General features: G+C 40.9%; 57 protein-coding genes and 1 pseudogene (1 of these 58 running past the window's edge). 28 read left to right on the top strand and 30 right to left on the bottom strand.

The window, feature by feature from the left end; genetic code table 11:
- The 9 genes in view from Q0R88_RS22245 to Q0R88_RS22205 are tightly spaced (at most 19 nt apart) and all read left to right on the top strand, a layout consistent with a single transcriptional unit that may run on beyond the window.
- Positions 1-868, top strand: the 3' portion of a protein-coding gene (locus Q0R88_RS22245; protein ID WP_295720591.1) for a hypothetical protein. Its footprint begins 32 nt before the window's first position; the window shows 868 of its 900 coding nt (coding positions 33-900); the start codon falls outside the window, past its left edge; the stop codon is at positions 866-868.
- A gap of 7 nt (positions 869-875) precedes the next feature.
- A complete protein-coding gene (locus tag Q0R88_RS22240; RefSeq protein WP_295720590.1) occupies positions 876-2,024 on the top strand; it encodes a beta-ketoacyl-ACP synthase III in 1,149 nt (382 codons plus the stop codon).
- 19 nt (positions 2,025-2,043) lie between these two features.
- Positions 2,044-2,451 (top strand): hypothetical protein, encoded by a 408-nt coding sequence (locus Q0R88_RS22235; protein WP_295720588.1) that lies wholly within the window; start codon positions 2,044-2,046, stop codon positions 2,449-2,451.
- A complete protein-coding gene (locus Q0R88_RS22230) occupies positions 2,441-3,457 on the top strand; it encodes a BtrH N-terminal domain-containing protein (RefSeq protein ID WP_295720586.1) in 1,017 nt (338 codons plus the stop codon). Before Q0R88_RS22235 ends, Q0R88_RS22230 begins: the two co-directional genes overlap by 11 nt.
- Positions 3,454-4,200 (top strand): ABC transporter ATP-binding protein, encoded by a 747-nt coding sequence (locus tag Q0R88_RS22225; protein WP_295720584.1) that lies wholly within the window; start codon positions 3,454-3,456, stop codon positions 4,198-4,200. Before Q0R88_RS22230 ends, Q0R88_RS22225 begins: the two co-directional genes overlap by 4 nt.
- Positions 4,200-5,483 (top strand): ABC transporter permease, encoded by a 1,284-nt coding sequence (locus Q0R88_RS22220; protein ID WP_295720583.1) that lies wholly within the window; start codon positions 4,200-4,202, stop codon positions 5,481-5,483. Before Q0R88_RS22225 ends, Q0R88_RS22220 begins: the two co-directional genes overlap by 1 nt.
- A gap of 3 nt (positions 5,484-5,486) precedes the next feature.
- Complete coding sequence (locus Q0R88_RS22215; protein WP_295720582.1) at positions 5,487-5,753, top strand: phosphopantetheine-binding protein; 267 nt, start codon at positions 5,487-5,489, stop codon at positions 5,751-5,753.
- An 11-nt stretch (positions 5,754-5,764) separates the two neighbouring features.
- Positions 5,765-6,955, top strand: a complete 1,191-nt coding sequence (locus tag Q0R88_RS22210) for a beta-ketoacyl-[acyl-carrier-protein] synthase family protein (RefSeq protein ID WP_295720581.1) — start codon at positions 5,765-5,767, stop codon at positions 6,953-6,955.
- A complete protein-coding gene (locus Q0R88_RS22205) occupies positions 6,952-8,001 on the top strand; it encodes a hypothetical protein (protein WP_295720579.1) in 1,050 nt (349 codons plus the stop codon). Before Q0R88_RS22210 ends, Q0R88_RS22205 begins: the two co-directional genes overlap by 4 nt.
- Before the next feature lie 21 nt (positions 8,002-8,022).
- Here Q0R88_RS22205 and Q0R88_RS22200 read toward each other — a convergent pair whose 3' ends face one another.
- The 7 genes from Q0R88_RS22200 to Q0R88_RS22170 are packed head-to-tail and all read right to left on the bottom strand — an operon-like array spanning position 8,023 to position 14,025.
- On the bottom strand, positions 8,023-8,796 hold the full coding sequence (locus tag Q0R88_RS22200) for a polysaccharide deacetylase family protein (RefSeq protein WP_295720577.1): 774 nt from the start codon (positions 8,794-8,796) through the stop codon (positions 8,023-8,025).
- Positions 8,790-9,833 (bottom strand): beta-ketoacyl synthase chain length factor, encoded by a 1,044-nt coding sequence (locus tag Q0R88_RS22195; RefSeq protein ID WP_295720576.1) that lies wholly within the window; start codon positions 9,831-9,833, stop codon positions 8,790-8,792. Before Q0R88_RS22195 ends, Q0R88_RS22200 begins: the two co-directional genes overlap by 7 nt.
- A gap of 1 nt (position 9,834) precedes the next feature.
- Complete coding sequence (locus tag Q0R88_RS22190) at positions 9,835-11,040, bottom strand: beta-ketoacyl-[acyl-carrier-protein] synthase family protein (RefSeq protein ID WP_295720574.1); 1,206 nt, start codon at positions 11,038-11,040, stop codon at positions 9,835-9,837.
- Position 11,041: 1 nt separating this feature from the next.
- A complete protein-coding gene (locus Q0R88_RS22185) occupies positions 11,042-11,692 on the bottom strand; it encodes a hypothetical protein (RefSeq protein ID WP_295720572.1) in 651 nt (216 codons plus the stop codon).
- 35 nt (positions 11,693-11,727) lie between these two features.
- Entirely contained in the window at positions 11,728-12,855 is a 1,128-nt protein-coding gene (locus Q0R88_RS22180; RefSeq protein WP_295720570.1) for a beta-ketoacyl synthase N-terminal-like domain-containing protein, read from the bottom strand.
- Positions 12,856-12,889: 34 nt separating this feature from the next.
- A complete protein-coding gene (locus tag Q0R88_RS22175) occupies positions 12,890-13,768 on the bottom strand; it encodes a hypothetical protein (RefSeq protein ID WP_295720568.1) in 879 nt (292 codons plus the stop codon).
- On the bottom strand, positions 13,768-14,025 hold the full coding sequence (locus Q0R88_RS22170) for a phosphopantetheine-binding protein (RefSeq protein ID WP_295720566.1): 258 nt from the start codon (positions 14,023-14,025) through the stop codon (positions 13,768-13,770). Before Q0R88_RS22170 ends, Q0R88_RS22175 begins: the two co-directional genes overlap by 1 nt.
- Positions 14,026-14,527: 502 nt before the next feature.
- Between Q0R88_RS22170 and acpS the strand changes: the two genes are divergently transcribed.
- Positions 14,528-14,902: a holo-ACP synthase gene (acpS, locus tag Q0R88_RS22165; protein WP_295720565.1), complete on the top strand. Its 375-nt coding sequence runs from the start codon at positions 14,528-14,530 to the stop codon at positions 14,900-14,902.
- On the top strand, positions 14,899-16,200 hold the full coding sequence (locus Q0R88_RS22160; RefSeq protein ID WP_295720563.1) for an AMP-binding protein: 1,302 nt from the start codon (positions 14,899-14,901) through the stop codon (positions 16,198-16,200). The genes acpS and Q0R88_RS22160 overlap by 4 nt, the downstream gene beginning before the upstream one ends.
- On the opposite strand, the gene Q0R88_RS22155 is transcribed toward Q0R88_RS22160, so the two are convergent.
- The 12 genes from Q0R88_RS22155 to Q0R88_RS22100 form a co-directional block, all read right to left on the bottom strand.
- Positions 16,181-17,641, bottom strand: coding sequence for a cation:proton antiporter (locus tag Q0R88_RS22155; protein ID WP_295720562.1), 1,461 nt, complete (start codon positions 17,639-17,641; stop codon positions 16,181-16,183). The genes Q0R88_RS22160 and Q0R88_RS22155 overlap by 20 nt on opposite strands.
- Positions 17,638-18,003, bottom strand: a complete 366-nt coding sequence (locus Q0R88_RS22150) for a hypothetical protein (RefSeq protein WP_295720560.1) — start codon at positions 18,001-18,003, stop codon at positions 17,638-17,640. Before Q0R88_RS22150 ends, Q0R88_RS22155 begins: the two co-directional genes overlap by 4 nt.
- Before the next feature lie 129 nt (positions 18,004-18,132).
- Positions 18,133-18,765: a hypothetical protein gene (locus Q0R88_RS22145; RefSeq protein ID WP_295720558.1), complete on the bottom strand. Its 633-nt coding sequence runs from the start codon at positions 18,763-18,765 to the stop codon at positions 18,133-18,135.
- Positions 18,728-19,369 (bottom strand): outer membrane lipoprotein carrier protein LolA, encoded by a 642-nt coding sequence (locus Q0R88_RS22140; protein WP_295720555.1) that lies wholly within the window; start codon positions 19,367-19,369, stop codon positions 18,728-18,730. Before Q0R88_RS22140 ends, Q0R88_RS22145 begins: the two co-directional genes overlap by 38 nt.
- Before the next feature lie 261 nt (positions 19,370-19,630).
- Positions 19,631-19,888, bottom strand: a complete 258-nt coding sequence (locus Q0R88_RS22135; protein ID WP_295720553.1) for a phosphopantetheine-binding protein — start codon at positions 19,886-19,888, stop codon at positions 19,631-19,633.
- Positions 19,889-19,894: 6 nt separating this feature from the next.
- Positions 19,895-21,145: an NAD(P)/FAD-dependent oxidoreductase gene (locus Q0R88_RS22130; RefSeq protein WP_295720551.1), complete on the bottom strand. Its 1,251-nt coding sequence runs from the start codon at positions 21,143-21,145 to the stop codon at positions 19,895-19,897.
- 127 nt (positions 21,146-21,272) lie between these two features.
- Positions 21,273-21,698, bottom strand: a complete 426-nt coding sequence (locus tag Q0R88_RS22125) for a thioesterase family protein (RefSeq protein WP_295720549.1) — start codon at positions 21,696-21,698, stop codon at positions 21,273-21,275.
- Positions 21,699-21,750: 52 nt separating this feature from the next.
- A complete protein-coding gene (locus tag Q0R88_RS22120) occupies positions 21,751-22,173 on the bottom strand; it encodes a 3-hydroxyacyl-ACP dehydratase (RefSeq protein ID WP_295720547.1) in 423 nt (140 codons plus the stop codon).
- 45 nt (positions 22,174-22,218) lie between these two features.
- A complete protein-coding gene (locus Q0R88_RS22115) occupies positions 22,219-22,476 on the bottom strand; it encodes a phosphopantetheine-binding protein (protein ID WP_295720546.1) in 258 nt (85 codons plus the stop codon).
- A 13-nt stretch (positions 22,477-22,489) separates the two neighbouring features.
- Positions 22,490-23,707, bottom strand: coding sequence for a beta-ketoacyl-[acyl-carrier-protein] synthase family protein (locus tag Q0R88_RS22110; protein WP_295720544.1), 1,218 nt, complete (start codon positions 23,705-23,707; stop codon positions 22,490-22,492).
- Between the two features lie 103 nt (positions 23,708-23,810).
- Complete coding sequence (fabG, locus tag Q0R88_RS22105; protein WP_295720543.1) at positions 23,811-24,539, bottom strand: 3-oxoacyl-ACP reductase FabG; 729 nt, start codon at positions 24,537-24,539, stop codon at positions 23,811-23,813.
- Between the two features lie 44 nt (positions 24,540-24,583).
- On the bottom strand, positions 24,584-26,152 hold the full coding sequence (locus tag Q0R88_RS22100) for an aromatic amino acid ammonia-lyase (protein WP_295720541.1): 1,569 nt from the start codon (positions 26,150-26,152) through the stop codon (positions 24,584-24,586).
- A 340-nt stretch (positions 26,153-26,492) separates the two neighbouring features.
- Between Q0R88_RS22100 and Q0R88_RS22095 the strand changes: the two genes are divergently transcribed.
- From Q0R88_RS22095 to Q0R88_RS22080, 4 genes are all read left to right on the top strand, one after another.
- Positions 26,493-27,683, top strand: a complete 1,191-nt coding sequence (locus Q0R88_RS22095) for a DUF2062 domain-containing protein (RefSeq protein ID WP_295720540.1) — start codon at positions 26,493-26,495, stop codon at positions 27,681-27,683.
- Positions 27,684-27,695: 12 nt separating this feature from the next.
- A complete protein-coding gene (locus Q0R88_RS22090; protein WP_295720539.1) occupies positions 27,696-31,541 on the top strand; it encodes a 1-acyl-sn-glycerol-3-phosphate acyltransferase in 3,846 nt (1,281 codons plus the stop codon).
- A gap of 178 nt (positions 31,542-31,719) precedes the next feature.
- Entirely contained in the window at positions 31,720-33,228 is a 1,509-nt protein-coding gene (locus tag Q0R88_RS22085; protein ID WP_295720538.1) for an NAD(P)/FAD-dependent oxidoreductase, read from the top strand.
- Positions 33,221-34,897, top strand: coding sequence for a C45 family peptidase (locus tag Q0R88_RS22080; RefSeq protein WP_295720536.1), 1,677 nt, complete (start codon positions 33,221-33,223; stop codon positions 34,895-34,897). Before Q0R88_RS22085 ends, Q0R88_RS22080 begins: the two co-directional genes overlap by 8 nt.
- 60 nt (positions 34,898-34,957) lie before the next feature.
- Here the strand turns inward: Q0R88_RS22080 and Q0R88_RS22075 are convergent, their stop codons facing one another.
- The 6 genes from Q0R88_RS22075 to Q0R88_RS22050 all read right to left on the bottom strand — a co-directional run bounded on the left by Q0R88_RS22075 (position 34,958) and on the right by Q0R88_RS22050 (position 40,040).
- On the bottom strand, positions 34,958-35,188 hold the full coding sequence (locus tag Q0R88_RS22075) for a hypothetical protein (RefSeq protein ID WP_295720534.1): 231 nt from the start codon (positions 35,186-35,188) through the stop codon (positions 34,958-34,960).
- 252 nt (positions 35,189-35,440) lie between these two features.
- Positions 35,441-36,598 carry a HAMP domain-containing sensor histidine kinase gene (locus Q0R88_RS22070; RefSeq protein ID WP_295720533.1) on the bottom strand — a complete coding sequence of 386 codons (1,158 nt, stop codon included), beginning with the start codon at positions 36,596-36,598 and terminating at the stop codon, positions 35,441-35,443.
- A 425-nt stretch (positions 36,599-37,023) separates the two neighbouring features.
- On the bottom strand, positions 37,024-37,647 hold the full coding sequence (locus tag Q0R88_RS22065; RefSeq protein WP_295720531.1) for an AraC family transcriptional regulator: 624 nt from the start codon (positions 37,645-37,647) through the stop codon (positions 37,024-37,026).
- A complete protein-coding gene (locus Q0R88_RS22060) occupies positions 37,568-37,915 on the bottom strand; it encodes a hypothetical protein (RefSeq protein ID WP_295720529.1) in 348 nt (115 codons plus the stop codon). Before Q0R88_RS22060 ends, Q0R88_RS22065 begins: the two co-directional genes overlap by 80 nt.
- A 27-nt stretch (positions 37,916-37,942) precedes the next feature.
- On the bottom strand, positions 37,943-39,679 hold the full coding sequence (locus tag Q0R88_RS22055; RefSeq protein ID WP_295720527.1) for an alpha-glucosidase: 1,737 nt from the start codon (positions 39,677-39,679) through the stop codon (positions 37,943-37,945).
- A gap of 124 nt (positions 39,680-39,803) precedes the next feature.
- A complete protein-coding gene (locus Q0R88_RS22050) occupies positions 39,804-40,040 on the bottom strand; it encodes a hypothetical protein (protein WP_295720525.1) in 237 nt (78 codons plus the stop codon).
- A 272-nt stretch (positions 40,041-40,312) separates the two neighbouring features.
- Between Q0R88_RS22050 and Q0R88_RS22045 the strand changes: the two genes are divergently transcribed.
- The 9 genes and pseudogenes from Q0R88_RS22045 to Q0R88_RS22005 all read left to right on the top strand — a co-directional run bounded on the left by Q0R88_RS22045 (position 40,313) and on the right by Q0R88_RS22005 (position 51,696).
- A complete protein-coding gene (locus Q0R88_RS22045) occupies positions 40,313-41,329 on the top strand; it encodes a DUF3078 domain-containing protein (RefSeq protein WP_295720523.1) in 1,017 nt (338 codons plus the stop codon).
- 140 nt (positions 41,330-41,469) lie between these two features.
- Entirely contained in the window at positions 41,470-42,798 is a 1,329-nt protein-coding gene (gene ffh, locus Q0R88_RS22040; protein ID WP_295720521.1) for a signal recognition particle protein, read from the top strand.
- Positions 42,799-43,248: 450 nt separating this feature from the next.
- Positions 43,249-43,995: an energy transducer TonB gene (locus Q0R88_RS22035; RefSeq protein ID WP_295720519.1), complete on the top strand. Its 747-nt coding sequence runs from the start codon at positions 43,249-43,251 to the stop codon at positions 43,993-43,995.
- A gap of 3 nt (positions 43,996-43,998) precedes the next feature.
- Positions 43,999-45,588, top strand: a complete 1,590-nt coding sequence (locus tag Q0R88_RS22030; protein WP_295720517.1) for a M1 family metallopeptidase — start codon at positions 43,999-44,001, stop codon at positions 45,586-45,588.
- 199 nt (positions 45,589-45,787) lie between these two features.
- Positions 45,788-47,413: a carboxylesterase family protein gene (locus tag Q0R88_RS22025; RefSeq protein WP_295720516.1), complete on the top strand. Its 1,626-nt coding sequence runs from the start codon at positions 45,788-45,790 to the stop codon at positions 47,411-47,413.
- A 290-nt stretch (positions 47,414-47,703) separates the two neighbouring features.
- Entirely contained in the window at positions 47,704-48,096 is a 393-nt protein-coding gene (locus Q0R88_RS22020; protein WP_295720514.1) for a hypothetical protein, read from the top strand.
- Between the two features lie 157 nt (positions 48,097-48,253).
- Positions 48,254-48,904, top strand: coding sequence for a hypothetical protein (locus tag Q0R88_RS22015; protein WP_295720511.1), 651 nt, complete (start codon positions 48,254-48,256; stop codon positions 48,902-48,904).
- 191 nt (positions 48,905-49,095) lie between these two features.
- Positions 49,096-49,935, top strand: a pseudogene (locus Q0R88_RS22010) (magnesium chelatase domain-containing protein); the annotation flags it as partial.
- 78 nt (positions 49,936-50,013) lie between these two features.
- The gene (locus tag Q0R88_RS22005; protein WP_295720508.1) at positions 50,014-51,696 is read left to right on the top strand and encodes a recombinase family protein; all 1,683 of its coding nucleotides are present in this window, start codon (positions 50,014-50,016) and stop codon (positions 51,694-51,696) included.
- Here Q0R88_RS22005 and Q0R88_RS22000 read toward each other — a convergent pair.
- Together Q0R88_RS22000 and Q0R88_RS21995 are read right to left on the bottom strand one after the other, a co-directional pair.
- Positions 51,693-52,781 (bottom strand): hypothetical protein, encoded by a 1,089-nt coding sequence (locus Q0R88_RS22000; RefSeq protein WP_295720506.1) that lies wholly within the window; start codon positions 52,779-52,781, stop codon positions 51,693-51,695. The genes Q0R88_RS22005 and Q0R88_RS22000 overlap by 4 nt on opposite strands.
- A complete protein-coding gene (locus Q0R88_RS21995; protein ID WP_295720505.1) occupies positions 52,759-53,937 on the bottom strand; it encodes a DNA cytosine methyltransferase in 1,179 nt (392 codons plus the stop codon). Before Q0R88_RS21995 ends, Q0R88_RS22000 begins: the two co-directional genes overlap by 23 nt.
- 197 nt (positions 53,938-54,134) lie before the next feature.
- Between Q0R88_RS21995 and Q0R88_RS21990 the strand changes: the two genes are divergently transcribed.
- Positions 54,135-54,737, top strand: a complete 603-nt coding sequence (locus tag Q0R88_RS21990) for a recombinase family protein (RefSeq protein WP_295720503.1) — start codon at positions 54,135-54,137, stop codon at positions 54,735-54,737.
- A gap of 112 nt (positions 54,738-54,849) precedes the next feature.
- On the opposite strand, the gene Q0R88_RS21985 is transcribed toward Q0R88_RS21990, so the two are convergent.
- Together Q0R88_RS21985 and Q0R88_RS21980 are read right to left on the bottom strand one after the other, a co-directional pair.
- Positions 54,850-55,173, bottom strand: a complete 324-nt coding sequence (locus Q0R88_RS21985; RefSeq protein ID WP_295720501.1) for a hypothetical protein — start codon at positions 55,171-55,173, stop codon at positions 54,850-54,852.
- A 2-nt stretch (positions 55,174-55,175) separates the two neighbouring features.
- Complete coding sequence (locus Q0R88_RS21980) at positions 55,176-55,421, bottom strand: hypothetical protein (protein ID WP_295720498.1); 246 nt, start codon at positions 55,419-55,421, stop codon at positions 55,176-55,178.
- 235 nt (positions 55,422-55,656) lie between these two features.
- On the opposite strand from Q0R88_RS21980, the gene Q0R88_RS21975 reads away from it, so the two are divergent.
- The 3 genes from Q0R88_RS21975 (at position 55,657) to Q0R88_RS21965 (ending at position 56,836) form a co-directional block, all read left to right on the top strand.
- The gene (locus tag Q0R88_RS21975; protein WP_295720497.1) at positions 55,657-55,890 is read left to right on the top strand and encodes a hypothetical protein; all 234 of its coding nucleotides are present in this window, start codon (positions 55,657-55,659) and stop codon (positions 55,888-55,890) included.
- Positions 55,872-56,093 carry a hypothetical protein gene (locus Q0R88_RS21970; protein ID WP_295720495.1) on the top strand — a complete coding sequence of 74 codons (222 nt, stop codon included), beginning with the start codon at positions 55,872-55,874 and terminating at the stop codon, positions 56,091-56,093. Before Q0R88_RS21975 ends, Q0R88_RS21970 begins: the two co-directional genes overlap by 19 nt.
- 242 nt (positions 56,094-56,335) lie before the next feature.
- Positions 56,336-56,836: a hypothetical protein gene (locus tag Q0R88_RS21965; RefSeq protein ID WP_295720493.1), complete on the top strand. Its 501-nt coding sequence runs from the start codon at positions 56,336-56,338 to the stop codon at positions 56,834-56,836.
- A gap of 117 nt (positions 56,837-56,953) precedes the next feature.
- On the opposite strand, the gene Q0R88_RS21960 is transcribed toward Q0R88_RS21965, so the two are convergent.
- Positions 56,954-57,640 carry a hypothetical protein gene (locus Q0R88_RS21960; RefSeq protein ID WP_295720490.1) on the bottom strand — a complete coding sequence of 229 codons (687 nt, stop codon included), beginning with the start codon at positions 57,638-57,640 and terminating at the stop codon, positions 56,954-56,956.
- Between the last annotated feature and the right edge of the window lie 31 nt (positions 57,641-57,671).

The raw sequence follows: 57,671 nt of genomic DNA, 5'->3' as shown, positions 1-57,671 counted from the left end.
CCAATCCGGACAGATGGGCGAAATCATCGACTCATTTACCCAGCCGATTATTGATGAAGGCTTTTCGGTTGAAAAGGTTGTTATAAAAATGGTGGATAATTATCCTTTTCCATGGACAGGATCCAGTTTTTTTAATGTGATGCCCGATTGTGTTTTAAGTGTGCCGGCCCAAATTCAGCCTTTTACCTTAAAAGAAACAAAGTACGATCTGATTATTTTGGGTTATCAGCCCTGGTTTTTATCACCAAGTATTCCTTCAAATTCCTTGCTTAATCACCCGGATTTTTTAAAAGTGTTAAAAGGTACCCCGGTTGTTACCATCAGCGCCGCGCGCAACATGTGGTTAAATGCTTTTGAACGGGTTCGCAAATCTCTCCAGGATGCAGGGGCTAAACTGGTAGGCAATATAGCCCTGGTTGATAGAAATCCTAACCCCATAAGTTTTGTTACCATTTTTTACTGGATGCTAACCGGTAAAAAAGAACGTTATCTTAATATATTCCCTAAGCCCGGTATTGATGAGCAGGAAATATTAGATACCGCTAAATTTGGGCGGGCGATAGCCTTCAGGATCACTATGGAATACTGGGAAAGCCTGCAATACGAACTCATGAACCTTGAAGCGGTTCACATAAAATACCCGCTGATGTTTATTGAGGGAAAGGCGAAAATCATTTTTGCAGTATGGGCAAAATTTATTGCCAAACGCAAAAAAAAGGAGCCCTGGATTGCGGCATTTAAATATTATCTTTTTATTGCCTTGTTTATTGGTGCACCTATATTATTAATTCTGGATATGATTTTTATACGACCATTTTTTGGTGATAGGATCGAAGCCAGAAAGAACTACTATTTACAACTAAATTAATACTTACATGTCTTTTAATCAGGTTTATATAAATACTACATCTGCTTTTCTTCCTAACGAGCCTGTCGCGAGTGATGATATGGAACTGTATTTGGGTTATATTGACAACAAACCATCAAAATCAAAAAAAATTGTACTGCGTAACAATGGCATTAAAACCAGGTATTACGCTTTAGATAAAAATAAAAAATCTACCCATACCAATGCGGAAATGACAGCCCTGGCGGTAAGGGAACTATTTAAAAATACCGAAGCCAAAATAGAAGAAACGGAATTACTATCATGCGGCACCTCATCGCCAGACCAAATGATGCCGAGCCACGGTGTAATGACACATGGCTGGTTGCCAGAGGCTGGTGCTATTGAAGTAGTGTCGCCATCTGGTGTTTGCTGCGCAGGAATGCACGCTTTAAAATATGCCTACCTGGCCATCAAATCGGGCGAGGTTAAGCAGGCGGTAGCAACCGGATCTGAAAAATTTTCGGGCTTATTGGTTTCTGATGTATTTGAGGAAGAAGCTCAAAAATTGAAGGAGCTTACGGAGAATCCATACATAGCGTTTCAAAAAGATTTTTTAAGGTGGATGCTATCTGATGGTGCTTCGGCATTTTTAATGACCGATAAACCTAATGAAACAGGCCTGAGCCTGCGGGTAGAATGGATTGAAGGTGTATCATACGCCAACCAAATGGATGCCTGCATGTACATGGGCGCCGAAAAGCAGGACGATGGCAGCCTTAAGGGTTTTATGGATTTTACACCCGAAGAGATCAAGAACAAATCTATCTTTAGCGTGAAGCAGGATATTAGCTTACTGAGCGACAATATCGTTCCGCTTGGAGGGCAGAAAATTAAAGAGATCTTTGAAAGAAGAGGGTTAACAACCCAGGATATTGATTACTTTTTGCCACATATCTCCAGCGATTTTTTCAGGCCGAAAATTTATGAAATGGTTGAGGTATACGGCGGTGGCATCCCTTATGAAAAATGGTTCATGAACCTGTTTACCGTAGGTAACGTTGGGGCAGCATCGGTTTACCTCATGATTAACGAGTTGTTTCATAGCGGTAAGCTAAAGGTGGGTGAAAAGATCCTGCTTTTGGTACCCGAGAGTTCAAGATTCTCGTATATGTATGCGATGCTTACCGTATGTTAAGCGGAAAGGTGTATATACCATGAAAAAAGAAAACGTACCCCAGGACCTGAGTTCGCTTGGAAAAATAACCAGGGAAGTATGCTACGCAACCGATAGTACAGGAAAGTATGTTACCCAGCTGAGCAACGGCTGGGATGTTAAAATAAAAGCGCTTGATGTAGCCTGGGAGGAGATTGATGGGCGCATTGCTAAAGCAAAGCAACAGGTTTTAAATAATGAGGCCAGTCCGCTCCTGTTTTTTATGGAGTTAAGACTGATGGACTTTAGTATTTTAGCCGATTATACCGGGTTTTGGAAATGGCAGATAAAGCGCCATTTAAAACCCGAAGTATTTAATAAACTATCAGAAACAAAATTGAAAAAATATGCCGCGGCCTTTAATGTAAAGGTCGACGAGCTAAAAAGTATGGATGTGCATGAAGATTGATTTTGAACACGGACAGGCGGCACATTGCGAATCGGGGGTTACCAGTAATTTATTAAAGAAAATATCAAACGGTAAAATAACCGAGCCACTGGCTTTTGGCATTGGTGCAGGTTTGTTTTTTGTATACGTGCCCCTGATAAAGGTGAACAACGGGCCGGCCATCGCCTTTAGGTCGATGCCTGGTTTTATATTTAACCGCACATGTAAATCATTGGGTGTACCGGTGGTGCAGAAAAAGTTCAGCTCAAAAGAGCGTGCGAAATCTTTTTTATTGGAGAGCCTTAACGCTGGCAACCCGGTGGGTTGCCAGGTGGGGGTTTACTACCTGTCGTACTTTCCAAAGGAATACCGGTTTCATTTTAACGCCCATAACCTGATTGTTTTTGGTAAGGAAGATGATAACTACCTCATCAGCGATCCAATTATGGAACATGCCACAACCCTAACCAGCTATGAGTTGGAGCGTGTGCGTTTTGCCAAAGGAGCATTAGCACCCAGGGGCCAATTGTATTATCCGGGCAATCAAAATGAAATTACTGATGAGCAAATAAGGAGCGCCATCAAAAGCGGCATCAAAAAAAATGTGTTTAATATGTTATCCATTCCCGGTTGGTTTGCTGGTGTAAATGGTATAAAATATACCGGTAATAAAATTAAAGGCTGGCGCGATAAATTAGGATTGCATGATGCCGGTCTTTACCTGGCCCAATTGGTACGGATGCAGGAGGAAATTGGCACCGGTGGCGGTGGTTTCAGGTATATATATGCCGCGTTTTTACAACAGGCAAATGATTATTTACCAAATGATACCTTGCTTCGGGCATCAGAAATGTTTACCCAGGCCGGTGATCTGTGGCGTACAGCCGCGGTGCAGGCAGCAGGCATATACAAGGGGCGTATTGGCAGTCAGGCTGATTTTAATGTAATGGGCGATTACTTGTTTGAGATAGCCGAAATAGAAAAGAAGGCCTTTACGGTTCTCAAAAATATAAAATGGCAGTCATGAGCTCCTTAGCTGTAAATATCGAAAACCTGGGGTTTCATTATCCTGGTAATTCCGGAATTACTTATGACGGCCTTAATTTAAAAATAGCCGAAGGCGAACGTTTTGGCTTATTTGGTCCCAACGGAGCCGGCAAAACCACGTTAATGAATTTGATGACCGGCTTGCTGGTTGCTGATACAGGAAAGATAGAACTGCTGGGGCACAGCATCGGTACAAAAAGCAAGGCGGTAAATAAGCTGTTTGGTTTTGTACCACAAGATTTTTCTTTTTACCAGGAGTTAAGCCCGGTAGAGAACCTGGAGTTTTTTGGCGCCTGGTATGGCTTAAACAGCAAACAGATAGCGCAACGCACTAAAGAGTTGTTGGAAATTCTGGGCTTATCACACGTAAGCGATAAACCTGTTCAGAATTTTAGTGGCGGTATGAAAAGACGGATTAACCTGGCTATCGGCGTGATCCATAACCCCAAGATACTTTTTTTAGATGAACCAACCGTAGGGGTTGATGTGCAAACCCGGCACGCTATCATCAATTATTTAAAAGAGTTAAATGACAATGGCACCACGTTAATATACACATCGCACCAGTTAAGTGAGGCAGAGGGTTTGTGCGAGCGGATAGCCTTAATTGATAACGGCAGAATTGTACGCGAAGGTAATTTAGATAAGCTGTTGGAAGAATATGACCATCAGAATTTAGAAGATCTATTTTTAAATTTAACCGGAAAGGATTTCAGAAACTAATGTTTAAACTCTGGGCTTCCATAGTAAAAGATGTAAGGGTTTTGCTGCGCGATAAGGTGGGCATTTCACTTATGTTTATTATGCCTGTGATTTTGGTTATTGTAGTAACCACCATACAGAACAGCACTTTTCAGCTCATGAATAAAAACAAGCTTACAGTAGTGGTTTGTAATAAAGATGCCGGAAAGTTAAGTACACAGTTGATAGCTACCATCAATAAGATAGGGATGTTTAAAGTGGCGCAGGTTGATAAAAAGCTAAACGCGCAGCAAATTGCCGATGGAATGCACGCTAACGATGCCATGCTGGCCGTGACCATTCCTTCGGATTTTTCGGCTAAAATAGAAGCCAAAGCCAACAGCTCATCAAACAAAGCATTGAAAAGTTTTGGCTTGCAGGCCGATTCTGCCAAAGAAGTAAAGTTAACAGGCGCCACGCCGCTTATATTATATTACAACCCATCGATACCAGAATCAATACGGTTTTCGGTAAATGGTGCCCTGGCAAGTGCCCTGCAAATTGTAGAGAGCCGTGAAACCTTGCGCACACTTTACTTTGCCATTAACGAAAAGGAGATGCCGCAGCAACTGGAAAACGAAATGCTGAATGGTAAGGCCGAGATTAACCAGGTTCCTGTTTCAAAAAACGGCAGCTTAAAAGCGCCAAACGCAACACAGCATAATGTACCGGCATGGACAATATTTGCCATGTTCTTCATCATCATGTCGTTAAGCGGTAGCGTGGTAAGGGAAAAGGTAAGCGGCAGTTTTATCAGGCTAAAAACATTGCCAACTAATTACGCGGTGGGTTTGCTATCAAAGCAAATAACTTATTTGGGTGTTACCATGTTCCAGGCTTTGGTGATATTTTCACTGGGGTTGTGGTTTTTTCCGTATATTAATTTACCGGCCCTGAATTTACCGGCAGATATTTTCGGCCTGTTTATTGTTACTTTGGCCTGTGGGTATTGTGCGGTAAGCTATGCCATTTGCATTGGCGTTTTTGCAAATACCCAGGAACAGGCCAACGGTTTTGGGGCGGTATCTATTGTAATATTAGCTGCCATTGGCGGTTTAATGGTGCCATCTTTTGTAATGCCGGGCGCTTTAAAAACAATTAGTCAGTTATCGCCATTACATTGGTGTATACAAGCATATTATGGCTTATTTTTAGAGGGTGCGGGCTTAAAGGATGTAATGATTAGTATAATACCGCTGGTGGCTATTACCATAGCGTTCCAGGCGGTAACGTACCTTGGTTTAAAAAGAAAAAATTTAATATAGATAATGATGGAAATAGCAGAATTAAAGGAAAAGTTAAAGGTTCAGATCATCCAATTCCTTAACTTAACCGACCTTACGCCGGCAGACATTAAAAACGATGAGCCGTTATTTGGTGATGGCCTGGGCCTTGATTCCATCGATTCGCTGGAACTGATTGTGCTTTTGAAACGGGAGTACGGCATCAATATACAAGATCCTAAAGAGGGTCGTAAAGTATTGATTGATGTTAACACGATGGCTGCATATATTGAACAACACAGAGAAAAATAAAGCTTAAAACATTGGACAGGATCCTGGTAACCGGTATGGGAGTGATCAGTGCTATTGGTAACTCCGTAGATGAGAATCATATTGCACTGGTAAATGGTAAAACCGGTATAATAAAAGGTGGAGGTAATTTTCCTTCTCGGTATGCGGGTATCCTGCCATTTGCCGAGGTTTTGATGAGTACCGCGGATTTGAGAGCCAGGCTTCATGTTACGGAGCCCGGTGTTACCCGCACTACCCTGATGGCACTTCATGCTTTTAATGAAGCCATTGCTAATGCAGGGTTGACCGATGCGCAACTAACTGCCGATGATACCGCGTTGGTAGGCGCAACCACAGTTGGCGGCATGTGCCTTACCGATGAACTTTATGCTAATACGCATGGTGATCATGAAAATATTGAATATGTGGGATCATATGATTACGCGTCGGTAAACTTGTTTATACAGTCTCACTATAAAATGACTGGGGTGGTTAACACCATGAATACGGCCTGTTCTTCATCGGCAAACGCTATTATGTACGGTTGCCGGTTGATAAAGAATGGATTGGCCCGGCGCGTAATTGTTGGCGGGACAGATAGCCTCGCAAAATTTACTGTTAATGGCTTTAACGCACTTCGCATCCTATCCGATGAAGCCTGTACACCATTTGATGAAAACCGAAAGGGGCTTAATTTAGGCGAAGGCGCGGCGTTTTTGGTATTGGAAAAAGAAGCCGATGCCGGCGATAAAAAAGTATACGCGGCAGTGAGCGGTTATGGTAATGCCAATGATGCTTATCATCCTTCATCATTATCGCCAGGGGGCGATGGTCCATATTTGGCGATGAAGAGTGCTTTAAGCAATGCTAACTTAACCCCTGCTGATATTGATTTCATAAACGCCCATGGCACCGGTACCGAAAATAATGACGAGGTAGAAAGCCGTGCTATGTTAAACCTATTTGGCGCCCTGCCCAATTTTGCATCTACAAAAGGTTTTACCGGGCACACGCTTGGGGCGGCCAGCGCTATTGAGGCCGTGTATAGTATCTTGAATATTGACAGGCAGGAGTTATATCCTAATCTGAATTTTAAGCAGCCCATAACTGGTATTGGAGTGCAGCCGGTTGTGGCTTATAAGCCGGCGAAGATAAATCACGTCATGTCCAACTCGTTTGGTTTTGGTGGTAACTGTACATCATTAATTTTTTCAAAAGCATGATGTTCTATATAAACAAAACCAATTGCATATCGCCCCAACAAACCTTTGGGGATATCGATATTGAACAGTTGCATGCATCCGTTGATAATAAATTAAAAGTTTTAGAACCTCCCTACCCTGCTTTTACGGCTAATGCCATACGCCGTATGAGCAAGAGCACGAGGATGGGGTGCGGAGCGGCACTTCCCTTACTTGCTGATAGTACCCAACCCGATGGAATTATTATTGGTACCCAGGTAAGCGGGATGGAAGAGAACGGTAAGTTTTTGAACCAGATCATCGAGTATGATGAGGATATGCTTACGCCGGGCAATTTTGTACAGGGTACGCCAAATACCATATCATCGCAAATTGCGCTGATCAGCAATAATAAAAACTATAATATTACGCATGTACATCGGGGGCTGGCCTTTGAAAACGCCGTGATAGATACCGCGATGTTACTGAATGAAAGCCCTCAAAGCACCTATTTGTTAGGTGGGGTTGATGAGATATGTGCCAATAATCACACGTTGGATACCCTTGCCGACTGGTTTAAAAAAGAAGATTGCGCCAATAATGATCTCTATAAATCAAATACAAATGGAAGTTTATCTGGCGAAGGTGCCGCGATGTTTTATGTGAGTAACAATAAAACAAACGCCTTAGCGCAATTGAAGGCCATTACTACCATTCACAATACAGATGTTGATGTTGTAAAAGAGCACATCAGAAATTTCCTGTTGCAAAATTTGCCGCAGGGCGAAAAAATTGATCTGCTTTTAAGCGGAGAAAACGGCGATAAGCGTGCCTTGCATTATTATACATTCTGTGAACAATTGCTGGATAGTGGAACGCCCGTTGCCCGTTTTAAACACCTGTGCGGCGAATATCCTACTGCATCGTCATTTGCGCTTTGGCTGGCCTGTAATTTTGTAAGCGGGCAGGCAACTGTTCCTGAACACATGCTTAAAAAGGCTGCTAAAGTTTCCGCCCTTAAAAACATATTGATCTATAATACGCATAAAACTGCTCAGCATAGCTGCATGCTGGTAAGTATACCCTAAGCTATTGAGGTATTTTGTTAATCAGGCATAGGCCGGCAGTCCCAGCATTTTATCCACCCTTATAATTTTATAGCCTTTGGATTTGGCAAATTCAATAAACCGGGGCAGTATGGCGACGGTGTTTTTGCAGGTATCATGAAAAAGGAATATCGCGCCGGGTTTAATTTTAGCACTTACTTTGTTAAACAATTGATCAGCATCCTTACTCATGGTATCATATGAACGTACATTCCAGCCTATAGGTAAATAATTGCCCTCAACTATGGCGTTTTTTAAATTGGGGTTCATCACGCCATAGGGCGGGCGAAAGAGTCTCGGCTTTTTGCCAGTTACAGGGTATAGCGCACTATCCGTCTGCCGCATTTCTGCAAGCATCTTTTTTGCCGGGTACATATCAAATAAAGCAGCATGTGTAAAGCTGTGGTTGCCTATGATATGCCCTTCGGTATCCAGTTGTTTAATGATCTCTTCATTCCCCGCTATCCGGTTGCCGATGCAAAAAAAAGCGGCTTCAACGTTAGCGTTCTTTAGTATCTGTAAAAGTTCAGGCGTTCCATCCGCTACCGGACCATCATCAAAGGTAATGGAGATCACTTTCTCTGTAATTTTTGCCGAGCAATATATCGGCATAAAAAAGTTGGAATTAACAAAGTAGCAGCCGTATGCAACAATGAGCGAATAAACCAATATAACTGCTACATAAACCAGCCAGCTTACACCATGCATTTTATCGGCCGCAATGGTTAGCGCCAGCAATACAATCAATGCAATATTGGTGTTTTTGAATGTCAGCACGCCGATAGCAACATTAGGGAATGATAGGTGTTTTGGTAGTGGTTATAAATGAGCACTTTTTTAAGCGGGGCGACTTGTGCCTTACCCGGAATCATGTTTGTTTTGATAATATGGGCAGCATACCACAATGCAAAAGCAGATGATGTTGGATACTCACCACACAGATGCTTGTAGTTAATAGCGGTATTTTTATTAAACAGGGTTTTGCCTAAATACTGGTAAACTTCGTCATTTTTAGCATCGCCATTTTTACCGGTTATGATCAGATCAATATCGTCAACACTGATATTTTGTGCCGATAAAAAAGAAGAGATCTGTTGTTCAACTTCTCCAAAGCTTCCCGGTTTATAGAAGGTTGTTATGGCATCCAGCTTCGCCAGGGCATTTTCTGAAGCCTCATTAGTCAACAGGAAAAACGCAGAACCTTCACCTGCGATGGTACCTTTTGAGGGAGTATTATATAAATCGAGGTTTGATACTGATCCTTGTTTGTACAAACCAAACCGGCTTAGTATCCCGTGGCTGATATCGGTAATTTCATCTATCCCTCCTACCAATACATTTTTAGCTTCGCCCTCCTGTAGCAGCATTTGTGCATCCAGTAATGAACACTCAAAAGATGAACCGCCGTTTACAAACGTGTTATTGTATTCATGGCAATGGAGCAACAGCGCCACCTGCGCCCCAATTGTGTTATGGGTTGATTGTATGAAAGATGTTGGCGTAAGCAATTCTTCGCCCCGCTCAATCATTTTGCTCAGGAATATGCCGGTATCTTCCAGGCAACCATAGGCTGTACCGGTGATAATGGCATCGGGCGGAGTTACCCCGGCCTCTTTTAAACAGGCCATGGCCGATGCTACACCCATCTTGATCACCCGGCTCATGCGGCGGATGAGCTTAGGATCAATAAGCTCTTTATAATCCGGCGTAATGCAGGTTAAGCGGTTGCCCTCATAGGCAACAACTTCTCCCGGGAACGGTGCGTTACCAAATGTTTTTTGTGGCGATATGTTTCCTGTTGCACGTATATACATATCAATCCTGCAGTTTTGAAAATATGAGTGATGAACAATTACCGCCAAAGCCAAAGGAGTTGGAGAGTACATGTTTCAATTCGGGTTGCCTGGTAAAGCTTGTCTCGGGCGCAAAGGGCAGATCCTCTATCCGGGTTTTAAATCTCAGGTTTGGATAGATCAGTCCCTGCTGAACAGATAATGCCGAAAATACAGCTTCGATGCCCGCGCTTGCCCCCAGCGTATGCCCGGTGAATGATTTGGTTGAACTCATTTTAGGGTAATGCGGCTCAAATAATCTTTTTATAGCTGTCCCTTCGGAATTATCATTGTTTTGTGTGCCGGTACCATGCAGGTTAATGTAACCGATATCTCCGGGGTTTAAACTGCTCATTTTTAAAGCGCCCTGCATGGCCATATAAGAGCCTGTTCCATCGGGCGATGAAGCTGTTTGGTGATAGGCATCGTTGGCGTTGCAATAGCCGCTAAGCGCACAGTATGGCGATGTTTTAAGCGATGCGGCCACGCGCTCAGATACCAAAGTAACATAACCGGCACCCTCACCCAGGTTTAAACCCCGGCGATTGGCATCAAAGGGCTGGCAGTATTCGCTATCCAGAATCATAAGGGTGTTGAACCCGTTTAGGGTAAACCGGGTTAGCGCATCCGTACCGCCGGCGATAACTACATCAAGTATATTGTTTTTGATTAACCTTGCGCCGTACATAATGGCATTTGCCGATGACGAGCAAGCCGTGCTGATAGTGCTTACGTAGTTTTTTATTCCGAGTTGATCTGCTACCAGTTCGGTAATCTTACCGCATTCGTGGTTTACAACATTCCTTAGGCGACCGGCTTTAGGGTTAGCCATAAATTGAGTGAAAAAATCTTCCGTTTTATCCATCCCGCCAACGGTGTTAGCCGATATGAAACCTGTACGCCAGGAGGAGAAATTTTCTATTTTGGCGCTATGCAATGCTTCCCGTGCGGCTATCAAACTCAGCATGGCCGTGCGGCTGATACCCGGGGCAAAGTCCGAAAGTGCGGCCAGCTCATCATTGCTTAATTTAACCTCGGCAACAGGGAATGTATCCTTATGAACCGTATCTAAATACCTGATTTTATCAATACCCGCCCGGCTGTTTTCGAGCGCGCTAAGGCATTTGGCGGTGTTATTGCCAATGCCCGAAATTACGCCTACTCCCGCAACAAAAACAGTTTGACTCATCTTATGCTCCAATATCATTGCCGGGTTTTTCTGTATCCGACAGGTAAACTTTGTTTATATTTTCTACAGTGAACGGTACTGATACATCGCTTTCGCGTTTTTCTACCAGGTACAAAACCGCTTTGTAATCTTCTTTCAGCAGATCAACCCAGCCACAAATGCAGGCCTGCAATATATTGTTATTTAATAAATATGCCACGTATTGCGCTACAAAAGCGGCATCAAAAGTTTCAAAAACAAAAAACGCGTTCTCGCCCTTAAACTTGTTTTTAATGCTGATTTCGCCAATAACAATGTTGGGTAAGGTGTAAACAAACAACGCCGGACTGGCAACCGTTTTTGCCCCTTCATAGTATTTAATATCGGCATCCAGGCTGGAGTTGGCATTGGTTAATACAATGCCGATTTCGTTCTCCTCATATAGTTCGCTAATGGGGTTGTTTTTCAGTAAAACTTCTGCGGCCAGTAAACCCATTTTTGACAGGTTATCCATTTTGTAAAACTTAGGATATTTTACCTCCAGGAACTGGTAAACAGAAAGCAGGAAAGCCCCGGCGTCGGCGTCTTTATTTTCAAATACAGGCAGGCCATTGCTGTAAACAACATTATTGCTGATTACGCAATGGGAAGTGATATGGTTAGTTGCTGTCAATATTTGTTGCTATTTATATTTAATTGCTTTCGGCTCTATTTAGTAAGTACAATTGCCGCGTTACATCCCCCAAAACCCGATGCTGTTTTAAGGCAATTGGTTAAAGGTAGATATTGTAGTTCATGGCTCACATTTATGGATTGGCTTAGTCCCAATTTATTAAAGCCCTTTGTGGGGATAATCACGTTTTGTTGCAAGGAGTGGGCGGCTATAATGGTTTCAATGATGCCCGATGCACCTAAGGTGTGGCCAAAATATCCTTTAAGACTATTAACCGGGATAGTTTCCATGCCTGCCAGGTTGATAGCCTTTGCCTCCATTTCGTCGTTATAAATGGTGGCGGTGCCATGGGCTGAGATAAAGTCTATCGCTTCCGGCTCAATGCCCGCGCTTTTTAATGCACCCTTTATGGCATAAAAAAGCTCTTCGCCGGTTTTTGATGGGCCCGAAATGTGATTGGCATCGTTGCTGATGGAGCCACCTGCCAGTTTTATGCCATTGGCATATTTAGGGTTTGATGAAAGGATCACCGTACCCGCGCCTTCGCCTAAATTAATGCCGTCGCGGGTGGCATCAAATGGCTTGCATGGCGCCGCACTGATGGCCTGGAATGATTGAAAGCCCGACAACACAAATTTGGTGATCACATCGGCCCCAACAACAACCGCGTTTTCATACTGGCCGGTTTGCAATAGGCGCATCCCGGTAATAAGTGCTACCAGGCCCGAGATACAGGCATGCGAAACAATTAAAGGCTGATTTACAAAACCAAAATGCCCGGCAACCAACGTTGCCGAAGTGCTAAGCGCAATCCGATTGTTTAGTTCGGGATCATCGGCCGCCGTTTCCAGCATGCTGATATTGCCTTTTGTGGTAGATATGATGAGGATCGTTTTTTTATCTGCGCAGTCAATCTCACTATCTTTTAACGCGTCGCTAATGGAGGCGATAAGCAGTTGCTCAAATTTTGTGTGATTATTTTGGTCTGCTACAAATTGTTGGTCGTCATTAAATAACGAGGCATAGAAAGGCACATCGGAGCGCGTACCACCTGCGTGTTGCTTAACACCCGAAATGTTTTGGGTAAGCCTATCGAAGTTTTCGGCAGAGGTGCCGCCAACCGGCGACAGGATATTATCGGCAACAATAAAAACAGATTTCATCGCTTATTGAACAGTTCCTCTCATCAAGTTGTTTTTATTGCCAAAAGTTATAATAATTATACCATTGCTCGGGGTACTTTTTTACGTACTTCTCCATCTCGCCCACAAAATCATTGGTCATTTGTTCCATCCCGGCATCTTTGCCCAAATGTAAATATTCCTTTATTGTACTGGCGTAAAAATGGTAATGAAACTTAGTTTCTTTCATGGCAAATACATAGGCCACAGGCACTTTAAATTTGGCCGCCAAAACAAATGGCCCTAACGGAAATTTGGCATCCTCGCCCAAAAAGTTTTTGGTAATGGTTTTATTGCCTTCCAGGTACCTGTCGGCATGCATACATACCAGTTCGTTATTCTGAAAAGCTTCGTTTATTTTAAATATATGCGAAATATCGTCTTTAATCACGATGATGTTAACGCTGTATTTGCCCGTTACTTTTTCCATAAAGGCTTTTATCTGCTGGTCTTCCCCATCATACATTACAATGTTAATGCGTGTGTTGATGGTGTTAAGCAGGTTGCCGGCAATTTCCCAGCTGCCTATATGCGCGCTTAACAGCAGGCCGCCTTTATTCATGGCTGCTATCTGGTGCAGGTTATGCTTGCCATCAAATTCGAAGGTGAATTTATTGGGGATGCCGGCCATTACAACTACCTTATCGATAATGCTTTGGCCAAAAATGTAATAGTTTTGGTAAACTTTAAGCAACGATTTCAGGCGGCTGTAGCCCAGTCGCTGATGGAAATAGTAATAGATACTTTTTGACGACTGATAGGAGAAAACGACATAATAAAAGGAAACAAACCTTAAAAGAAAGTAAGCAGGAGTAACTCCTGCCCATTTTAAGATAGCCAGAAAAATAGAATACCCCCAGGGTTTCCCTTTAGATTTTCCTTTCCAGGACGACATTATACAAGCTCCTTCGGCTGTACTTTAGCTACCACGTAATTGTAAAAATCCTGGAAAGTAATAATGCCGGCGAAATCTTCGGGCTGTACTTTAAATGAAAAGTTGGTTTCTATTACCACTACAAGGTCAATATAGTCAAGGCTATCCAGCCCAAGGGTATCTTTTAAAACTGCATCGGGTGTAATTGTATCTTGATCTACCTCGAATTCTTCAGACAGGAAAGAATTTATTTTCGCAATGATCTCTTCAATTTGCATGATCTTGTTTAAATTAATTAGGCCAACATTTGGGTTGAATCAGGGTACATCCAAACGTTAGTGTAATAGGTTGTAAAAGTTTAAAATATGTTATTTAATTGGGCTGTTTATATACCAATTAAAAGTATTCTGAAATTTGTTGATTTTGTTAACAGTGTAAAGAACGATTTAGGTATTTTGTTGGCTTACGGGTAGCAAGACAACCTCATGAACTTTTTTTAAATCCCTAATCCTTACTCCTCCTGCGCCCAGCCTCTACATTTAGGAAAATACTATAACACGTAATTAAAAAAATAATTCAATAACGCCGCAAAAATACAAAATAATAAAAACATTTGTTCATCTTTTGTGTATAGCCAAATAAAATGTTTAAACAGTTAATCATAGCTGCAATTACATACTCCAAAAGATAAATCAAATATTATTTTTGTAAAAGACGCTTAAGCGTGAAAAAAGGTCACAAGGGATCTTAAAAAAACTTAAACTTAAAAAAAACTGATAGGTGGTTACCGGTGTTGGGATAGATATGATAGAAGTTGACCGTGTGGCCAGCAAAATTGGGAAGGATATGGGTTTCCGGGAGTTGGTATTTTCGCCGGTGGAGATCAGTTACTGTGAGGCTATGGCCGATAAGTACCAGCATTACGCTGCCCGCTTTGCCGCAAAAGAGGCATTCTTTAAAGCGCTTGGCACAGGTTGGCTAAAGGGAACCGCATTTAATGAGGTTGAGATTAGCAATAATGCCGACGGAAAACCCGAACTTACACTTATTGGGCAAACTGCCGAATTGCTAAAAGAACAAGGACCATTGAAAATTTCAGTATCAATAACCCATCTTAAAACAATAGCATCCGCCATCGTAATTATAGAAAAGTGACTACTCCATTAACACATACACCAATATACCAGTCAAGAGAAGAGATAGTAGCTATGCAGGAACAAAAACTGCAGCAATTACTGGCCTATCTTAACCAAAATTCGCCGTTTTATAAAGAATTGTTTGCGGCTAACAATATCGATATTGCCGATATTAAAACGCTGGATGATCTGAAACGCATCCCGACTACCGTTAAAGAAGACCTGCAGACGCGGAATGATGATTTTATGTGCGTAGGCCGCGATAAGATTATTGAATACAGTTCCACATCGGGCACATTGGGCAGCCCGGTTACTATCGCGCTTACCGAGAATGACCTGCAGCGACTTACCTATAACGAATACAGCTCATTTATTTGTGCCGATGGCAGCCCCGATGATGTGTACCAGCTGATGCTTACGCTCGACAGGCAGTTTATGGCCGGCCTGGCTTATTATTCGGGCATCCGGATGATTGGCGCGGGTATTATTCGCCTTGGTCCGGGCGTGCCTTCATTGCAGTGGGATACCATTTTAAGGTTAAAGCCGACCGCGATTGTTGCTGTACCATCATTCATCCACAAACTGATTCAGTATGCTACCGAGCATCATATTGATATTAATTCAAGCACGGTAAAAAAAGCAATTTGTATTGGCGAGAATATTCGCAATACAGATTTTTCGCTCAACATCCTTGGTAAAAAAATTACGGATGCCTGGGATATCAAACTCTACTCTACATATGCCTCAACCGAAATGCAAACAGCTTTTACAGAGTGCGGACATGGAAAAGGAGGCCACCACCAGCCCGAATTGCTGATTGTTGAACTGCTTGATGAGCATAACCAGCAAGTAGCCCCCGGCGAACCGGGAGAGGTAACCATCACCACCCTTGGTGTAGAAGGTATGCCCCTGCTGCGCTACAAAACCGGCGATATTTGCCAATATTATGACGAGCCCTGCGAATGTGGAAGAACAACCCTGCGCCTATCATCTATAATTGGCCGTAAAAAGCAGATGATTAAGTTTAAGGGAACTACACTTTATCCCCCTTCGCTTTTTGACCTGCTGAACGGGATGGAAGAGATTTTGGATTTTGTAGCCGAGGTTTACTCCAACGAGATTGGCATGGATGAGGTGTTGCTGCATATCCTGCCCATCAATTATACCGATGAGTGCGACCGTAAGATCAGGGCCAACTTACAGGCCAGGTTGAGGGTTAGTCCGTATGTTACCTATGTACAGTATGACGAGATTCAGAAGATGCAGTATAAGGAATCGGGCAGAAAACCGTTTAAATTTATTGATCGCCGGAAATAAAAATATCTTCGGGCAATTCATCCGGGAGTTCTTCTTCTGATGGTGATTTGCCGAAGATCTTATCCAGCAGGTTTAATATAGGCACCGTCATAAATGTGGTTACCAGTGCCATAATAACCAGTATGGCAAACACCTCTTTATTCAGTACGCCAAGGTCGTAACCAATGTTTAATACAATTAGTTCAACCAGGCCGCGGGTGTTCATTAACGCGCCTATTGATAGGCTATCCTTCCAGCTTTGCCCAACAAATTTGGCCGCTGACGCACTGCCAACAAACTTACCTGTAACGGCTACCAATATAGTTATTGCACAAATGCCCCACAAGTAAGCATCGGTTAGTAAGCCTATTTGTGTGTGCAGCCCGGTAAATACAAAAAATAGGGGCAGTAATAAAAACAGGGCTACATCCTTTATCCGTTCCACAAACACCCCTCTGAAGGTAATATTATCGGGCATCACAATGCCGGCCATAAAAGCACCAAACAGGGCATGGATGCCAATAGATTCGGTGGCGTAAGATGAAATGATCAACGTCAAAAAAAACATAGCTACCGGCATGCCCACGTAGCCCGGCCTGATGTTGCGGCTGTAAATGAGCTTTAAAAGTGGTTTTACACCCTTTAGCATAATTACTACATATACTATAGCCATTATTGCGGTATAAACAAAACTCATTACAGAACCTGCCTTCACTACCGCTATAACAACTGTAAGCAGGCACCAGGCCGTAATGTCATCGGCAGCCGCGCAAGTAATTACCAAAGCGCCAAGGCGTGTTTTGTTAATACCCCGTTCCTGGCAAATGCGGGCCAAAACAGGGAAGGCGGTGATACTCATAGAAATACCCATGAACAAGCCAAACGAAAAGAACGGTATACCCGCAGGTGCTAAGGATTGGTAAATGAAATAAGCCAGCCCGATACCTAAGGTAAACGGAACGATGATACTGGCATGGCTGATGACGATGGCATCTTTACTTTTGTTTTTGATGGCGCGCAGATCAAGCTCCATCCCTATTACAAACATGAATATGATCAAACCAATCTGGCTTAAAAACTGCAGTGGCCCTAATGATTGAGCAGGGAAAATGGCATGCGAAAATGCCGGGAAAAACCGGCCGACAAGCGAAGGGCCTAAGGCTATGCCCGCAAAAATTTCGCCGATAACACGCGGTTGACCAAGTTTTTTACAAACCCATCCTGCTATATTGCCGGCTACAATAATAACCGCTATTTGTGCCAGCAAGGTAGCCAGCGGCCCGGTTTGGTTTTTTACCAATCCATCGGTAAACTGATGCATGGAGCTTTTGTTGCTTGCCGCCAGTTTAACTATGTGCCGCCCTTGTTCAAGCTCGTTACCGGCGGTTAATGCCAGGTAAATTAAAAAGGAAAATCCGCCGATGAGGATGATATAAAAAAATATGTTTCTGAATTTCTTCATCTTTTAAATACGCCTTTAAATTTAAAAAAAGTGGAGGCCTCATGTTGAATCATGGCATCTACCTTTAACGTATCACCGTCTGCGGCAGTGTAGGTTATCTGCAAATCGGCAGTGCTGTTTACCTGTGGGTTTAATATCGCCAAAAACTTCATATCCCCTGCTTTTACCAGCTTGGTTTTTGTACCGATAAGGTGTTCCAGAACCTCCTTAACCATTTGCATCATACAAACGCCCGGCACAACCGGTTGCCCGGGAAAATGCCCTTCAAATATCTGGTGAGCCGCATTCAGGGTAATGGTAGTTTTTGAGGTATTCCCCTCGGTTTGCGGTGTAGTAAACTGAAAAAAGGATTCCTGGAGCATACGAATTTTTTTGCTGAAAGCCGAAAGCTGAAACCTGAAAGCTTTGAACCTTCAGATCTCGACTTCGAGCTTCTTATGTCGTCAATATTTTTTTACTAAAGCTTTCAGCCTTCGGCCTTCAGCTTCCTGCTATCGTTCTATCTTTTTTAAACCGATGGTAAATTTAAAGTTTTTGTGGTCAATACCGATGGTATCAGGCAGGCCATTTTTATAGTTCATCATGGTTGCCACGGCCACCGGTTTCCTTTTTGATGATTTTTCCATCCGTAGCAGGGAGTCGCCGGCCATGTTGGTGATGTAGTAGTTGGCGCCCTTTTGCTGGGGCAATACATAATATAGGTGCGCACTATCCTTCAGTATATAATGCTCATGACTGCCCTGCTGGCGCATGAGTACCAGATCGAAATCCTTCATCAGGGTTTTTATCACAGGTCCTTTATTCATTTGGGGGATAATGTAATACACCTTAAAGCTGCCATCTTTTAAAAAAGCAAAGTCGAAAAACTTAACCCCCATCTCGCTGGAGAATACAATACGGGTACTGCTATCGGGCATTATTTTCATTAATAACAAGCCGCTTAAATGATGGCTGGTAACATTGATCTCCGCATTATAAAGCACAACAGAAAATTGCGGCCTGAATTTGTAGATGTGGTTAAAATTGCCAGTTGCAGGCTGTAGGTTTTTATAAACCGAAGAGCAGCCGGCCAACAAGAGCAGGCAGCTACTTAGCAGCAAAAAGCGCATCCGGGAGGCTGGCATTTATCTCTTTATTTATAAAATGAATGGTGGTATTATCGCCCGATGGCTCCTGCATATCGATATTACTTACCGAATTATCTTTTTTATCAACAGAGATATTGATGCTTTTAAAAAAGTCTTTGATCCCTTTTGATAATGGTGAAAGCTCCACCAGGTAATTGCTTTTATTTTCAAATACCTTAACCTTAAAATCGGGGTTGCTAAGGATAGAACCCTGCACGCAATCAACAATTATTTTATTGATCTGCTGAAAAAGCTTGTTCGACCGGGTGTTGATCTTATTCTCCTTTTGCTCATCTTTCACCAGGATATTATCCTTGTTGATGATCATCAGGTATTTGGAGGGCTGGGTATATTCCATCCGCACCATATTGTCTTTTTTAAACCAGAACTTCCCTTTTGATGTGATCTTTTCGGCTAACATGCTCAGGTTTTTCTCCTGCACAAAGTCACTTTTAATGCTGTTTGTTTTTTGAGCCGTAGCGGTAAACTGTTCTTTAAATTTCGATAGATCGGTAAGCTGGGTATAGCCGGCATGCTGCGCCCTTGATGTAAAAGCAGCAGAAAGTATGAAAAGCGTTAGGAGTACTTTATTGATTTTCACAATTAAATCGAATTTATATTACCAAATAGACATTGATTGCGCCAAAAGGTTTGAAGAGGAATAGCGCGGTTGACCAATTAAAACCTTACCGTCATTGCGAGGTACGAAGCAATCTCTACACAAGCACAACAAGGATGTATGCTTTGCCTTTCTGTTGGCCCTGTACAGCACGGAGATTGCTTCGTGCCTCGCAATGACGAATTTTTTTGATGCCCTTTTTAACGTTGCCGTGCTTTAATCGTTCTCACATTGCCCCCTCACCTAAGCGGCCTGATTTTCTGTTATATACTCGGCCATGGTACGTACCGACTGGAATACTTTTGGGCCATCTTCGGCTTTTGAAAGCTTAATTTTATAGTTCGTTTGCATTAAAACGATGAGCTCCAAAACATCTATAGAGTCGAGGCCTAAGCCATCTGCAAATAACGATTCATCATCGCCAATGTCTGTTGGTTTAAGGTCCTGTAAGTTCAATTGGTCTATGATCTGTACTTTTAGATCATTAATTAATTTGTCCATTTTATTTTATACATTTTGATCTATCCGATCACTTAGCTGAATAATTCTTGCTAATTTATTTAACGCTTTGTTATGGTTTTTAACATATGGGTTATCTAAATCCCAAACATATCCAGCCAGAACAGAGCAAATCATATTTTTTATTTCGGGCACAAATGATCCGGCAAAAAAGATGGTATCCAACGTGCCATCATACCAGGCATTAACATAGGAGCGAAAAACATCCACTCCCTGCATTACCTTTTCAGTATATTCCTTTTCCCAGTTAACCGTTTCGCCGTTTAGGGTGCGGATAACTAAATGTGCAGCATTTTGACTGGATACAGTAGCCAGCGTTACTCCCGATGAAAATATGGGATCTAAAAACTCGGTAACATTGCCAGTAAGTACAAAGCCTTCACCATGAAAGGTATCGGTAGTACTGCTCCAGGCCTGTAATATTTTAGGGTCGAAAACAAATTCAACATCCTCAAACCTTTCACTTAAATAGGGCTCAGACGCAATAAGGCTTCGCAGCTTTTCTTCATCGTTATTGCCCTCGTATTGGTTAAAAAACTCCGGGTTGCCTACAAAACCCAATGAAGTAACTCCGTTTGAAAAAGGAATAACCCATACCCAAACTCCGGGTTTATGTACAACTATCGTTATGCGGTTTGGCTCATCGCCTAAATGGCGTTTAACATCATTGGTATGCGCAAACAACGCCTTTCGCTCAGACATGTTAGATGGTTTATCCAGGTTGAACAACCGGGGGATCACACGACCGTATCCGCTGCCATCAATAATAAAGCGAGCTTCTATCTGTGTTTGATTGCCGTCAATGTCTTCAACAGTTGTAACAGAATCTGATCCGTTAAATGTAATACCGGTAACGGTGGTTTCATAATGAACCGGCACACCCATGGCTTCCACGGTATCGGCCAGAGTTTTATCAAATTCGGCACGGGGTGCCTGCCAGGTCCAGTTCCAGCCATCAGTAAACTGGTCCGAAAAATAATAGTCGCAGATTACGCCATTCTTTACAAACTTTGCTCCAAATTTTTTCTGAAAACCCTTTGCTTCCACAGCTTCAACAAAACCGGCTTCGGTTAATGCTTCCATACAACGGGGCAACAGGCTTTCGCCTATTACAAAACGGGGGAATTTTTGCTTTTCAACAATTTTAACTTTAAAACCGGCTTTATTCACGATAGAAGCGGCCACAGTACCCGCCGGACCAGCGCCAATTACCAACACATCAACTTTTTCCGTATTCATCTATTTAAATTCTTTAGCGTTTGTTTATTGTTAGTATTGCCGCGGGTTTATTAATTAAAGCCTTTAGCGTTTATGTTGTTTATAAAAGTATCAAATTGGTAAAATGTTCTAAAGAAAATCATACCCATCAGGCCAGCGAATGTTTCTTTTTCCACTCCTCAAAAAATGGAGGATTTGTTAATTGAAGCACAAAACTATCCCGGTTTAAAAATACCTGTACGGTTGAGCCTGTTACCACAACCTCGCCGGTAGCTGCGTTTAACAGACGATAGTTAAAATTCAGGCGCGCGGCTTCGCTGGGTATATATTCCGTTTCAATAATTACACTATCGCCATAGCGCAAAACTTGTTTATAATTACAATCAATCTTTACAATTGGTGTAACGTATTGGTTGTTGTACACGGTGAGGTAATCTATTCCGAAGGCTTTTCCGAAAGCTTCCCGGCCATCCTCAAAATAACGCACATAGTGCCCATGCCACACAATGCCCAGCGAGTCTACTTCGCTAAACTTTACACTTATCTCGGTGACATGTTTCAGTGTTTTTTGCAATTTCTGTTTTTTTGTGATCGAAACCTGTTTTTGCAGGTATTGTTAATTAAGATTATGGTTTAATTATAAACACTTTCATTTGGCATTGCGCCAGTAATTCATCTCCGCATTTTACCTTTCCGGATATCAGCGTAACATCAAATATTTGATTATCAATGATGATTTCTGTTTCTAAGATATCATTTATTTTAGGCAACGAGAATACTTCAAGGTTTTTAATTGCCCCTATATAGCCAATGGCATCTGGTTTATCTCCGTTTTGGGCAACATAGCCGGCCCTTGCCGCGGCAGTTTGTGCTATGTTTTCAACCAGGCCGCCTGCGCTAAACTCACCATCCTCAACCAAAATATTGTCGGCTTTTACACAAAATTGGGTACGGCTGCTTGTCTCATCGCTGTAGATCAAATGATCAATCATCACGAAAGGGAATTTTTGTGGTATAAGGTCCGGTGTATTTGACGGCTGTACAAACATAGAAGCAGGGCGTAAATTCTTTAATTACCTCAATAGTGATGGCGTTTACGCCAGCTCTTTAGCGTTTACTTTGGTATCTACGTACTCGTAAAAATCCTGGAAGTTAACAATGCCCACAAAATCTTCGGGCTGTACCTTAAAGTTGAAATTGCTTTCAATTACCACCACAAGGTCTATATAATCCAGGCTATCCAGCTCAAGGGTATCCTTAAGGTTTGCTTCAGGAGTGATCTTTTCTATGTCGATCTCAAACTCTTCGGCTAAAAAAGCGTTTGTTTTTTCTATGATCTCTAAAAATTGCATAAGGTTAGGTTAATCAGTATTTTTTAATAATCAGGGACGAATTTGTACCTCCAAAACCAAAAGAGTTTGACAGAAACACGTTAAAATCTTTCTCGATGGTGGTTGTTGCTATGTTTAACTTAATTGAATCCTCGTCTGGGGTTTCAAAGTTAATGTTTGGTGCGATGAATGAATTTTGCATCATCAGCATAGAGTACACGATTTCACTTGCGCCGGCCATCCAGCACTCATGCCCGGTCATTGATTTGGTTGAGCTCACCAGCGGTTTGCTTGATCCAAAAACTTCGTGAATGGCTTTTGCCTCGCTGGCATCGCCGGCCGGTGTTGAGGTTGCATGAGCGTTGATATAATCAATATCGGCAGCGCCCATACCTGCATCCCTTAGGGCCATAGCCAAAGAGCGTACCGGGCCACCAACCGTTGGGTTAGAGATATGGCCCCCATTTGATGAAAAGCCGTAGCCAATAACCTCGCCTAATATATTTGCGCCCCTGCGTTGGGCCGATTCCAGGCTCTCCAGTATTACGGTTGCCGCGCCCCCGCTTGGTACAAGGCCATCCCTGCTGCGGTCAAACGGGCGGGACGCTTTTGTTGGTGTTGCTTCTAAAATTGAAAAGGCCGAAAGCGCATCAAAGCTCCCCATCGAAAAATGGTTAAGCTCCTGGGCACCGCCGCAGATGATGCCTTCCTGTAATCCGCTTTTGATGAGGTGATAGCCCAGGCCAATGGCATGTGATCCGCTTGCGCAGGCCGCGCTTACGGTAAGGTTGATCCCCTTAAGTTTAAAAATGGTGGCCAGGTTCATGCTCACGGTGGAGTTCATGGTTTGGAAAACCGCGCCCGACCCTACCAGCATGGTATCTTTTTTTAAACGGATAATATCGGTACAATCAATCACCGGTTTAGCAGAGCTATCATTGCCGTATAGAATACCTATTTCGTTTTGATCGAGGTAATCCATATCAATACCGGCTTGTTCCAGGGCTTCAATAGTGGCCATGTAGGCATATTCTCCCTGTTCGGGCAGCATGATACGTGATCTTCTGTCAAGTTTTTCTTTTAAATTTGGTCTGTCCACAAAGCCGGTTAAGCCAGATCGGTAACCGAATTCTTTGCGCATAGTATCAAGCATTATTCCCGATTTACCCTGGAATAGCGAATCCCTAACATCGTTAAGATTTTTCCCTATACAGGAGTAAATACCCATCCCCGTAATCACAACTCTGTTCATAACACTAAAACCGGCTTAATCAATTTACAAATACCTTTAAAACTAAATAAAAATACTTAATCACTAAAATATTAAAATGATGCTTTTGTGAACAAATGATTAATTAAGAATACAATCCTCCATTAACTGAAAGTACTTCTGCCGTAATATATGATGCCTCCGGCGAAGCCAAAAAGCCTACCGCGTGGGCAACTTCTTCAGCGGTTCCAAACCGCTTTATAGGGATCATTGATTTTAGTTCTTTTTCATCAAGGCCTTCGGTCATATCGGTTTTAATAAACCCTGGCGCCACAGCATTCACCGTAACCCCACGACGGGCTATCTCCTGCGCCAAAGCCTTGGTTGCGCCAATTACACCGGCTTTAGCAGCCGAGTAATTTACCTGGCCTGGCAATCCTTTTAAGCCTGATAGTGATACCACGTTGATAATGCGGCCATATTTTTTAACCAACATGCCATTTAAAACCATTTGTGTAACGTAAAAGAAACCATCTAAACTGGTTTTTAAAACGCTGTCCCACTGCTCATCCTTCATCCACATCATCAGGGTATCATCCTTAATGCCCGCGTTATTTACGAGCACCTCAATATATTTTTCGGTATTGGTTTCAATCCAGGTACCTAATACTGCCCTTATATCTTCCTTTTCGGCCACATCAAACCGGATGATCTCGCCATCGCCTCCGTTTTCTTTTATGGTTGATAAGGTATGCAGCGCTTCGGTTTCGTTGCTTTTATAATTCACCAGTACGTAGTAGCCCATTAAAGCCAATTTATAACAAACGGCCCTGCCTATTCCTCTTGATCCGCCGGTTACTAATGCACATTTCATTTGCTGATCTGTTAAATTGTTTTACTGAAATATTTGCCTTGTTGTTATAAAATATGCGAGCTTCTGTTTTTTATCAGGTGCACATGTTCTGCCTTTTCAAAATACTGCTTTACGTTTACCATATCCTTGTATTTAGGTTTGTCTTCCACAAACTTAGGGAATATGGCCCGCAGGTCGGTGTAAACAGTATGGGTTGTTGGCGATAGTTTTTCGCTGCAATCCAGGTGATCAATAGCCTGTAAAATAGCCATCATTTGTATAGCCAGCACTTCAAATGTGTTATCGATAACCCGTTTGGTCATTAGCGCGGCATTACAGCCCATGCTTACAATATCCTGGTTGTCATTATTGTTAGGAATGCTGTGCAGGTACATGGGGTATGATAGTGTTTGGTTTTCGGCAGTGGTTGATGTTGCCGTAAACTGCATACCCTGCATTCCAAAATTAAAGCCTAAAACGCCCAGGTTAACAAACGGCGGGAATTTTTGGTTCAATTTTTCATTCAGCAGGTAGTTCAGCTGTCTTTCAGATAGCATGCACAGTTTGGTGATAGCTATCTTGAGCTTATCCATCGCCAGGGATACATAGTCGCCATGGAAATTGCCACCGTGGAAAATGTTCTTGCTATCGTGGTCAATTACCGGGTTGTCATTCACCGAGTTCAACTCATCGGTCACTACCCTTTCAACCTCAAAAATGGTATCATAGATAGGGCCCAATACTTGCGTTACGCAACGCAGGGAATAGTATTCCTGTACTTTATCTAAAAATACTTCCTGGTTTAGGTTATCGGGATTGTACAAATGCTCAGAGCGGTCGCGGATCATTTTGCTGCCCGTTAATACATCGCGCATAATGGCGGCCACCTCGTTTTGCCCTTTGTGGTGTTTAACGATGTTCAGCTCGTAGGAGTAATGATCATCAAAAGCCTGTACCACTTCGTTAATCATGGATGATAGCACGATAGACCATTCCAGCAATTTTTTAGCCTGGATGATGTTTACCATGCCAATACCGGTCATGGCCGATGTGCCATTGATGATGGCCAATCCTTCCCGTATCTTGATAGAGAGAGGAGTTATTCCAATTTCTTTAAACAACTCTTCGGTAGAGTGCTGCTCGCCATTGTAGCTTGATTCTCCTTCGCCAATTAATACCAGCGCTAAATGAGCTAACTGTACCAAGTCGCCGGATGCACCTACACCCCCATGTTCGTAAACATTGGGTGCTACGCCCTTATTTATTAATTCAACAAGCAGTTCGGGAAGATCGGTATGAACACCGGAGCGGGCCTGCATAAAGCTGTTTAACCGGGCAATCATTAATGCTTTTACCAATAAAGGCTGCATTAAATTACCACCGCCCGAAGCATGGCTGCGGATAAGGTTATATTGCAATTGCAACAGGTTTTCTTCGCTAACCTTGTATTGCGCCATTGGGCCAAAACCGGTATTAATGCCGTATATGAGTTTATTTGATGAAAAGCCCTGCAAAAACTGGTAGTTAACCTCCACATTCTTTACAGCCGATGTATCTAATCCAATTTCCTCATCATCAAACAGGATTTTGGAAAAATCATCAGCAGTAATGTACCGCCCCCCTATATGTATCATGAACTAAATATTATTAAAATGAAAAATGTAAAACTTCAAAAAAATTCACACAAAAAACGTCCGAAAATAGGATAAATATTTCAGATATGATATTTTTCGCCTTCTTTGTTGATAAAGGTTTGGCTGTAATTAGCACCATAAATGTTTAGCGATTTTGTATATTATTAAATGTAAATACGCAGACGAGATAAATATTGAAAACGTTACACGTGCAGGTGGATTGCTGTAAGTAACGCGCATTTATTAATTTAAAACTATTTAGCCGCTATATCATCATTAACGCTAATTTTGTTATGTAGAAAAATGTTGTTTTCAATTTATTATATATCAAGGGTAATTAATGGAATTTGAGGGTTTAGTAAGTAAGCGGTTTGATGAACTGCAGGTATGTGTTATTATTCCCACCTATAACAATCACCTTACTTTAGGTAGTGTAATTGCCGATGTATCTGCATACAGCAGCCAGGTCATTGTTGTTAATGATGGCTCAACCGATGATACCGAAGCTATTGTAAAAACATTTCCTCATGTACAGCTTATTAGTTACCCTGATAATGTAGGCAAGGGCTGGGGATTACGCCAGGCATTTGCCTATGCCATGCAAAAAGGCTACAAATACGCCATCACTATTGACTCCGACGGGCAGCATTTTGCTAAAGATATCCCCGCTTTTTTAAATAGGCTTGAACAGGTTCAGGACGCTATCATCATAGGCTCCCGCAATATGGAACAAGCGGCGGTGCCTGGTAAAAGTAGTTTCGGGCATAAATTCTCCAATTTTTGGTTTTGGGTGGAAACAGGCATTCATTGCCCTGATACACAATCCGGCTTCCGGCTTTATCCGCTATACCTGTTAGAGGGGATGAAGTTTTATACCCGCAAATATGAATTTGAAATTGAGGTGATAGTTAGGGCCTCCTGGCGGGGTGTGCACATGGATTCGGTACCGGTAAGCGTTTATTATGCACCCAAAGAAACGAGAGTATCGCACTTTCGGCCCTTTACCGATTTTTCAAGGGTTGGCGTATTGAATGCCTTCCTGGTAGTTATTGCCTTTGTTTGGATCAAACCGCGCAACTTTTTTCTCGATTTATCAAAAAAAAAAGGACGTAAAAAGATAATAGCCACCCTGTATAACCCTAACGATACCGACGAGGTAAAGGCCTTATCAATTGCCTTGGGTATTTTTATGGGGATAGTACCTATCTGGGGTTTTCAACTCGCGGTAGCCATATTTTTATCTATCATATTTAAACTCAATAAGGCGCTGGTGGTATTCTCGGCACACATCAGTATCCCGCCTATGATTCCTGTGGTTATATTTTTAAGCTATAAAGCCGGCGAGTACTGGATGGGCGATAAAGTGACCAACATGGCGTTCAGCTCAAAAATATCTTTCAAAACCATTGGCGAGCACATGGAGCAATATATTTATGGCAGTCTTACACTGGCTGTTGTTGCATCCCTTACGGTTGGGCTGATAACGTATGCCTTGCTTAAATTATTGAAAAAAGCTCCTGCTGCTATCTAAGTAAGCCATTAAATGGAAAAAGGCCTTATCCTCATATACCATTATTTTGCCAGGAACAGGGCTGTTTTTTATACTGTATTTGCCACATGCTTTTTGTTCATGGGGTATTTTGCTTCGCAGGTAAAGTTTGAGGAAGATATCAGCAAGGTTATCCCGAAGGATAAAAAGATCAACAAACTGAACGAGGTTTTCCAGAACTCCAAATTTTTGGATAAGTTGGTGATCATGGTATCGCTAAAAGACAGCACCGCTATTGCAAACCCGGATAGCCTTGTAGCATTTGCCGATGAATTTGCGGCTACCGCTGAACCCCAATTTAAACCCTATATAGGCAAAGCCAATTTTAAGGTTGATGATGATGTAGTGATGAAGCTGTTTGGCGCCATTACCCAAAGGCTGCCTGTTTATTTAACGGAGAAGGATTACCAAACCATTGATACCCTTATTACCCCGGCAAAAGTAAAACAAACCCTTCAATACGATTACCGCACGCTTGCATCGCCGGCAAGTATAGCCCTAAAAAGCATCATCAGTAACGATCCCGTTGGTATCTCCTTCATCGGACTAAAAAAGTTACAGCAATTGCAGTACGATAAAAATTTTGAACTGTATGATAACTATGTGGTCACTAAAGATCATCAAACCCTGCTCATGTTTATCACCCCGGCCTACCCGCCAAATAATACCGGGAAGAACGGCGTTTTAATAAAAGGCTTAAACCAGCTGATAGATAGCCTGAGCAATAAGCCTAAAGGAATTGTTACGGCCACCTATTTTGGCTCGGCGGCAGTATATTACGGCAACGCTTTACAACTACGGAAAGATACCGCGCTTACGCAAGGCATCACAGTGCTGGCCCTTATTTTGTTTTTAGGTTTATATTTCAGAAAAAAGCGGGCACCCATAATTATTTTAATCCCGGTGCTGTTTGGCTCACTGTTTTCATTAACGGCCATTTACTTTTTAAAGGGTAGCATCTCGGTTATCGCTTTGGGCACGGGTTCGGTGGTGCTGGGCATCGCTATCAATTATTCACTGCATGTATTTAACCATTACCGGCATACCAAAAGTGTGGAGCAGGTACTTAAAGATTTGGTAATGCCCCTTACCGTTGGCAGCTTTACCACCATTGGCGGTTTCCTGTGCCTGGAGTTTGTAGAATCGGAAATGCTGAAAGACCTGGGCCTTTTTGCCGCCTTTAGTTTGATAGGTGCATCCATTTGCTCGCTGGTATTTTTGCCGCAGTTTATATCGACCAAAAAAGAACAGGAAAACCACCAGGTGATCCTGCTTTCGTGGATAGATAAGCTGGCCTCTTTTAATCCCGAGTATAATAAGTTCATTGTTACCGGTATTATACTGCTTACCGGTGTGTTTTTTTACAAGGCCAATGATGTAACCTTTGAGTTTGATGTTGCCAAAATGAACTACATGCCTTTGCAGCTGCAGCAATCGCAAAATAAGCTCAACAAGATCAATCAGTACGCGCTGCAATCGGTGTACCTGGTATCCGAAGGGAAAACGTTGGACAGGGCTTTGGTGAATAATGAAAAGCTGGCGGCCCAAATTGAAAAGCTAAAGGCGCAGGGTATCGTAAAAAAATCCTCAGATGTATCGTCATTTATCCTTTCCGATTCCCTGCAAAAAGCACGGATCGCCCGCTGGAATACTTACTGGACTCCCGGAAAGAAACAGCAACTGTTTGCCACCCTGGATAAGGAAGGCCAATTACAAGGTTTCAGTGCCGCGGCCTTTGATAAATTTAAAACGCTGCTCAACAAAGATTTTTCGAACATAAATGAAGGTGATGTAGCCGGGATCAGGAAGAGTTTCCTGGATAATTTTATTAACGAGTACCCCAGCCATTCTACAGTAGTAACGCTGGTGCAAACATCGGCTGATAAAAAAGCCGCCATTTACAAAGCCTTTGAAAACGACCCTAATGTTACCGTTATAGATAAACAATACCTTACCAATAAACTGGTGGAGATCATTAATGCCGATTTTACCAAAATAGCGGTCATGTCATCCCTGCTGGTTTTTGTGGTGCTGCTGTTAACCTACGGCCGTATGGAATTGGCGCTGGTCTCCTTTATCCCGATGGCTATTTCATGGATCTGGATCTTAGGGCTGATGGGGATTTTCGGCATTGGCTTTAATATAGTGAACATCATTATATCGGCCCTGATATTTGGTTTGGGTGATGATTATAGCCTGTACATTATGGATGGCCTGCTGCAAGAATACAAAACAGGCAAAAAGGTATTATCATCTTATAAATCATCCATCTTTTTATCGGCTATAACTACCATTACCGGTTTGGGGGTATTGATATTTGCCAAACACCCCGCTTTGCGGTCGATAGCTTTTATTTCCATCATCGGGATCTGCTGTGTGGTCATCATGTCGCAGATACTGATCCCTTTCTTGTTCAATATCCTCATTAAAAACCGCACACAGAAAAAGCAATTCCCCTGGACCATCAGCGGCTTTGTGATCAGTGTTTTCGCGTTCACTTATTTTGTAACGGGCTGTTTAATCCTATCGGCATTAGGCTTTTTATTCAGGCTGAATCCGTTCAGCAAGGAAAAAGGAAAATTGGTTTATCATGCTATCCTCGCGCGGTTTTCCTGGTCAATGATCTATATCATGGGGAATGTGAAAAAGGAGATCATTAACAGGCAGCTTGCCGATTTTAATAAGCCATCGGTGATCATTGCCAACCACCAATCGTTTTTGGATATTTTGATATTGGTGATGCTTAACCCGAAGCTCATCCTGTTCACCAATAACTGGGTATGGAACTCGCCGGTATTTGGCGCGGTGGTGCGCATGGCCGATTATTTCCCGGTAGCCCAGGGTACCGAAGCTAATATCGATTTGCTGGCTGGCAGGGTACAGCAAGGTTACTCTATCGTGATCTTCCCCGAAGGTACCCGCTCTGTTGACGGGGATATTAAGCGTTTTCACAAAGGGGCGTTTTACCTGGCCGAACAATTGAATATGGATATTCAGCCGATACTCATCCACGGCACCGGCTATTGTATGACCAAGGGTGATTTTCTTTTAAAGAACGGCAAGATCACCCTCAAATACCTGCCCCGTATAAAACCGGGCGACAGTGCTTTTGGAACAGGTTATTATGAACGCACCAAAGCCATTAGTAAATATTTTAAGGCCGAATACAAACAACTGTGCGCAGGTGTGCAGCAACCGGGCTATTACCGCGAGCAGCTGATATATAATTACCTTTATAAGGGCCCGGTTTTGGAGTGGTATATGAGGGTTAAGGTAAGATTAGAAAAAAACTACCAACAATTTCATAACCTGCTGCCTATAAAAGGTAAAATGCTTGATATTGGCTGCGGCTATGGTTTTATGCCTTATATGTTACACTTTGCTGCCCCGCAACGTGAGTTTACCGGGATAGATTATGATGAGGATAAAATAGAACTAGCCAATAACAACTTTAATAAAGACGCGCTTATCAATTTTGAACATGCGGATGTGCTCAACTTTGAGTTTGAAAAATACGATGCCATTATTATTGCCGATATGCTGCATTATATGCAGCCCGATGAGCAAAAACTGATTGTGCAACGCTGCATCAACAGCCTGAATGCCGGCGGGATGATGATTATCCGTGATGGCAATAAAGACCTGAAAGAAAAGCACCGGGGGACCGAGCTTACGGAGTTTTTTTCAACCAGGTTTGTGAAATTCAATAAGGCAAGCAAGGGCTTGTCGTTTTTATCAGCTCGACTGGTTGAGGACATTGCGGCTGCCAATAATATGGACTGCCATATAATTGATGAAACAAAGTACACTTCAAATATTACTTTTGTAATAAAAAAATAATAGCGGGTTTACAATCCCCTCTTGAGAGGGGGCGGGCCGGGATAGCGAAATGGCAGGGGTGTGTTAAACGCGCGATAACACACCCCTGCCCCTCTCAAGAGGGGATTCCACCGCACGGGCCAACTTTAAACCCCAATAAAGGTTTATAAACTATAATATAAAACAGGGAATTAGATAAATGGAGATTTATGATGCCGTAATTATCGGCAGCGGTATGGGGGGATTGGTGAGCGCCGATTTACTGAGCAGGGAAGGATTTAAGGTTTGCGTGATAGAAAAAAACAAGCAGATTGGCGGTTCGCTGCAAACCTATGTGCGCGATAAAGTGATCTTTGACTCGGGCGTGCATTACCTTGGCGGGCTTGATGAAGGCCAAAACCTGTACCAGATATTCAAATACCTTAACCTGATGGATAAGCTGAAGCTGCAAAAACAGGATGTTGTTTTTGATAAGATTGGTATTTACGGCGAAGAAACTGAATACGAATATGCCCAGGGCTACGATAATTTCATTAGTCATATATTAAAACATTTCCCCGGCGAGGAAGCGGCGCTTAATACCTATTGCGATAAGATCAAAGAGGTTTGCAGTAAATTCTCTTTGTATAACTTAAAAAGCGGCGATGATTTCAACGAAAAGTCGGCCGTGCTGGAAATTGACACTAAAGGTTTTATAGAATCTATAACCGATAATCCGCGCCTGCAGGCTGTACTGGCGGGTAATAACGCCTTGTATGCCGGACAGGCAGATAAAACCCCGTTTTATGTACACGCGCTCATCCTGAACAGCTATATTGAAAGTTCCTATAAATGTGTGGACGGCGGATCGCAGATAGCAAAGTATATTGCCAAAAACATCCGATCAAGGGGTGGAGTTATCAAGCGCCATTGCGAGGTGAAACGGATTGTTGTGGAAGATGGAAAGGTATCGCATGTGGAAACTGCCAATGGCGTAAATATCTATGGCAGGCAGTTTATCAGCAACATGCACCCGGTGCAAACGCTGGAAATGACAGATTCTGATGTGATTAAACCGGCTTATCGCAACCGCCTGAAAGGGCTGGAAAACTCGGTATCATCGTTCACGCTGAATGTGGTTTTTAAAAAGGACAGCTTCCCTTATTTTAACACCAACTACTACATTGGCAAGGATGGCCACGTTTGGGATATTGCCGATTACAACGAAGAGAACTGGCCGCTTGGTTACGCCTATTTTATGGCTCCATCTTCCAGGTCGGCCAAATTTGCCGATGGTGCATCTATACTCACCTATATGCGCTTTGAGGAGATGAAACCCTGGGAGGACACCTTTAATACGGTATCAAACGTTAACGAACGGGGCGAAACTTATGAGGAGTTCAAGATTCGTAAAAGTGAGAAATTGCTTGACATGGTGGAGAAGAAATTCCCGGATTTCAGGAGCCATATCAAATCCTATTACTCGGCAACGCCACTCTCCTACCGCGATTATATTGGTAACGGCGATGGTTCACTTTACGGCATCGTGAAAGATTATAAACACACGCTAAAAACATTTATATCACCGCGCACTAAAATACCTAACCTGTATCTTACCGGGCAAAACCTTAACTTACATGGTATTTTAGGTACAGCCATGAGTGCTATAGTTACCTGTACTACTTTACTGGGCAACGATGCCATAATAGGGAAAATACGGAATGCATAAGAAATTCAGCTGGAAAAAGTTTGGGAAAAGGATACTGTATGTTTTCCTGGGTTTTGTGCTGCTGATTGTTATTGGCATGGTTTACCTGTATGCGGTAGCAATTGATTACCCGCCCGAGCCTAAAGATTTGAGCAGCCTGGAACTACAGCGGGCTGAGCCTTCCAAAGGTTTTTACACCATTAAAAATGACTGGTTTCGCAAAAGTAAAAGTGGTTTATTTGAAATGTATGTAGAGGGGAAACCCTTTGAACGTGGCGTTATTAACGGCAAACTGAGCCAGGAACTGGTTGTGGCACAGGAAGACCACTTTGTAGAGCAGATAGGCAGGATAGTGCCCTCTAAATTTTACCAGCATTTTTTAAAATACTTTATCGCCTGGTTTAACCGCAACCTGGATAAAAATGTTACGGAGGAATACAAGGAAGAGATCTACGGGATCTCTAAATCGGCATCAGATAAGTACCAGTACATTGGTTCCAACTACCAGCGAATATTGAACTACCATGCCGCGCATGATATTGGCCATGCGCTGCAAAGTATGGCTTTGGTGGGCTGTACATCGTTTGGCACCTGGGGTGTAAAATCTGAGGATAGCACGATGATCATTGGTCGTAATTTTGATTTTTACGTGGGCGATAAATTTGCGCAGGATAAGATCGTGGCATTTTTTAATCCCACCGAAGGGTATAAATTTATGACTGTTACCTGGGGGGGGTTTATTGGCGCAGTATCCGGAATGAATGAAAAAGGTGTGAGTGTAACCATCAATGCCGATAAAACTAATATTCCTACAGGAGCGGCTACGCCGGTATCATTGGTAGCACGCGAGATATTGCAGTATGCTAAAAACACACAGGAAGCATATGCTATTGCTAAAAAGCGTAAGATGTTTGTATCTGAAGCCTTCCTGGTTGCCTCTGCTGCCGATAACAAAGCTGTTGTGATTGAGAAAACCCCCGATACGCTGGATATGTACGATCCGCACCAGGATTACATTGTTTGTGCCAACCATTTCCAGAGCAAGGGCCTCATTCATTCAAAAGAAAATAAGATCCAGGTGGCCGAGAGTGCATCGCCATACCGGTATAACCGCCTCATGGAATTGCTGAATGCCAATGGCAAAAATACAGTACAAAAAACCATAGCGATATTGCGCGATCAGAAAGGTATGCATGGAGCAGATATTGGCATGGGTAACGAGAAAGCCATCAACCAGCTAATGTCGCACCACAGCATTGTTTTTGAGCCTAAGAAACTGTTGGTTTGGGTAAGCACTTCGCCGTGGCAACTGGGCGAATATGTGGCCTATGACCTGAAGAAAGTGTTTGGCTTGCGGGATATGAAAAAAGATCAGGAAATTAACGAGCAGGAGCTCACGGTACCGGCAGATACTTTTCTTTCAACCGCGCAATACCAGGATTTTGTGAGCTTCCGTAAAATGAAGCAGCGTGTGCTTGATGGCGAAACTATAAATACCGATAGCCTGGTAGCTACCAATCCTCAATACTACCATGCCTACGTAATAGCCGGCGATTATTCGTTTAAGCATGACGAGTACAAAAAAGCTTTGGGATATTACCAGGCTGCTTTAACAAAAGTTATAGCTACTAAAAAGGAAGAGGACCATGTTAAAATACAACTTAACAAATGTGTGGAAAAGCTAAAATAATTTCATAAAGCAAATTGCAGCGCATTATTAAGCCCTTTGTTAACCTCCGTTGATAAAAGCTTAATTGATTAAATCAATCTGCTGCCCTATAATATCCAAATCGTTTTGCGGAAAGGCCCCGGTGTATGATAGTGCCTTGTATTTATTTCTGCCTTTTTTGCAGATATTTGCAAGCCACACCCCATGGTCATAAACCGAATAGTAAACACCCTTGATAGAGTTTTTTTTAGCTAAAATATGCAGATCGAACTCCCTGTTGTTGGCCGCATAATGTATGTCGAAATTTTCCATAGTGATAAATTGATCTTTAGCATGAACGGTTGAAGGTTTGATTTTGTTCTTTTATATAATCAATAAATGAGCCAATTAAAGCATGCCTATATTGTTATTGATAAATTTAACGATAAATAAATAAAGTGCGGTGTAAGAGCTAAAGAATATTTGCCTGTAAGTTGTACATGCACGGTTATTGTGTAATCCTGTGCTTAGCCCGCAAGCCATTTGTTTTTGAGTAAGTAGCAAAGATCTTTGATTGCAGTACTTTTATGAAGACAGTTTTGACAACTCCCCATGTTTGGCTAAGGAGTAAAACTCAAAACTTACAAAAAAGGTACTACCCACATTTTGCTCACTTGTAAACCATATTTTGCCCCCTTGCAAGGCTGCAAATTCCTGGCAAAGTACCAGGCCCAATCCTGCGCCTTTTTCTTTTCCCGTTCCGAATGTGGACTGGGCCGAAAGTGAAAATAAGCTGGCTTGCTGTGCAAGAGGAATGCCCTGACCGGTATCGGCTACCTTAATGATGCAATTGTTTTCTACAACTTCGGCGCTTACCGTTACTTTGCCGCCGGGATAGGTAAACTTAATGGCATTTATAACTAAGTTTCTAATAACCAATTGCAACATATCCCTATCACCTATTACCCAAATATGGCTTGCTAAATCATCATTAAGCTCAATAGATTTTTCTTTGGCAATGCTTTTTAAAATTCGGAGTGTATTATCTAATGTTTGCAGCAAGTTTAAAGGGATTAGCTTTACCTGAACAGATTCCATTTGGCTTTTGGTCCAGGAAAGTACATTGGTTAGCATATAGGAAGTGTCTTGCGTGCGTCTTAATAGTTCCTTTTCAATGTTTACTCTTTCAGCTTCGTCCAGGTTGTATTCGGTAAGCAACTCCAGGAAACCCTGTAATGATGATAGCGGCTCTTTAAGGTCATGAGCCAGTATGGAGAGGAGTTTGTTTTTGGTGGTATTTGTCAGTTCAAGTGCCTTTGCCTTCTGCTCTACAACTCTTCGCTCTTTTTTATAGGCAGTGCGGATATGAACCGTAACTACCAGTATAAGTGAAACCGTTGCAATATAGCTGTAGCCAAAATCAATAAAACGGCTTGTTCTGCTGTTGTAGGTATTCTCGATCAGGTCTGGATGTGCGTTTTCTATAAATAGCAAACTTAAAATAATGCCTACGTTAAGTGGAAGCCAGATTTTGTATTGTTTTTGCGGAATGATGGCTACCGTGGTAAAAAACGACAGTATAAAAATAACGTACCCGGGCCCATTAATGCCCGAATTGTAATAGTAGTTGGCAATAAGTAACAGGTTGTTGGTTATCAGGAAAATAGTAATACTGCTATTGAGCCTGTCTTTAATTCTGGAATTATAGTATACGAAGGCGACGACGAAGGAAATTATCGCCATTAGGATGGCCAGCTGAGGAAGGCCAATTAAATAATTGAATGGGATATTAACGCCAAGTACAACTAATATAACTATACAAACGGAATGAAAAATTCGACCCTCGAGAGAAACATTTGATCTATGGCCAACTAATCTATTCCAAAATTCAAAAGCTGCGTGATTTTTCAAAATATCAAATCTATATTAAAATCATTTACTGATTGGCTGATCATTAATGGTGCAATTTAGGCAATCAGGGTTTTAAACCTGGGTATCAAAACAGGAGTATTCTTTTTACGTAGTCTCCTGTTGTTTAGTTTTATCCTTTAAAAATAACATGACCGCTTTATTTGCCGGCTGCTGAACTTGTTGGGTAAACGAAAGTCAAAACAAAAAAACCCGAATTATTTATCGGGGATAACAAGTTGCGTTTAAAATGAAATTTACTACCTGAACGCCATTGGCGCTAATGACGTTTGCTTTTTAAAGAAGTTTGAAAAATGAGCCACCTGCTCAAAACCCAGGGAGTAGGAGATTTCGGATATGTTCCAGTCGGTTTGTTTAAGCAGGATCTTGGCCTCCTGGATAACGCGGCCGCTGATGATATGGGTAGTAGTTTTACCGGTATTTTCTTTTAGTACCTTATTAAGATGATTTACATGTACGGCAAGACGATCAGCATAATCCTTGGCTGTGCGCAGTTTGAGCTTTTGACTGGGCGATTCGATAGGGAACTGCCGCTCAAGCAACTCCATAAACAGGGATGACACCCTTGCCGAGGCAGTATGACCAGGGTAAAGAGCGGAAGCAGGCTGCAGCTTTTGACCCTGGTGTATAAGTTCCAAAATGTAATTGCGTATCAAATCATACTTGTAGGCATAGTTTGATGATAGCTCCTGGTGCATTTTGCTAAATATGGCGGTTATCGCGATGGTGTCATCATCGCTAAGCTGAAAGATGGGATAGCCCCCTGGTTGAAAGATAGGCAGATCATCGAGCACAACCCCCGCTTTTGGCCTGAACCAGGAACTCGTCGGTAAAAATGCAGAAATGGCCATGCTGATCATCATCCAGCGGCTGCCAGTTATAAGGAATCCTGGGGGTGGCAAATAGCAGGGCGTTTTTTTCAATGTCGATCACTTTATCAGCATACTCGGCCCTGTTACGGCCGCGGATCATACTTATTTTATAATAAGTGCGCCTGTTATAAGGCATTACACCTGTTTTGCTTAGCTCAGCAATGTTGAAAACATTAAAATGGCCTATCTCTTTATTGATCCCCTCCGGAACAAGAGCCGCGGTTTGCTTGTAAAATTCATCTAACGTTATTACTTCCATAGGTGCCTTATGCTGTAAAATTAAAACTTATTTCAACTCATATACAACAGCTTCATAAGGTTTTAAGGTTCCGTCTTTTGATGGCCTATCATAATTGCCCAACAATACTGCGGCATTGCTCAGGTTGATATCCGTTTGTGCGGTGGCTGTTTTATCCTTGAAATTTAACAATACCAATAGTTTTTTGCCATTTAACTCCCGGGTGAACGCATAGGTATCCGGATTTTGCTTATCCAACAGGCTATATTTGCCATACACCAGCACAAGGTTATCTTTTCGCAGTTTTACAGCTCTCCTGAAATAATTTAATGTACTGGCCGGGTCTTTTTCCTGGGCGGCGGCATTAATGGTTTTATAGTTAGCGTTTACCGTTATCCATGGCTTCCCTTTTGTAAAGCCTGCATTTCCGGTACTATTCCATTGAAAGGGTGTGCGGCCATTATCTCGGCTTTCAAAGCTTATTCGCTGTAAATACTTTTGCAGATCGGCTCCCAGGTTTTTTTGGCGCTGATATTCATTAAGCGTTTGCACATCACGGTAATCTTCAATTTTGGTAAAGCCGGCATTGGTCATCCCTAACTCATCGCCATTGTAATAGTAGGGCGTGCCGCGCATAGTCATCAAAAAGGTGGTCAGCATTTTTGATGATAGCGCCCTAAACTGCGGGCTATCATTGCCGAACCTGCTTACCAGCCTGGCCTGGTCATGATTGGCTAAAAAAACCGACAGCCACCCTTTGGCCGCAAAAGCGCTATCCCATTTACTAAACACGCTTTTTAAGTGCAGCAAACTATATCCTTCGGGCTTGGCAATATCCACTCCCTCAAATGCGTAGGCCATGTTCAATTCATTTCTATCGGCATCAACCAAATTGTGCGCGTCTTCAAATGTATTGCCAGCACCTTCTGCCACGCTCATTACATTATACTTGCTAAGCACCTGGTTATTCATCTCCTGTAAATAGCCGTGCAAATTTCCCTGCATGCCATAGTACTGCGTAAAGTTTTTTTCAAACCCCTGCGGAAATGCCGGGAAGGTTGTATCCTTTGCCGCAAACTGGAATGCATCAAGCCTAAAGCCATCAATTCCCTTATCGGCCCAAAATTTCATAATGTCATAAACCTCCTGGCGCAGTTTAGAGTTTTCCCAGTTTAAATCGGGTTGCTTGCGCGAAAAATAGTGAAGGTAATAGGCATTAGTAAGTGAATCATAGCGCCACGCATCATGGTTAACATCAAATAAACTATAACGGTATGGCGGCTTTCCCTTCTCTGCATTCCACCAGTGGTAATATTCGCGGTAGGGGTTGTTGCGCGAGCTTCTGCTTTGCTTAAACCATTCATGTTCATCGCTGCTATGATTTACTACCAGGTCCATAACCAGTTTAATGCCCCGCGCATGCATGCCTTTTAGTAGCGTGTCAAAATCGGCCATGGTGCCAAAATCCTTCATGATGTCGCGATAGTCACTTACATCGTAACCATTATCATCATTTGGCGAACTGTATATGGGGTTTAGCCATACCACATCTACTCCCAGGCTTTTTATATAATCCAGTTTAGATATTATTCCTTTCAGGTCGCCAATGCCATCTCCATTATCATCTTTAAAACTCCGCGGATAAAGCTGGTATACCACAGCCTCTTTCCACCATTTGCGGTCAACACTGTCCTTATTATTTAAACTGTTTTGCGCGCGGCCAAATGTGCCTGTAAGCATAAAAAAAGTCATGGCGATAATAAATGGAATGGAGGGCTTGTTCATAACCGGAAATGAATGGTTTATAATTACTAAATTATGCACAAATAATTGAAATGTAGTGTTTTATAAAAGTTAATTGATAGGCAACACCAGGCACCGGTTTAAATAGAGTTGAAATCTGAAATAGTTAAAACAGTCCCAGATCATTTTTATCTTTATCAAGATAACCCCATTCTTCATTCTGGCCTAATGCCGGATATTTAAAGCTATCATCTTTTAAAACTTTGTAAACCATCCAGCATATTAGAAACGGCGAGACCAGGAACATGGCGGCAAGTAAGGTAATGGAATACCCGGTGGCGAATATAATTATGTAACAGGCCAGGTAAATAGTTAGTATACTAACTGCAGCTTTTGTATTCATAATTTTAAGTTTATATGATAACAATGGGCTATAAAGCTATGTTTTAAAAGTGGGTAAATAATGCCGGAATTTTTCTTATTTAATAACATAATTGACTGTTTTGAGTGCTAAAATGCATTCGGTTTAGTTTTTACAATGCCGTTTTGTTTATACAGATAATAGGCATTTAATATCCGCCAAGGGGGGCTAAAAACATTTTTTAATTAAATCGTTTTACAACATTTTTAATTAAAGACGGTTATAAAGGAGATTTTTGCTTTAATTTGTGTACTATGTTAAAACCCAGACTTGGACTGCTTTTATTAGCATTAATAGCCTGCAGTATTTCGGTAAGCGCTCAGCAAACCGATTCGCTGAAAAAGGACACCATCAAAATTGATACCGCGCAGATTAACAAACTCAGGATCGATTCGCGCCGTAACGCCATTCCTACGAGGGCAAGGGCAATACAAATACAGCGGGAACAAATTCCGGTTACGCTGATGGATTATAAAATAAATTACTGGAAAAAAACGGTTCTTTTTGGGCTAAACTTTAGCCAATCAGCATTTACCAATAATTACAGCGCGGGTGGTGTAAACTCGGTAGCACTGGGTACTAACTTTATTTACCATACCGAATATAACAAAGCTCCCTTTAGCTATGTATCTGAGCTTAATCTTACGTATGGCGTAGCTAAAAATAAAGGCCAGGGCAAACGCAAAACTAACGATCGTATTTACTTTGATAATAAGCTTGCATCACAGCTATCCAAACACTGGTACTTTTTTGGTGCACTTACGTTTGAATCGCAGTTTGATAAGGGCTTTAACTATACAGACCTGGGCGGAGGCAAATTTGCCGCGCAGCAGATCTCGAATTTTATGGCGCCGGGCTACTTAACAGAGTCGATAGGTTTTGAGTATAAGCCAACAGGTTATTTTGATTTGCGATTGGGTACTGGTACCGCAAGGCAAACATTTGTGTTGGATGATAGTGTAAGAAAAAGCAATGATTACGGCGTTGGCCCCAATCATACAGTAAAAAACGACCTCGCGTTCCAGATAGTAGGTTTGTTTGATAAAGACCTGATGAAAAACGTGCACCTTAACGCCCGTTATGCACTCTTTATTCCCTACGGCGAATCACCTAAATTTATTACCCATCGTTTGGATGCCGTGCTATCAGCCCGGGTTAACCGCCTCGTTAACGTAACCATTAACGGTACGCTGCTGTACGATAGACATACAGCTTCCGCCGCCCAGGGTACAGAGGGGCTTGCGCTCGGTATACTTTATCGTTTTCCATAATTTTATAGAACAACGTTTTTGGGATAAGAATATATGACACAGCACCCTTTATTTTCTTTTGTCCCTTTCCTTGCTCCATTCATCCTTTTTCCAAACAAGAAAAATCATACCTTTGTAAGCTCAAAATTAGGATAATAATAATGTTTGAAAATCTTTCGGATAAACTCGACAGGGCCTTTAAGGTACTGAAGGGACAAGGAACTATTACTGAAATAAACGTGGCAGAGACCATGAAGGAAATTCGCAAAGCCCTTCTGGATGCCGACGTAAACTATAAAACCGCCAAAGCATTTACCGATGATGTAAGGCAAAAGGCATTGGGTAACAACGTACTAACGTCCATATCGCCGGGTCAGTTGCTTACCAAGCTCATGAATGATGAGCTTACCGAGCTCATGGGCGGCACTACTGCCGAACTGGAGCTTAAAGCATCGCCAACCATTATATTAATTGCTGGTTTAAACGGTGCCGGTAAAACCACCTTTACAGGTAAGCTGGCCAATTACTTAAAAACACAAAAGGGCAAAAAACCATTACTGGTTGCCGATGATATATACCGCCCCGCGGCTATTGATCAATTGCAGGTATTAGGCCAGCAGATTGGTGTGCCGGTTTACGCCAACCTGGAATCGAAAGATCCGGTGGCTATTGCCCTGGAGGGTATTGCATTGGCAAAGCAAAATGGCAACAACGTGGTTATCATTGATACCGCCGGCCGTTTAGCTATTGACGAAGCCATGATGGTGGAAATTGAGCAGGTAAAAGCTGCTGTGAAACCGCATGAGATCCTGTTTGTAGTTGACTCCATGACCGGTCAGGATGCTGTGAATACTGCCAAGGTGTTCAATGATCGCCTTGATTTTACCGGTGTCGTTTTAACCAAGCTTGATGGTGATACCCGTGGTGGTGCAGCGTTATCTATCAAATCGGTTGTTAATAAGCCTATCAAATTTGTTGGTACAGGCGAGAAGATGGAAGCGCTTGACGTTTTCCACCCCGATCGTATGGCATCCAGGATATTGGGTATGGGTGATGTGATATCCCTGGTTGAGCGTGCCCAGCAGCAGTTTGATGAAAAGGAAGCTGCCGAGCTGCAAAAGAAGATCCGTAAGAACAAGTTTGATTTTAACGATTTTTACAGCCAGATACAGCAGATCAAGAAAATGGGTAACATGAAGGATCTGATGGGTATGATACCGGGTGTGGGAAAAATGATGAAGGATGTGGAGATTGATGACAATGCATTTAAGGCTATCGAAGCTATCATCCAGTCAATGACACCTTTCGAAAAATCAAACCCTGAAACCATTAATCAAAGTCGCCGTAACCGTATTGCAAAAGGCTCTGGTACCGATCTTACCGAAGTAAACCGCCTCATGAAGCAGTTTGATGACATGAAAAAGGTAATGAAGCAAATGAGCAACCCTGCCGCCATGGCCAGCATGATGCGCAGAATGCCGAAGATGTAAACAATGCCTTTTATCCCGTAAGGGAAGCACTTTATAATATTAAAATAAGCCTTTGGCATTTGCCAAAGGCTTTTTTAGTTTGAGAGCGAAAACCTTCGCTTTATTGCATAGAGTTAAATTGCGCTGTTTTTTAATTCCAAACTATTAGCCATTAGCGGTTCAGTACCGGATTACTTATATGATTAATAAAGTGCAGATTTCTTTTATCCTCTACCTTATTAAACCATTTAACCACGTTGAATATGTGAGCAATACATCAAAAAATTGTTTGTGTTTTTTATTTACCGCAGGGGCGAGTGTGACGTTTTAAGGATTTGTATTCGTTAGGTTAGCATTTGGACGTTTTGCGATTTTAAAGAATATTACCCGCAACTATAATTTTTAGTTTATAAAACTCGATTTAAGCCGTCAGATTAATTAAAAATACTTTTATCCCGATATCTTTACGGTATGAAAAATGCGGCTCTACTACTATTTGTTTTTTTGCTGCCGTTGAGGTCGCCTGCTCAAATAAAGCAAATTATTAAGGCAGATGAAAAACACAATATTTTAGAAAAGTATTTTGTCCTTGATTCTAATGAGCAAATACGAAGCGGCAAATATGAAAAATATGTCCTTTTTAATAACAGATTAATTTGTGATGGATATTACAAAGATAATTTGAAGGATAGCATCTGGACATACTATTCCCATAGGGGTACAGTTGCTGTAACAGGTTTTTTTAAAAACGATAAACGTTTTGGGTTTTGGAGCGCCTTTAATGGAAAGGATGAATTACAAGTAAAATACGATTATAGCAACAAAGTGCTCCGCTATTATAAATTATCACATACAGACAGCTTAAGCCAAAATTATAAAGTAATCAAAGGAGCTGACACCATAAGCTTAAGCCTTGATCGCCCCATTTTATTTTTAGACGGTGAACAGATAATGCAGAATGATCTATATAATTTAAGATACCCGGCAATTGCGAGGGAGCATAATATACAGGGAATAGTTATAATTGCTTTCACGATAGATACATTAGGCCGTGCATCCAATTTCAAGGTAAAATCAGGTTTAGGATTTGGTTGCGACGAGGAGTCACTAAATGGTGTGAAGCGAATAACGGGAGAATGGCTTCCGGGCTTATATAAGGGAGAACCGGTGAAAGTAGAATATGAGTTGCCCGTTAGTTTTACAATTGTAAAAGATTAGAAGATGTTAAAAAAAATAATTTATTTAATAAGCAGTGCCACGGTTGGCTTTTTTTCATTATCTGCTCATGCCCAGGTCCCCGGTTCACCTATTGATGTACAACACTACAATTTTGCGCTGCAACTTAATGATGTTGATAACAACATTAAAGGCGAAGCAACGGTTGCCATAAAATTTTTGAAAAGCACATCGTCATTTAGCCTGGACCTGGTTAAGAAAAACACCGCAGGTAAAGGGATGACGGTGTCATCCATAACAGAAAACGGTAAAAATCTGAAATTTGAACAGGATAGCGGCGCGGTTAAAATTTATACCACTGTTGTAGCACCCAGCAGGCATAGTTATGTGATTAACTATGAAGGTATACCTGCCGATGGATTGATCATATCAACCAATAACTTTGGTCATCGTACTTTTTTTGGCGATAACTGGCCCAACAGGGCGCATAACTGGCTGCCCTGCGTTGATGCGCTGGCAGACAAAGCCACTGTTGATTTTGTAGTAACAGCCCCAGATCATTACCAGGTGGTATCAAACGGGTTAAAATTGGAGGAAAACGCATTGCCCAACAACCTAAAACTCACCCATTGGCAGGAAAACGTAGCCCTGCCCACCAAGGTGATGGTAATTGGTGTAGCTGAATTTGCTATAGATCATACCGGCGATGTAAGTGGTATTCCCATTTACACCTATGTGTTCCCCGAGAATAAAGAAGCAGGATTTAAAAGCTACGCGATAGCTAAAGAGATATTACCATTTTTCATTAAAAAGGTTGGTCCTTACAGTTATGAAAAACTGGCTAATGTGCAATCAAAAACCATATTTGGCGGTATGGAGAATGCCAGTGCCATATTCTATTTCGAGGAGTCGGTTAACGATAAAGGCATAGAGGAGTTAATGGCCCATGAGATAGCGCATCAATGGTTTGGCGATGGCGCGAGCGAAAAAACCTTTGCTCATCTGTGGCTGAGCGAAGGTTTTGCTACTTACATGACCAACCTGTACCTGGAGAATAAATATGGTGCAGATACCTTAAAAAAACGATTAGCCGCAGACAGGAAAACAGTTTTTGATTTTGAAAAGAAACGGATGACACCTGTGGTCGATACTGCGGTTAAAAACCAATACATGCAATTACTTAATGCCAATAGCTACCAAAAGGGAGGCTGGGTGTTGCACATGCTGAGGCGAAAGTTGGGCGATGCCACCTTTTGGAAAGGTGTAAGCAATTACTACACAAAATATAATGGGCGCAATGCCAATACTGCGGACCTGTGCCTGGTAATGGAGCAAGCCAGCGGTCAAAACCTAAAACCATTTTTTAAACAATGGCTGAGAACTGCCGGGCACCCCGACCTGAAGTTAACCTGGCTATATGATGCCGCTAAAGAAATGCTTGATATTACTATTGAGCAAAAACAAAGTTATTTATATGAATTTCCCCTGGAAATCGCTGTTGACGACCATATTCACAGCATTGCTGTGAAAAATATAACAACAACAGTGCAGATCCCTTTGAAGGCAAAGCCTCAAGCCATAAACATCGACCCTAATGTTAATTTATTGGCTTCGTTTGATGTGCTGGCTAAATAGCTGATTGGCAATCAAATCATTTGTAATAAAGTTGTTTCAGGCTATTGTAAAATAGAAATTTATAATTATCATTGTGTAATACCTACACAATGATAATTGTGCTTAATGATTAGTTATCATCTACGCAATTTCATGGTACTGGTATAAATTATTCAACCCGCGAATAATCCATAAACCAATTATATAAAACCAGATAACCATGAAGAAAAATTCTACATTTTGGGCTTTGCTGGCTCTTTGCCTGATGCCTGTATTGGGCTATTGCCAAAGCGGCGACGCCGTTACCGCAGGTGAAAACATAGCTGTAACCGGTACCGATAACGGGCAGGTGTGGGGCTACATTCACAACGGCACCTATAATTACAAAGGTATCCCCTACGCGCAGGCCAAACGTTTTATGGCTCCCGAAAAGCCAACAGCCTGGCAAGGCGTCCGTGCATCATTAGTTTATGGCGCAGTTTGCCCTATTGATGCTACCGCTACGGTTAATGATCCTATTGAGTTTGGCTTTCAGCACAACTGGGGATATATGAACGAAGATTGCCTTAAGCTTAATGTTTGGACACCCGGACTTAATGATCAAAAAAAACGACCGGTTATGGTTTGGCTGCATGGTGGCGGCTTTGCTGCAGGCTCGGCTATTGAATTGCCATCCTATGATGGTGAAAACTTAAGTAAAAAGGGTGATGTGGTAGTGGTATCTATCAACCATCGGTTAAACTTATTGGGTTTCTTAAACCTTTCGGCCTATGGCGATAAATATAAATCATCGGCAAATGTGGGCATGATGGATGTTGTTGCCGCGCTGCAATGGGTTAAGCAAAACATAGCCAGCTTTGGTGGCGACCCGGACAATGTGACCATTTTTGGTCAATCAGGCGGCGGCGGTAAGGTTACTACCTTAATGGCCGCGCCATCTGCAAAGGGTTTGTTCCATAAAGCAATTGTACAGAGTGGCAGCTATCAATCCAAATTTATGGATAATGAGGTATCAAAAAGGATAGGCGCCGCCATGCTGGAAGTACTTAATCTGCAACCATCACAAGTAGATTCCTTACAAACCATACCTTACGAACGCCTGAGCGCGGCGGCAAAAAAAGCCCTGCCAAAAGTTGCGCAGCAATTAAAGGCCGAGGGTAAACCGGTAGCTGGCTTTGGTTTAGGCTGGGAGCCGGTTAATGACGGCGTGTTTTTGCCCTATCAGCTTAACGACGCGGCAGCAATTGAACTATCAAAAAACATTCCCTTACTAGTAGGCTCAACCAAAACCGAGTTTATGGCTTCGCTTATTAACCCGGCAATAAGAAACTATTCCCTGGATGAAGTTAAAACCAACCTGCAAAAGAAATATGGCGATAAAACAGATACTTATATGGCCGAGGTTTTAAAATCCTATCCAGGAACCGTAAAGCCATCAGATTACCTGGATATTGACTTGGCTACATTCAGGCCGGGTGTTATCCGCCAGGCAAATGCTAAGGCCATTGCCGGGGCTGCGCCGGTTTATATGTATATGTTCACCTGGCAATCACCCGTTGCCGATGGCATGTTCAAATCTATCCACTGTATTGATATCTGCTTTGAGTTTGATAACATTAAACGATGTGAGGAAATTACCGGTGGTGGTAAAGAAGCTTATGCCTTAGCCACAAAGATGAGCCAGGCATGGGTTAATTTTGCCCGTACCGGCAATCCTAATGCCAAAGGGCTTCCTAACTGGCCTGCTTATACCGCCCAAAATGGGGCCGAAATGTTGTTTGATAATAAGCCCGAAGTTAAATTCCATCATGATGCAACATTGCTTCAAATGGCATCGGCAAAATAGATAATTAGCAAATTTTCAAAATACAAAAAAAACGGCCGCTTTAAAGTGGCCGTTTTTTTTGTATCACCGACTATACGAGTATTATTAATTGCCGCTTATTTAGGATAGGCTTTATTATTTTAACAAATGCGATTGTTTTTTTACCACAACGTAAATATTAATCGATGACAGTTGAATTTTGCAAATAAGCTAATTTTTACACAACAAAATTTTGTATGTTGCGTTATTAACCAAACAATTGAGCAGTATAGGCTACTTGTTTTGAATATTAACCCTAAAACCCTAACATTATGAACGCATCAGGAATCTCAAAATCCATTTATGTAACAGCTTACAGATGGAGTGCAAAAAATTTCGGACAAGGTGGCTTACCTAAGTTTAATTCCCTTTTTGGTGTAAGTTTCCTGATGATCTTATTATTAACCAATTTACTGGTGCTCACTCAGCTTTGTTTAAATCAAAAATGGTTTAACATCAATGCTACAACTGCTACCATTATGCTTTTGGCAACTACCGGCGTTTTATTGCTTAACTATTTTATACTGCTTAACAACGGCCGGTTTAAAAGATGGAATGTTGCATTTGAAAAACTGAGCAAAAACAACCAGAAAGTATGGTCGGTTATGTTGATGGTATATGCAGTGGTTTCCTGCGTATTTTTCCTTTTTGCTAACACAATATAATGATCAGTAACGGTATTTAAGATATTGATCTATAAAGTATTATTGACGTGTGCCCTTAAAATTAACCATCTGTTTATTTTAAGGGCATATTATTTTAAGGAATTCTGTATATTTTGCGGTACTATTATTTGATACTGTTAAATTGCATAAAACAACCATGAAAATTATCACAAAATTTACCTGGCTTATTGCCTTAATTATTTGCACCACCACGCAAGCACTATTCGCACAAACCAAAGCAGATGCTTTTAACCCCAAGGTACCTGTTACCTGGTTGGGAATTGATTTTTCGCAAATGAGATTTATTGGGTCTGAAGCCGCATATAAAGCCTCAGGCGAGCTGTTAAACTCTGAGTTTGTTAATAAATACATTCCGGCCTGGGCCAACCTGTTTATAACCGAACCCAAAACTTATAATGTTCCGCGTGCATCTCATCGCGATACTGTGCATTTTGCTTTTAAAGTAACCGAAGCAGCAAATAATGCCCTTAGTAAAAACTTTTTTACCGAAAACCCGAACGACTTTAGCACCCTTAAAGAAAAAGATATAGTTGAAGTAGTCAAGAACTACGATTTTCAGGGTCAAAAGGGTTTAGGCATGATGCTGATTGTAGAGGGCATGAGTAAAGCAACCCATTTGGCCGGTGCATGGGTAACCTTTGTAAATATGAACGATAAAACAGTATTGTTTACTGTTTATAAAACAGGCAACAGCCGAGGCTTTGGCTTCAGAAATTATTGGGCACACTCATGGTATAATATCCTGAAAGATTTCGCCAGCGATTTTGACAGCTACAAGAAAAAATAATTAACAGCAACGGCACCCAAAAGGGTGCCTTTTTTGTTTTTGGGCAGTTTTTTTGTAGATTTTAGAGAGTAATAGCCAAGTGAAAAAATAAATGCGTGCCCGCTTCCTACAACCGGGTTATTTTAATACACACATATTTTTACCACACAATTAAAAATATTTATCTTTCGCATTGATTAAACTTTATCATAGTGTTGGTTAAAACTTTTGGCAGTGCAGTTTATGGGATACAAGCTATCACTATAACAGTTGAGGTAAATATTGTGGCGGGCACAAAATACTTTATTGTGGACTTGCCCGATGTGGCCATAAAGGAAAGCTATTTCCGCATCGATTCGGCTTTAAAAAATTGCAATTTCAAAATGCCCCGCCAGCAAGTTGTAGTTAACATGGCGCCTGCGGATATAAAAAAAGAAGGTTCCTCTTATGATCTTACTATTGCTACCGCTGTTTTAGCCGCCTCCGGGCAGTTAGAAGCCGGGGAGCTTGATAAGTATATCATCATGGGAGAACTTTCGCTTGATGGCAGCCTGCAGCCTATAAAGGGGGCATTGCCTATTGCCATACAGGCACGCAAGGATGGCTTTAAAGGTTTTATTCTCCCCAAACAAAACGCCCGTGAAGCCGCCATTGTGAACGACCTGGAAGTTTATGGCGTAGAAAGCATAAAAGAAGTAGCTGGTTTTTTTAATGGCGATATTAAATTGGAACCGGTACTGGTAAATACCCGCGAGGAATTCTACGACAGCCTTTGCAATTACGACAGCGACTTTAGCGAAGTACGTGGACAGGAAAATATCAAGCGTGCTTTGGAAATTGCCGCTGCGGGTGGCCATAATGTGATATTGATTGGTCCGCCGGGGGCTGGTAAAACCATGCTGGCCCGCAGACTGCCTTCCATTTTGCCACCGCTGAGTTTGTATGAAGCATTGGAAACCACCAAGATTCATTCAGTAGCAGGGAAACTTGCTGCCGCGGATGCTTTGGTTACCATACGCCCCTTCAGGAGCCCCCACCACACTATATCAGATGCCGTTATGTTAATGTATCCTTCCGTATATTAGATTGTTAAATGATTAACAATATCAATATTTAATCAATTCATTCTTATGTCAGCCAAAAAAAAGAATAGAAAAACAATTGTATTACCGGAGAACCTAGGCATATATGTTAGAGTATCGACTGAAAAGCAAGCCGAATTTGGTATTTCTATTCAAGACCAAATAAAAAGAGGTTCAGAAGTAGCAAGAAATCTTAATTGGAAATTTGAAATTTTCGAGGATGCAGGTATAAGTGGAATGAAAAATGTTCGTGAAAGACCTGGATTAAATAATCTTGTTGATAAAATAAACCTTGGTGAAATAGGTGGAATTTATATAACAGATATTGATAGGTTAACGAGAGAAGTAACTAACGGCAGTCAATTGTTAACTTTTTTAAAAGACAATAATATAAGGATCTTTAGTGTAAGAGGTGAGATTAATCTTCAAGATGATACCGATTTATTCCAATCTAATTTGAGTATAGTATTTGCCAATTTTGAGAGAAATAAAATGGCAAGCCGTATCTCTAGAGCATTGGAAAGAAACGCTTTAGACGGAAAAGTTTCAGGCGGACCATTTCAACCTTATGGCTATAAGAAGGACAAAGATAAAATGCTTGTAATTGACGAAAAGGAAGCGGAAGTTGTCAAAATGATTTACAGCATGAGTTTAGAAGAAAATAAAGGGACAAAGATTATTGCTTTTGAACTCAATGAAAAAAATATACCTACCAAAAGAGGTAATTCTCCTAAACCTCATTTGAAAGTAAGGGGAGAAAGTAAAGCAATATTTAAATGGCGCGATGCCGTAATTTATAATATTCTTACGAACCCTATTTACAAAGGCGAAAGACATTATAAAGAACATATTTTAAAGGCACCCGCAATTGTTTCAGAAGATTATTTTGACATGGTTCAAAGAAATCTTAGTGAAAAAAATAAATTTAAAAATATTAAAGATGGTTATTTCTTCCTATTAAAGGGGCTAGTAAAATGTGGTAATACAGAATGTAAGGGAACTTTTTATGGAAGACAACGTGTTGATCTAAAAGACCATCAATACACCTGTGTAAGTCAAAGGTATAAGGCAGAATGGTGCGGAAACAGAGGCATTAATATAAAGACCTTAGATGACCTTATATGGGATTTAGTGTTAAGCCTACCTGAGCAAGTAGAACAATTTTTTAACAGGTTGATAAAAACGGAAAGTTATAAATTATCGTATGCGAAAGCAGCACAAGCTAAAGATAAGGAAAAGGAGACTGATGATAAAATGAATAAACTTATTGATCTCGGTAATATGATACCGAAGGATAAGTTTAAAGAGAGAATGGACAAGTTGATAGTTGATTTAGCTACAGCACAAAAAGATAAATATAAATATCTTAAAGAAGCACATTTACCAGATGAAAAAGGAAATATTTTAAAATTTATAAACGATTTTCTTTCTCCAACTAAGTCCGAAGGAATAACTAATATCGAAAAGCAAAAAATCGTTAGAGCTTTTATCGACTGTATTTATGTTACATGGAATCCTGAAACATCAAGGCACTGGATTATGGTAGATTATAAAATAGATGCTCTAAGTCAAGCCAAGCTTTCTAGAGATATAGAAATAGAATATGAAAAAAGAGGATGGCGTTTTGACAATAAAGGATTTATAAAACATAGTCTAGAAATAAGACAACTATGGGGTAATGATTTGTTTGAAGGCTTACACCCATCTAGAGCCTATATTACAGCTACTTAAGCGGCAATTACAACAGCTTCCATGAATGAGTCCAAAAATTCTTGATTAATCCCTCTTATGTTTCTTCGCTTACAAAGTGAGTAAAGTTCATTAACAGCAGAATATGGTAAAAATTTGGTGTTCAAGCTTTTAAATTGTGTCTTGTTTGCCTCTTGTATTACCTTTCCTCTATCATCGTCTGGAGCTACAATTATATAACTAGTTGGAAATGGAGGAAATAAGTCTTGAAAGTTTTTCATTCTTGAAAGGCCAGATGTTACACCAGTAGAATGTTCAACTTCAATCACAGCGGGCATTAGTTTTCCATTTTTAAACCAAATGCAGTCAATCAATAAGGCCGCTTTTATTGCATCGGCATGTGCTTTTAAAAGAGGTTCATTTTTTAGTGATTGTATTATACCATCGTATTCTATTATTCGCTTGCCATTGTAAATTATACCCTTATCATTTTGAGCAACCCAAGTTCTATAATCCAACTGCTTACCTATATTATAAAGAGCGATTTGCATAAGTGCGTGCGTTCTTTTTATGTCAGCATCAATTCCTGTAATCTCTCCAATACCTGAAGGGTCTGTAATAGTTAAAGCATCATAGGTGTCAACTGAGGCGGCCTCGCTGATAACAATATCAGTATTTATTAATCTGGTTACGCCAAGAGCATGTGTATCATCAGGTGTCCATATAATATGCTTGTGCCCGTGTTTAATAGTGGGGCTTCCACCGGTCATTTGTATTCTTCCTGGGTAACAGTATTGGAATTGTGGTGTATTTGCCAATAGAGCTTCTAATACACTTCTTGTATTGTAACTCCCCGCAAATAATCTATCAACATTTATAGGTTGATTAGGTATTAGGGCATTTGCAAGCCTCCAAATTTGTTCTTTAGAAATTGAAGCAGATTTAGCAGAGGATTCGTTTTCACCACTTTCTGGCTTCCAACGTTTTATAATTATAGGACCTTCCGGTAATTGGATTCGTTCTATTTTAATTACACCCGTATTTGAAGTATCTATATAATTATAGACATTGTTTTTGTTTAGTCGGTTGATTTCTCTTACTAGATTACTCGCTGTCAGCTGTGGCATACTTCTTTACTTTTGTTTTAATGATGTTATTCTTATTCAATAAGAAATCATAAATGTTTAAAGCCAATCCACGTGCGGCGACAAATGGAACACCATTACCAATTGTCTTAAACATATCGGTAAGCGTGATACTAGAAGGAATTACAAAATCTTTGGGTAAAGATTGAATTGCTAATGCTTCGGCAACTGAAATACGTCTTGCTTTATACGGGTGAAGATGAACCTCATTATTCCCATAGGCTGCAGTAGGTGAATAACGCCAACGGTGTAACCTTTTATAAGATTTTTTTAGATCATCCCCTTCATTAATTGTCAGAAATTTTGCCATACCATTTCTTGGAGTAAAATGATGGTTCCCATTTGGATGATTTAAAACATCGTTCTTATCAAACCAATACTGCACAGATAATTCTTTATTAATATCAGAAGGTGGTTCACTAATGCTGTCCTCTTTAAAAGGATCAGTTTTCGGCCAATTTGATGTCAAAATTGTTTTAGCGTCAAATGATTTGTTGTTCTCCCATTTAAAACTATCTAACAATTGCTCTTTACTTTTATCTAATCCCGTTCCTTTCAAGATACTTTTATGAAATCCAATAAGAATAATTCGTTGCCTATCTTGCGGTGCACCGTATTCAAGTGAATTTATTAGGTTTTCAGTTAAAAAATATCCAGCCTCTTTAAGCTTTACTTTTAAACTTTCAAAAAACTCCCTATGCTTAGATGTTCTATAAAGTCCTTTAACATTTTCAAAAAGGAAAAAATCAGGTTTAGTAGTGCATATAAGTTCAATGTAGGTTCCTGATAACTTACCATTTTCCCCGTGTTTTCCTTTATTCTTTCCTCCAACTGAAAAATCAGGACAAGGTGGACCACCAATAAATCCAATTGTTCTAGAAAGTTTCCTTTCATTGGAAATCATTTCCTTTAAACCATTTAGCTCCGTAGGTTTGAGATAATCTGTTATGTCCTTCACCTCATGGCCATATTTCGGTGGTTCAATTCCAATGTTAGTTCTCGCACCTTTATAAATGTCCATAAAGGCCTTATGATACTCGTTAACAAAAAGTGTTTCAAACTTTTCCGTTTTTTCAAATCCCAAATCCAAAAAGCCAGCTCCTGCAAAAAATGAAAAAATCCCTATCTTATTATCCATCTGTATTTATAAAGTCATGCAATTTAATACATCTATGACTATTTACCCAGAGGGTGGTCAAATAATAAAACTACATTTTTAGAGTGTAGGTTAAAATGTGGGCAATTAGCCTCGTAAATTTCCTTTGATTTCCTCCGAAGAGCAGCTTTTCCTCCTTAATTTTAGGAGAAATAAGTCAGTAGCTAAAATTGTTGAAGATGAAAATATTATATGTTCGTGTAAGTAGTTTGGATCAAAAGACAGACAGACAAAGAGTAAATGAAAACGATTTCAAAATGGTTGTAGAGGACCGATGCTCTGGGTCAATACCCTTTTTTTCTAGGCCTGGTGGATTAGAGATTAAAAAGTATTGTGAACAAGGCATTTTAACCTCATTATCAGTATTGCAGATTGATCGGCTTGGTCGGGATTTACTAGACATTTTGAATACCATAAATTATTTCAATGAAAAGAAAATTACCATCACATTCATTAGCCAGGGATTGACAACATTAAATGCAGATGGATTATCCAATCCAATTTCTAAAATGGTGATTTCAATGTTGGGGGTAGTTGGCGAAATTGAGCGTGTTCAAATTAAAGAACGTCAGCTAGAGGGTATAAGAATTGCAAAATTGAAAGGATCTTATACAGGTAGAAAGATTGGTAGTAAAGAAAGCTTACTTACTTTTTTATCTAAGGAGAAAAATAAAAAAGCATTCGATTATTTAAAGAAAGGCTATAAAGTTGGGGAAGTTGCCAAAATAACCGACCTGCATATCAACACCGTATCGAAAATTAAAAAGATAACAAATCAGTAAATGAATTAAAAGAATGGATAAACAACTACCCATTCTTTTAATTGAGTGTGCTAAAAATGAATTTGATTAGGTGAAATTTAAATCAATCAATTTATACAATATTTAAAATACATTAGTCTAAACTCCTCAATAACTCAATCGTATTATCTACAATCACAATCACATCATTTTGACTTTGTGCGTCTGCTATGGTGTTTTGAATGTCTTTTAAACTATCAAGTATGGGAACACCTTTGTGTTTTAATATTAAGGCGACTAATATAGTATCCAATATTTTCTTGCCCCGAACGGTGGTAGGTTCTTCAATAAATTCATTGTAAACATCCTGTGCTGCATACCCCCATGGGTCACCCCATTTACCACAATTGTCAAAGGCTTCACGCGCCAAACTTTCGTATCTGAAAGCTGGATCTTCATCAAAATCTGATATTCCCATAATTATTTTTCTGGTATGGCTATTTCATCATTAAGATTAAGGCCATTTTGAGAGATGAAACTCAATAGCCCAGTTATATTATTTAAGGCAATTTGCCATTCGTTGTGAGCTTTTTGATAATTACCAAAAATTGAAATATCAACAAAGCCATTGCCTTGATTGGTTATTTCTTCATCTGCTTTTACAACTTTGATTTGCTTTTCACTAGCGATTTTTCGGAGTGATTCTAAATAGGTTAGGTATGTCATAGGGCTACATTAATGATTTAAAATCCATAATTAAAAATATAATAACTAGTCGGCACTACTCACTATTCCAAAACCTTACGACCTATACAAGTATTATTTGACTGAATTGACTGAATACGTAGGTTCTGGGAGGTCTTCGTAAAAACGCGACTGAAGTGCATATATCAGATAAAATAATTCAAGGGAGAGGGGGATTTTAGATATATATCGTATCGTATAAAATTAATATGTAACCATGAAAATCAAACCAACACACATTAAAAAATTTGAAGCCTTTATCCAAGAGGCTAAAGACCCGAATGCTAAGAATACTGAGCAGTCAAAGAATGACAAGAAATCATCACAGGCTGATGAAGATGAAGAACCACAAAGTGATACTGATGATGAAGATGATATTGTTGCTGAAATGAAAAGATATTTCGCTCAAAAAGAAAAAAACCACCCTTACCTATGGAAGTCTGCTATTTAATTGATGGAAAGAAATATTTAGACAATTATCTATTGAGAAAAGAACTTCAATTAAATAAATCTGAAATACAAAAACTATTGGAAACCTATCCTTTGCCAAAAGATGAGATTGTTACCATTCAGAATAAAAGGTTGTTTTCTTTATCAGGTATAAAATCATTGATAGAAACATTATTGGAAAAGAATGAGCAAGAAACTAATTGATCTACAAAATAAACGAAGGATTAAATTAAAAGAATATAACGACACATTAACAAGCAGTTGGAAGAAGAAATTAAAAAGAATTGAATTACAAATAATAGACGGCCAAATTAACAGAGAACGACTAATACAGCAACACAAATAATGAGTTATCCAACTCTGGAATAAAATGGAAACAAAGAAATTAATTAATCATTCCTTTTGAATTGGTTGATTATGCCTTATAAAGAAATAACATATTAATAATGAGTAAGATTACACTATTAAAGAAATCTACAGATACTACTGACTATGTATCTGATATAACAAAAGCATTCACTGCCCTGTCAAAAAAAAATAGATTATACCACATAACGCTTGATGGAATACCAACGAAAAAAGTTGAAAATCTGAACTTTCAATTAACAAATAAGTTTTTTAACAAAATCAACAAAGTTCACCGAAACCCCTATGATCATTTAAACTATTTATTTGTGTTGGAATATGGAGGCATTATCTCCAAAAACAAAGTTTATAGCTCTAAGATAAATAATTTAGGCATTCATGCTCATTGTTTGGTTGATACGTCTTTATCAAAAGCACAATTAGAGTTTTATATTAATACCGTATTTGAAAGAATACCTGATTATAAAATTCAAAACATCAGTAACAGCACTACTAAAGACGGGTTACTTAATTATCTATTAAAGCAACACAAAACGCGAGTGATGACAGAAGAAAGCTATAACTACAAAATTTGGATTTAAATAAGAAATCCCCTAACACTCGCTGCTTGGGGATTTTAACCTAAACCTTATCACAATGCTAACAAAGAATGTTAGCTATGGAGGAACTAATATAGAAATTTATATTCCGATTTATGATTATTTCGTAATCGTAAAACCTGGGTCACCAGTGCCCTCAAAAGTAATGTCATCCAAGTTGATTTTAGGACTTCCTGTTTTTTGTATTCTGAAACGAACTTTAGTATTCGTAGTAATTTTAAACGAGGCTGTCACAAAGGTGAATATTGCTTTGTCAGTGCTAATGGTGTTGCCTACCTGATTAAAGGTTACACCGCCATTGGTAGACATCATGAGTTGTAAAGTTGTTGGGTAATTGTCGAAGCTAGAAGGATCATTGAAAGCATATTTAAAACTTAATTGTGTGATGCCAGTTACGTCAAACATCATCGTGATAGCACAATCACCGTAGTTCGTTCGGGCAGAGCTTTTCCCATTTTTAATATCGGCAGTTGCACTGCCAATAATAGCCTCATCAAAATTCCAAACACCCGAAGAAAGAGTAACATTTGCAGGGGCATAAGCGATTTTACTGCCATATTCAAAAGTTTCTGTCAAGGAGTATGGTTTAGGTTGTGTTGGGGTTACTGGGGTAGTTGTTTTAGTGGTGTCTGTCGTGGTAGTAGTATTAGTGGTATCAGTCGTGTTTTTTGTCGTTGTGATTATTCCGGGGAAAGTATACCACCATTCCGCTGCAAAAGGGGCCAGCGTTTTAAGGTGTAAATGAGCAGTCAAAACTCCATCACCACTAAGCAGTATGATGTGCAATAAACTTAGTGATTTTTCTTATTCCGCATAG

Origin of the sequence: Mucilaginibacter sp. (assembly GCF_025362475.1) — a bacterium.
In the GTDB taxonomy this organism is placed as follows: domain Bacteria; phylum Bacteroidota; class Bacteroidia; order Sphingobacteriales; family Sphingobacteriaceae; genus Mucilaginibacter.
Note: the sequence above shows the minus strand (reverse complement) of the source record. Positions and strands in the feature narration are given on the sequence as shown.

What these genes read in the sequence shown, in the direction of transcription:
- Q0R88_RS22240 (WP_295720590.1), top strand. Translation starts at nt 876, where the DNA reads ATGTCTTTTAATCAGGTTTATATAAATACTACATCTGCTTTTCTTCCT.
- Q0R88_RS22235 (WP_295720588.1), top strand. Translation starts at nt 2,044, where the DNA reads ATGAAAAAAGAAAACGTACCCCAGGACCTGAGTTCGCTTGGAAAAATA.
- Q0R88_RS22230 (WP_295720586.1), top strand. Translation starts at nt 2,441, where the DNA reads ATGAAGATTGATTTTGAACACGGACAGGCGGCACATTGCGAATCGGGG.
- Q0R88_RS22225 (WP_295720584.1), top strand. Translation starts at nt 3,454, where the DNA reads ATGAGCTCCTTAGCTGTAAATATCGAAAACCTGGGGTTTCATTATCCT.
- Q0R88_RS22220 (WP_295720583.1), top strand. Translation starts at nt 4,200, where the DNA reads ATGTTTAAACTCTGGGCTTCCATAGTAAAAGATGTAAGGGTTTTGCTG.
- Q0R88_RS22215 (WP_295720582.1), top strand. Translation starts at nt 5,487, where the DNA reads ATGATGGAAATAGCAGAATTAAAGGAAAAGTTAAAGGTTCAGATCATC.
- Q0R88_RS22205 (WP_295720579.1), top strand. Translation starts at nt 6,952, where the DNA reads ATGATGTTCTATATAAACAAAACCAATTGCATATCGCCCCAACAAACC.
- Q0R88_RS22195 (WP_295720576.1), bottom strand. Translation starts at nt 9,833, where the DNA reads ATGTATATACGTGCAACAGGAAACATATCGCCACAAAAAACATTTGGT.
- Q0R88_RS22190 (WP_295720574.1), bottom strand. Translation starts at nt 11,040, where the DNA reads ATGAGTCAAACTGTTTTTGTTGCGGGAGTAGGCGTAATTTCGGGCATT.
- Q0R88_RS22180 (WP_295720570.1), bottom strand. Translation starts at nt 12,855, where the DNA reads ATGAAATCTGTTTTTATTGTTGCCGATAATATCCTGTCGCCGGTTGGC.
- Q0R88_RS22175 (WP_295720568.1), bottom strand. Translation starts at nt 13,768, where the DNA reads ATGTCGTCCTGGAAAGGAAAATCTAAAGGGAAACCCTGGGGGTATTCT.
- Q0R88_RS22170 (WP_295720566.1), bottom strand. Translation starts at nt 14,025, where the DNA reads ATGCAAATTGAAGAGATCATTGCGAAAATAAATTCTTTCCTGTCTGAA.
- Q0R88_RS22155 (WP_295720562.1), bottom strand. Translation starts at nt 17,641, where the DNA reads ATGAAGAAATTCAGAAACATATTTTTTTATATCATCCTCATCGGCGGA.
- Q0R88_RS22150 (WP_295720560.1), bottom strand. Translation starts at nt 18,003, where the DNA reads ATGCTCCAGGAATCCTTTTTTCAGTTTACTACACCGCAAACCGAGGGG.
- Q0R88_RS22145 (WP_295720558.1), bottom strand. Translation starts at nt 18,765, where the DNA reads ATGCCAGCCTCCCGGATGCGCTTTTTGCTGCTAAGTAGCTGCCTGCTC.
- Q0R88_RS22135 (WP_295720553.1), bottom strand. Translation starts at nt 19,888, where the DNA reads ATGGACAAATTAATTAATGATCTAAAAGTACAGATCATAGACCAATTG.
- Q0R88_RS22130 (WP_295720551.1), bottom strand. Translation starts at nt 21,145, where the DNA reads ATGAATACGGAAAAAGTTGATGTGTTGGTAATTGGCGCTGGTCCGGCG.
- Q0R88_RS22120 (WP_295720547.1), bottom strand. Translation starts at nt 22,173, where the DNA reads ATGTTTGTACAGCCGTCAAATACACCGGACCTTATACCACAAAAATTC.
- Q0R88_RS22115 (WP_295720546.1), bottom strand. Translation starts at nt 22,476, where the DNA reads ATGCAATTTTTAGAGATCATAGAAAAAACAAACGCTTTTTTAGCCGAA.
- Q0R88_RS22110 (WP_295720544.1), bottom strand. Translation starts at nt 23,707, where the DNA reads ATGAACAGAGTTGTGATTACGGGGATGGGTATTTACTCCTGTATAGGG.
- fabG (WP_295720543.1), bottom strand. Translation starts at nt 24,539, where the DNA reads ATGAAATGTGCATTAGTAACCGGCGGATCAAGAGGAATAGGCAGGGCC.
- Q0R88_RS22100 (WP_295720541.1), bottom strand. Translation starts at nt 26,152, where the DNA reads ATGATACATATAGGGGGGCGGTACATTACTGCTGATGATTTTTCCAAA.
- Q0R88_RS22095 (WP_295720540.1), top strand. Translation starts at nt 26,493, where the DNA reads ATGGAATTTGAGGGTTTAGTAAGTAAGCGGTTTGATGAACTGCAGGTA.
- Q0R88_RS22090 (WP_295720539.1), top strand. Translation starts at nt 27,696, where the DNA reads ATGGAAAAAGGCCTTATCCTCATATACCATTATTTTGCCAGGAACAGG.
- Q0R88_RS22085 (WP_295720538.1), top strand. Translation starts at nt 31,720, where the DNA reads ATGGAGATTTATGATGCCGTAATTATCGGCAGCGGTATGGGGGGATTG.
- Q0R88_RS22080 (WP_295720536.1), top strand. Translation starts at nt 33,221, where the DNA reads ATGCATAAGAAATTCAGCTGGAAAAAGTTTGGGAAAAGGATACTGTAT.
- Q0R88_RS22075 (WP_295720534.1), bottom strand. Translation starts at nt 35,188, where the DNA reads ATGGAAAATTTCGACATACATTATGCGGCCAACAACAGGGAGTTCGAT.
- Q0R88_RS22070 (WP_295720533.1), bottom strand. Translation starts at nt 36,598, where the DNA reads ATGGCGATAATTTCCTTCGTCGTCGCCTTCGTATACTATAATTCCAGA.
- Q0R88_RS22065 (WP_295720531.1), bottom strand. Translation starts at nt 37,647, where the DNA reads ATGATGATCAGCATGGCCATTTCTGCATTTTTACCGACGAGTTCCTGG.
- Q0R88_RS22060 (WP_295720529.1), bottom strand. Translation starts at nt 37,915, where the DNA reads ATGGAAGTAATAACGTTAGATGAATTTTACAAGCAAACCGCGGCTCTT.
- Q0R88_RS22055 (WP_295720527.1), bottom strand. Translation starts at nt 39,679, where the DNA reads ATGAACAAGCCCTCCATTCCATTTATTATCGCCATGACTTTTTTTATG.
- Q0R88_RS22050 (WP_295720525.1), bottom strand. Translation starts at nt 40,040, where the DNA reads ATGAATACAAAAGCTGCAGTTAGTATACTAACTATTTACCTGGCCTGT.
- Q0R88_RS22045 (WP_295720523.1), top strand. Translation starts at nt 40,313, where the DNA reads ATGTTAAAACCCAGACTTGGACTGCTTTTATTAGCATTAATAGCCTGC.
- ffh (WP_295720521.1), top strand. Translation starts at nt 41,470, where the DNA reads ATGTTTGAAAATCTTTCGGATAAACTCGACAGGGCCTTTAAGGTACTG.
- Q0R88_RS22035 (WP_295720519.1), top strand. Translation starts at nt 43,249, where the DNA reads ATGAAAAATGCGGCTCTACTACTATTTGTTTTTTTGCTGCCGTTGAGG.
- Q0R88_RS22030 (WP_295720517.1), top strand. Translation starts at nt 43,999, where the DNA reads ATGTTAAAAAAAATAATTTATTTAATAAGCAGTGCCACGGTTGGCTTT.
- Q0R88_RS22025 (WP_295720516.1), top strand. Translation starts at nt 45,788, where the DNA reads ATGAAGAAAAATTCTACATTTTGGGCTTTGCTGGCTCTTTGCCTGATG.
- Q0R88_RS22020 (WP_295720514.1), top strand. Translation starts at nt 47,704, where the DNA reads ATGAACGCATCAGGAATCTCAAAATCCATTTATGTAACAGCTTACAGA.
- Q0R88_RS22015 (WP_295720511.1), top strand. Translation starts at nt 48,254, where the DNA reads ATGAAAATTATCACAAAATTTACCTGGCTTATTGCCTTAATTATTTGC.
- Q0R88_RS22005 (WP_295720508.1), top strand. Translation starts at nt 50,014, where the DNA reads ATGTCAGCCAAAAAAAAGAATAGAAAAACAATTGTATTACCGGAGAAC.
- Q0R88_RS22000 (WP_295720506.1), bottom strand. Translation starts at nt 52,781, where the DNA reads ATGCCACAGCTGACAGCGAGTAATCTAGTAAGAGAAATCAACCGACTA.
- Q0R88_RS21995 (WP_295720505.1), bottom strand. Translation starts at nt 53,937, where the DNA reads ATGGATAATAAGATAGGGATTTTTTCATTTTTTGCAGGAGCTGGCTTT.
- Q0R88_RS21990 (WP_295720503.1), top strand. Translation starts at nt 54,135, where the DNA reads ATGAAAATATTATATGTTCGTGTAAGTAGTTTGGATCAAAAGACAGAC.
- Q0R88_RS21985 (WP_295720501.1), bottom strand. Translation starts at nt 55,173, where the DNA reads ATGGGAATATCAGATTTTGATGAAGATCCAGCTTTCAGATACGAAAGT.
- Q0R88_RS21980 (WP_295720498.1), bottom strand. Translation starts at nt 55,421, where the DNA reads ATGACATACCTAACCTATTTAGAATCACTCCGAAAAATCGCTAGTGAA.
- Q0R88_RS21975 (WP_295720497.1), top strand. Translation starts at nt 55,657, where the DNA reads ATGAAAATCAAACCAACACACATTAAAAAATTTGAAGCCTTTATCCAA.
- Q0R88_RS21970 (WP_295720495.1), top strand. Translation starts at nt 55,872, where the DNA reads ATGGAAGTCTGCTATTTAATTGATGGAAAGAAATATTTAGACAATTAT.
- Q0R88_RS21965 (WP_295720493.1), top strand. Translation starts at nt 56,336, where the DNA reads ATGAGTAAGATTACACTATTAAAGAAATCTACAGATACTACTGACTAT.